The organism is Corynebacterium sp. (genome assembly GCF_022712275.1).
Classification (GTDB): domain Bacteria; phylum Actinomycetota; class Actinomycetes; order Mycobacteriales; family Mycobacteriaceae; genus Corynebacterium.
In genome coordinates this window covers 1-57671 of the sequence record NZ_JALAGU010000032.1, presented here as the reverse complement: position 1 = coordinate 57671, position 57671 = coordinate 1, and the positions used below count along the sequence as shown (strand labels likewise).

The window sequence follows — 57671 nt, the reverse complement described above, 5'->3', positions numbered from 1 at the left end:
GACGATGAGGACCTTGAACTTCGCACGGTTCAGCGGGGAGACCAGCTTGAAGTGCTCCTTGTCGAACTGCCACTGCTGCTGCTGTCCGACCTCGTGCGGAGCGTTGTCACCGATGACCTTGCCGACGGACACCCCGTCGACCTTGGACTCGGGGGCCTGAAATGCGGCCAGGGCCTCGTCGTAGTTGAAGTCCGCGGTCTGGTTGTGCGGGTGGGGCTTGCTTGTTCCCATTGTTGTCTCTTCTCCTTTTCCAGATCCGCTAGCTACCGAAACCGCACAGGACGGCCACCGGGATCGAGATGTTGCCGATCATGACGATCGCCGGGAGCAGGTACGCGATCCACAGCATGACCTGGCGGGTCCGGTGGCCGGTGATGCCGAGGTCGGAGGAAGCCGTCCAGATACCGTGCGAGGCGTGCAGGAAGAGCACGACCATGCAGAGGATGTAGAAGACGGCGACGACCGGGCGGTCGAAGGACGCGACCAGGTTGGCGTAGGCGGAACCACTCTCGAACTTGTCGCTGGCCACCGGCTCAGTGCCGATGGTCAGGTCGAGGATGTGGAAGATGATGAAGAGCAGCAGCACAGAACCGGTACCCAGCATGGAGCTGGCGGTGAAGGTGTTGAAGTTCTTCACCTTGCCGAAGCGCTTCTCGGAGCCACGGGACTGTTTGGACCGGGCCTTAAGGACGAAGGCGCAGTACACGTGCAGCACGAGGCAGATGATCAGGACGACACGCAGGATCCACAGCACCGTCTCATGGGGGAAGACCGGCTCACCCATGCGGCGCAGGAAGTGCGCGTACTCGTCGAAGTGTTCTTCACCGGTGTAAACCTTCAGGTTTCCCACCATGTGGAAGAGGACGAAGAGGACGAAAATGAGGCCAGTCACGGCCATCGTCAGCTTCATCGCCCAGGTCGGGAAATCAGGCTTTTCCCGGAGCGGTTTGATGTTCAGCTTCCCGTGCTCCAGTGCGACGGGATCGTCGTATTTAACAGTCATGGCACCTCCAGTGTCAGTGACACTGTACGACTGCCAGAGTGGCAAACACTAACTGGACCCCCGCTCCGTGAAAAAGATCACAGCCCTCCAGTACGCCCGTTATGTGAACGGGTCGTTATGCAGGTCAAACGCAGAATTTGAGCCTTTTATAAGTGAGGTTCGCCTGTCCTGACACGCCACGGCACGTCAGAACGGGCGGTTATTCCGGTCGATATCGTTATATCAGAATCATTTTTCAACGAATACGACATCGGCGGCCGGCACGGACTCCGACAGTCCGGCCTCCTCGGACACCAGAGTGGTGGTGCCCTCGACCCGCACCGGCTCCGAACCGATCACCACGTCCTGCCCCAGCACGGTCACCGGACCGACGAGCCCCTGGCCACCGTCGACGATCTGGAGTTCCACGGCGGCCTTCTCCACGGAAACCCGGATCTGGTAGCCCTGCAGTGTCACGTTGTACTCCAGCTGCTCCCAGTCCTCAGGCAGGCGGGGGTCGATGCTGAACCGGCCGTAGTCATCGCGGAAACCACCGAACCCGTAGACCAGGGCGCTCCACACACCACCGCAGGACGCGATGTGCGCGCCGTCGGCACTGTTGCCGTGGAGATTCTCCAGGTCGAGGAAGAGGCCGCGCAGGAAGAAGCTCATCGCCGTGCCCCGGAACCCCAGCTCCGCGGCCATGATGGACTGCACCACCGCCGAGAGCGAGGAGTCGCCCGTCGTCAGACGGTCGTAGTAGGCGTAGTCGCGCTTCTTCACCTCCGTCGGCATGTCGTGCCCCTGGAGGAACAGGGCGAGGACCACGTCAGCCTGCTTGAGCACCTGGTACCGGTAGATCGTCAACGGGTGGTAGTGCAGCAGCAGCGGGCGCTTCGCCCCCACCGCCGGGTCATCGAGGTTCCACAGCTGACGGTTCAGGAACTGGTCGTCCTGCGGGTGGATCTGCATCCGCTCGTCGAAGGGGATGTACATCGCCTCGGCCGCCCGGTCCCACAGGTCCAGCTCGTCCTCGGACAGCCCGGTGCGGTCGGCGAGGTTCTGGAAGGCCTCCGGGCGCTCACTGCGCATCTGCCGGGCGACGTCGGCGGCCACCCGGAGGTTGTACTGCGCCATGACGTTTGTGTACAGGTTGTTGTTCACCACTGTCGTGTACTCGTCGGGCCCGGTCACCGAGTGGATCTGGAACTTCTCCCCCGTCGGGTCGAAGAAGCCCAGCGACATGAAGAACCGGGCTGTGCCGACGAGGATGTAGACACCCTCGTCCAGCAGGAACTCGGCGTCTCCGGTGGCGTAGACGTACTTCATCAGGGCGTAGGTGACGTCCGCATCGATGTGGTACTGCGCCGTGCCGGCCGCGTAGTAGGCGCTGGACTCGTGCCCGTTGATCGTCCGCCACGGGAACAGGACACCGTCATGGGAGAGCTCGCGGGCACGTTCCCTCGCCTGCGGCAGCATGAGGTAGCGGAACCGCAGCGCGTTCCGGGAGAACTGCGGGTTCGTGTAGGTGAGGAACGGCAGGGCGTAGACCTCGGTGTCCCAGAAGTAGTGGCCGCCGTAGCCGGATCCGGTCAGCCCCTTGGCGGGCACACCCTGGGTCTCCGCCCGGGCGGACGCCTGGATCAGCTGGAAGAGGTTCCACCGCACCGCCTGCTGCAGCTCAGGGTGGCCCGGGATCCGGACGTCGGACCGGCGCCAGAACTTCCCCAGCCATTCGGCCTGGTTGGCCTGGAGGGTGCGGTAGCCGACCTGACGGGCACGGTTGATCGTGCGGGCACACCGGAAGGCCAGTTCCTCGGCGGACACGTGGCGCGAGGAATGGTACGAGACGAACTTCTCCAGGCGCAGACGCAGACCGCGGGTCCCGTCGACGTGGTAGATGACGCGTGCGACGTCGTCGCGCATCTCGGTGTGCATCTCCACACCACCGACCGCGTCGGAGGACGCCGGGGCACCCGATCCGCCGGTACCCCGCGCCTGCGTGACGTCGAGGACATGGTCCATGCTCACCGCGACGGTCATCCCGGAGTTCGTCACCCGGTACCCCAGCGTCACCCGCTGGTCCTCGGAGCTGGCACGGTAGGTCGGCTGGAACACCCGGCCGGCGATCTTCTCGGCCTTGCGGGGGTCCGCACCACCGTTGACGTCGGCCGCATGGGCGTCTGCCCGGTCCGCCGCCCCGGAGGACGCCGCGTAGGTGTCGAGGATCGAGGAGAACTCGTCCTCCCCGTCCTGCCGGTTGAGGATCTGCGAGGAGATGACGACCGCGGCGTCCGAGTCGAGAAGCTCGACTTCGAGGCTCATCAGCGCCAGGTGACGCTCCTGGAAGGAGACCATCCGCTCGCTGACGACGCGGACGCGCTTGCCGGACTGGGTGCGCCAGATGAAACTGCGGCGCTCGACACCCTCACGGAAGTCGAGGGTGCGGCCGTAGTCCTCGACCTCGGCGACACCGAGGCGCAGCGGCTCATCGTCGATGTACAGGCGGATCGGCTTGGCGTCCGGCACCTGGACGATGGTCTGGCCCTCGCGGGCGAAACCGTAGGCGTCCTCGGCATGCTCGATGTTCCACGTCTCGTGGACACCGTTGATGAAGGTGCCGTGTTCGTGGGAGTCGCGACCCTCCGGCGGGTTGCCGCGCAGTCCCATGTAGCCGTTGGAGAGGGCGAAGATGGTCTCCGACAGACCGAGTTCGGCGTCCGTACGGCCGGGACGACGCTCATGCCAGCCCCACTCATCGACCGGGTGATTGCTCCGGTCGACCAGTTCCAGCGGGTCCACGTCGTCGAGGTGCACGTCGGTGCGGTACCCCGGCGGGAAGTAGTCGGCGGGTTCCGCCGGCCCGCCGCCGTCACCGACAGGGCGGTTCACGACGGACGCCACCCGACGACGGTGCGCCAGGAACTCCTCGAGGTGGTCGGTCCGGTCGTTGGTGTCGGTCACGGAATGTCCCTTCGGTCGGATGCAGGATCGATCAGTGGTTCAGCGTACGGCAGAGGAGCCGTCGGAGGTGCCGAGCTGGTCGACGAGGACGGCAAGGTCGGCGACGACGACGTCCGCCCCGGCGTCCTTCAGCGCCTGTGCACCGGCCCCGCGATCGACGCCCAGGACGAGTCCGAAGTCACCGGCGGCACCCGCGGCGACACCGGAGGTGGCGTCCTCCACGACAACGGCTCCGGTCGACGGCACGCCGAGGAGTTCCGCGCCGTAGCTGTAGGTGTCCGGGGCGGGCTTGCCGGGCAGCCCTTCGGCGGCGGCGACATTGCCGTCGACGATGACCTCGAAACGGTCGATGAGTCCGGCGGCGGTGAGGACCGGGCGGGCGTTCTTCGACGAGCTCACCACGGCGACACGCGTGGTGGTCCCCGGGGCGGTGAGAGCGTCGAGCAGGGCGACGGATCCGGGGTAGGCCGAGATACCCCGGTCGAGCAGAGCGAGGAAGTCGTTGTTCTTCAGCAGGCCGAGACCGAGGACTGTCTCGTCGGTGGGGGCGTCCTCGCCCTTGTCCCCTTCCCACTCCGGATCGGAGCGGTCGGCGGGCAGCGTGATCCCGCGGGACGCCAGCACCGCGGCCACTCCCTCACTGCGCGGCCGGCCGTCGATGTGGTCGAAGTAGTCCCGCTCGGTGTACGGGGCGACACCGCGCTCGACGAAGTACCTGGTGAACACCACGGACCAGGCCTGGCGGTGGAGGTCGGCGGTCGGGGTGATGACACCGTCAAGGTCGAAGAGCACGGCGTCGAAGACGGCTAGGTCAGGCAGGTTGTCAGGCAGGTTGTCAGGCAGGTCTGCTGTCATTCCACCATCGTAGGTTGCCTGCGGACGCCGCGCGCGGCGTAGCGGCGTCATGGGAACCGCCCGGGCGGCACGGGAAGATCCCGCTTCAGGATGCTGAACTGCGGTGGGATTCTCTCATGACGGTGGTGCAGGACTCATGACGGTGGGCCCGGGACAAGGCCCCGGAACACCGGAAACGGCCTGCCCGGGGAGGGCAGGCCGTCACGGAGGCGCGTGGTGAAGGTGGTGCGTGGTGGTGCGTGGTGGTGCCTGACGGTGTCAGGGGATCGCTTTAGGCGATACCGTGCAGCTCCTTGAACTCCAGGCGGCGGGCGTGGAGGATCGGCTCGGTGTAGCCGGAGGGCTGGGTGGTGCCGAGCAGGACGAGGTCACGGGCGGCCTTCCAGGCGACCGAGTTCTCGAAGTCCGGGGCCATGTCGCGGTAGGCGGCGTCACCGGCGTTCTGACGGTCGACCACGGCGGCCATGCGCTGGAGGGCCTCGATGACCTGCTCCTCGGTGACCACACCGTGCTTGAGCCAGTTGGCGAGCAGCTGGGAATTGATGCGGCAGGTGGCGCGGTCCTCCATGAGGTCGATGTCGTGGATGTCCGGCACCTTGGAGCAACCGACACCCTGCTCGACCCAGCGGACCACGTAGCCCAGGATGGACTGGCAGTTGTCGTCCAGCTCCTCCTGGATCTCCTCGGCGGTCCAGGTGGCGTCGCCCTCGCCGACCTTCGCGGCGGCGACCGGGACGGTGAGGATGCCCGGGATGGAGTCGCGGCGACCGTCGGTGATCAGCTTCTCCTGGACGGCGTAGACGTCGACCACGTGGTAGTGGGTGGCGTGCAGGGTCGCGCCGGTCGGGGACGGGACCCATGCGGTGGACGCACCCTGGCGCGGCTGGCCGATCTTCTGCTCGACCATCTCGGCGAGCAGGTCGGTCTTGGCCCACATGCCCTTACCGATCTGGGCCTTGCCGGAGAGACCGTGGGCCAGGCCGGCGTCGACGTTGTTGTTCTCGTAGGACTCCATGAACAGGGAGGCCTTCAGCTTCGGCTTACGGAACATCGGGCCGGCCAGCAGCGAGGTGTGGATCTCGTCGCCGGTGCGGTCCATGAAGCCGGTGTTGATGAAGGCCACGCGGTCGGCGATGGCCTCGATGCAGGCGTCCAGGTTGACGGAGGTGCGACGCTCCTCGTCCATGAGGCCGACCTTGAGGGTGAAGCGCGGGAGGTTGAGGAGGTCCTCGACATCGGCGAGCAGGTCGTTGGTGAAGGCGGACTCCTCCGGACCGTGCTGCTTGGGCTTGACGATGTAGATCGAGCCCTCGCGGGAGTTGCGGCGGGGGTTGTCCAGGTCCGTGCCGGGGATGGCGCAGGCGGAGGTGATGACGGCGTCCATGATGCCCTCGAAGACCTCGTTGCCCTCGGCGTCGAGGATGGCGGGGTTGGTCATCAGGTGGCCGACGTTGCGGCACAGCATGGTGGATCGACCGTGCAGGCGGAGCTCGGAGCCGTCGCGCGCGGTGAAGTAGCGGTCGTCGTTCTGCTCACGGGTGAAGGTCTTGCCGCCCTTGGAGACCTCTTCGGCCAGCGTTCCCTGGTTCAGGCCGAGCCAGTTGTGGTAGCCGAGGACCTTGTCGGTGGCGTCCACCGCGGCGATGGAATCCTCGAAGTCCATGATGGCGGTGACGGCGGCCTCGAGGACGATGTCCTTGACGCCGGCCTTGTCGGTGCTGCCGATCGGGGAATCGGGGTCGATCTGGATGTCGATGTGCAGACCGTTGTGCTTCAGCACGATGTCGGTCGGGGCGTCCTTCTCACCGGCGTAGCCGACGAAGACCTCGGGCTGCTGAAGGTGGACCTCGTTTCCGTCGATGACGGCGGCGAGCTGACCGGAGGTGATGTCGTACCTGTCGACGTCGGCGTGGGAGCCGGACTCCAGCGGCACGGCCTCGTCGAGGAAGTCACGGCCCCAGGCGATGACCTTGTCACCGCGGACCTTGTTGTAGCCCTTGCCCTTCTCGGCGCCGTTCTCCTCGGGGATGACGTCGGTGCCGTAGAGGGCGTCGTAGAGGGAACCCCAGCGGGCGTTCGCGGCGTTGATCGCGAAGCGGGCGTTGAGGATCGGCACGACCAGCTGCGGGCCGGCGGTGGTGGCGAACTCGGCGTCCACGTTCTCGGTGCGGATCTCGAAGTCCTCGGGCTGGTCGACGAGGTAGCCGATCTCCTTGAGGAAGGAGGTGTACTTCTCGGCGTCCTGCGTGCCCGGGTTCTGCGTGTACCACTCGTCCAGCTTCGCCTGCAGATCATCCCGCTTGGCGAGCAGCTCACGGTTGCGCGGGGTGTGCTTGGCGACGATGGCGCCGAAGCCCTCCCAGAACTTCTCCTGGTCCACCCCGGTGCCCGGCAGAACCTCGCCGTTGACGAAATCGTAGAGGGTCTTGGCGACCTCGAGGCCACCGGCGGTGATGCGCTCCGTCTGCTGTGTCATGGAAACTCCTTCGTTCACATATCGACTTGTCCGCAATACGGTCACCAGACTAGGTGAGCCATGTCACCGAGGGGAGTCATCCGTGCTCCAGGGAACGGCCTACCACCCCCGGCCCTACCCCGTTCCGGACGGGCGAACCCAGGTTCACTCGCGTACTGCAGCGTGCCCTTACGTGACGCGGGTCGCACATTAACGCTGGACCAAGCGATTTTCGACCATTAGGTGGGATGAACAATGCCATCATGTGAGAACCGGCAAAACGGTACGATCGTACTACCCCCGCCGTGGGCTGGATCACGTATTTGCTTTGACGTGCCGTTTTCCCCCTGTATTCTCAAGCCCAGCAGATCCGGCCGGGGAGCAGCCGCCCCCGGGGTAGCCGGAATCAGCGTTGTAACCGCCATCTCCACCACTTAAGGGAGTGTGTTTAACACATGTCGAACGTCGGACAGCCGCGTACCGCCGCCGAAATCCAGAAGGACTGGGACGAGAACCCCCGTTGGGCCAACGTCACCCGCGACTACACCGCCGAGCAGGTTGCCGAGCTCCAGGGCACCGTCGTCGAGGAGCACACCCTCGCTACGCGTGGTGCTGAGATCCTCTGGAACGCCGTGAACGAGGAGGGCGACGGCTACATCAACGCCCTGGGTGCCCTGACCGGTAACCAGGCCGTCCAGCAGGTCCGCGCCGGTCTGAAGGCCGTCTACCTCTCCGGTTGGCAGGTCGCCGGCGACGCCAACCTCTCCGGCCACACCTACCCCGACCAGTCCCTGTACCCGGCGAACTCTGTTCCGTCCGTGGTCCAGCGCATCAACAACGCCCTCTCCCGCGCCGACGAGATCGCCCGCGTCGAGGGTGACACCTCCGTCGACAACTGGCTCGTCCCGATCGTCGCCGACGGTGAGGCCGGCTTCGGTGGCGCCCTGAACGTCTACGAGCTGCAGAAGGCCATGATCAAGGCCGGCGCCTCCGGCACCCACTGGGAGGACCAGCTGGCCTCCGAGAAGAAGTGCGGCCACCTGGGCGGCAAGGTCCTCATCCCGACCAAGCAGCACGTCCGTACCCTGAACTCCGCCCGTCTGGCCGCCGACGTCGCGAACACCCCGACCGTCGTCATCGCCCGCACCGACGCCGAGGCCGCCACCCTGCTGACCTCCGACGTCGACGAGCGCGACCACGAGTTCCTCACCGGTGAGCGTTCCGCCGAGGGCTACTACTACGTCAAGAACGGCATCGAGCCCTGCATCTCCCGTGCGAAGTCCTTCGCTCCGTACGCCGACATGATCTGGATGGAGACCGGTACCCCGGATCTCGAGCTCGCCAAGAAGTTCGCTGAGGGCGTCCGCTCCGAGTTCCCGGACCAGCTCCTGTCCTACAACTGCTCCCCGTCCTTCAAGTGGTCCGCCCACCTGGACGACGACGAGATCGCCAAGTTCCAGAACGAGCTGGGCGCCATGGGCTTCAAGTTCCAGTTCATCACCCTGGCCGGCTTCCACGCCCTCAACTACTCCATGTTCGATCTGGCCCACGGCTACGCCCGCAACCAGATGTCCGCCTTCGTGGACCTGCAGAACCGCGAGTTCGAGGCCGAGTCCCGTGGCTTCACCGCTGTCAAGCACCAGCGCGAGGTCGGCGCCGGTTACTTCGACCGCATCGCCACCACCGTGGACCCGAACTCCTCCACCACCGCCCTCAAGGGCTCCACCGAGGAGAGCCAGTTCTAGTCTCCGACCGGAACTGACCGTCACCCTCAGGTGACACCCCACCGCCCTGTGCGCCACACCCCCGGCGCACAGGGCGGTTCTGCGTCCGCTCCGTCGGCGACCTCGGGCACACGACACGTCACGGACGACCGGCCGCTCCCGTCTCCTGCTGGCACAGCGCCGCAGATCGCAGCACCGCCGGACGCGACACCGAGACACTCAGTACAACCCGCCCCCGCACAGCGCCGCCGCGACCACCCGCGCCGATCATGCGGTGATGAGCCAGCGGACCTTCCTCCGCCGATTCCGTGAGGAAACCGGCACCACGCCTGCGCGATGGATCACCGCCCAGCGGGTCCGCCACACCCAGGAACTGCTGGAGAACACGGACCTCACCGTGGACGCGATCGCCGACCTGGTCGGCTTCGGCACCGGCGCCACACTGCGGGCCCGGCTGAGGAGCACCACCGGGACCACACCGGTCTCCTACCGCCGCAGATTCACCGCCTGAAGCAGGTCGGGACGGGTGACCCGGCCACCTGCTCAGTACGGGTTACGCCGCTGAGGGCGCAGCCGTGACGGGGGTTTGTCCTCGTAGAGGCCGGTGATCTGCCGACGCAGGTGCTCACGCCGGTTGTAGGTGGCCTCGCGGATGGCGTCGTCATTGTCGAAGCTGGACCCGATCGCCCCGGCGAAGGTACCCAATGACGCCGTGAGCCACGCCAGTTTCGCGTAGCCCCAGGGGAAGGGCTCGTCGTTGACCTGGGAACGGAAGTAGTTCGTGTCCACGATGACCACGGACAACACCAGCAGGGCGAGGAAGACGGTCGTGTAGATCATCACCGCGGCGATGACCACGGTTCCGACCGTGGCCCGGTTGTCCATCCTGGCGCGCCACTGGGCCACACTGTCCGGTTCCCGGTCGGGCCACCTGTTCCACAGTCCGTTGTGGTAGACCAGCCAGAACGTGAGTCCGCCGATAGCGAAGACACTGATGATGAACATGCGCAGCACGGACACGGTGTGCGACATCTGCCACATCGAGCCGTAGAAGATGCCGTAGGCGCCGGTCGCCACCGCAATGGCCAGGCAGCCGGTGAGGACCTTGAACAGCTGCTCAGGCTGATTGCCGGCGATCATCCCGAGGAGCAGTCGGAGGCCGCGTCCCCGCCCCTCGATCACGCGGGTGACATCCGCCCCGGCGTCACCACCCTCGATGTCCTCACCTTCAGTGACCTTCTCGCGGATGCCGGCTCCGGCCGGTTTCCCACGCAACAGACGACTGAGTTCCTGACGCAGCGCCTCACGGCCACGCAGCAGTCCGAAGGCGGGCAGGCAGAGCATCGTGACCGTGCCGCGGTGCACCGTCTGGCTGATGACCGGGCGGCGCGTCGTCAACGGCAGATCGGTCACGTAGATCATCCGGTCCCAGCCGTATGATCTCATGATGTCCGGGGTGGTGTCCGCCAGCCGCACACTGCCGTCGAGGCGCATCGGCAGGGACGCGGTGCGCACCTGCACCCGCGGGTGACCGCTGAAGCGCAGGCTCTCGTCGGTGATGTCCGAGTCGTCGGGCCGGATGCCCAACTTCGCCAGCGCACTGATGACGCGCTTCTCGGGCAGTCCACGGTCGACCATCACGCCGATGACGGTGACATGCTCCTCGGCATACTCGTCGGCATGATCCTCAGCGGGGACCCCGTTCTCCGGCACCTCTGACATGGCCAGAATCGTACCCTCACCACGGGGAAGGACGCATCAGCGCCGCGCGCACGACAGCGTACGGCGGGTGCACACGGCTGTATCTACGCCCCCGCGCATGACAGCGCCCCGGCCACAGGGACAGTGACCGGGGCGGTGACGCAGGACGGACCTACAGGTTGATCATGTGACCCGTGATGCCCTCGGCGGCCTCCTTGATGGCCTCCGACAGGGTCGGGTGGGTGTGGACGTTGCGTCCGATCTCTTCGGCAGTGAGGTCGAAACGCTGCGCCAGGGTGAGCTCCGGCAGCAGCTCGGAGACGTCCGGGCCGACCATGTGGGCACCGATGAGCTCGCCGTACTCGGCATCCGCGATGATCTTCACGAAGCCGACGCCCTCGTTGAGGCCCTGGGCCTTACCGTTGGCGGAGTAGGGGAAGGTCGCGACCTTGATCTCACGGCCGGACTCCTCGGCACGCTTGCGGGCGGCATCCTCGGTGTAACCGAAGGAGGCGACCTGCGGGGTGCAGAAGGTGGCGCGCGGCATGTTCATGTAGTCGCCGAGCTCCTGGGTCTCGACGCCGGCGATGGTCTCCGCGGCGACGACACCCTGTGCCTCGGCGACGTGCGCGAGCTGGAGCTTCGCGGTGACGTCACCGATGGAGTAGATGTGCGGCACGTTGGTGCGCATGCGGTCGTCGATGTCGATGGCACCACGCTCGGTGAGCTTGACACCGGTGTTCTCCAGGCCGAAGCCCTCGACCCGCGGGGCGAAACCGATGGAGACCATGACGCGGTCGGCCTTGATGGTCTCGGCCTTGGAACCGTCGGCGGCCTCGATGTCGACCTCGACACCGGCGGCGCCGCCGAGGTCGCGGACGGCGGTGGTCTTGTGACCGGTCTTCAGGGTGACGCCGAGCTTCTTGTACTGCTTGGCGATCTCCTTGGAGACGTCCTTGTCCTCGTTCGGCAGGACGCGGTCCATGAACTCGACGATGGTGATGTCCACGCCGAAGTTCGCCAGCACGTAGGCGAACTCCATGCCGATGGCACCGGCACCGATGATGACCATGGACTTCGGGGCGTCCTCGTCGAGGATCTGCTCCTCGAAGGAGACGATGTTGCCGCCGATGTGCACCCCCGGCAGGGACTTCACGACGGAACCGGTCGCGACGATCGCGTTGTCGAAGGTGACGGTCTTGCCGGCGTCCTTCCCCTCCGAGATCTCGACGGTGTTCGCGTCAGTGAAGGTGCCGAGACCGTCGATCTCGGTGATGCCGTTCTTCTTCATCAGGTAGTGGACACCCTTGACGATGCCCGCAGAGACCTTACGGGACCGCTTGTGCGCGACCCCGTAGTCCATGCTGATGTTGTCACCGCTGATGCCGAAGGTCTTGGCATCGTGGGTGAGGATGTGCGCGATGTCCGCGTTACGGATCAGCGCCTTGGACGGGATGCAGCCCACGTTGAGGCAGACACCGCCCCAGTACTGCTTCTCGACAACGGCGGTCTTCAGACCCAGCTGGGCCGCCCGGATGGCGGCGACGTACCCGCCGGGGCCCGCGCCGATAACTACTACGTCATAATGTTCAGCCACGGAATCAATGGTACGCGCTCAGGGCTGATACGTCGCGTCGGGGGTCAGGAACCCCTGGGGGACGCTCCGCTCCCGTTCGACGACAGGACCCTCTAGACGAAGAACTTGGTGATGAACGCCAGTGCGTTGTTGATCGCACCGCCGATGATCTCGTTGGTGTTGACGAGGATCTGGTCGAAGAAGCTGAGGTTCACGGAATACTCCTGGAATTGGGGGGCGTTGTCGGGGACAATCGGCATAATCGTACAGGGCACTGGCATGTTACTGTGTACAACGTTGTATCTCGCCGCGTGACGGTGGTAACGCCTCCGTCTTCCCGGACGATCACCCCGGCGAGAACTCTCCACCACAAGTGACGTCGAAGAATCACGAGGCCTGAATGTCCACGCACGCCGCTCGCCGTGTCGCTCCCCGCTCTGTCCGAGTCGCCGCAGCCGCCCTGGTTGCCGCACTGCCGCTGACCGCTGTGGCGGTGAACTACGGCGATACGACGCCGTCCGCGTCCGCCCAGGACGCCTCACAGGAGCCCACACTCAAGCCCTTCGAGACCCAGGCGGCCGCCGAGGCCAACGGCTACGTCCCCGAGGACGAGGCCGGCTGGCGTCAGTGGGTGTACCGGCAGTCGGACGAGACGAACGAGGACGGGACCCCCAAGCCCGACGGTGGCAAGGCCGGCGACCGATACGGCCGAATGGAGGAGCTGGCCGTCAAGTCTCCGGCGATGGGCGGACGCGAGATCCCGGTCGTCACCATCCGCGCCAACGTCAACCCGGAAAGCGCCCCCACTGTCTACCTGCTCAACGGTGCCGACGGTGGCACCGGTCGGGCCAACTGGTTGCAGCAGACCAGTGCCATCGAGTTCTACGGCAATGAGATCGGCCGCCACACCGACGAGAACGGTGAAGTGCAGGACGGCTCCAACGTCAACGTAGTCATCCCGATGGCCGGCGCCTTCTCCTACTACACCGACTGGGAGCTCGAGCACCCCACGCTGGACGAGGACGGCAACGGCGTCGGCACCAAGCAGATGTGGGAGACCTTCCTCACCAAGGAACTGCCCGCAGCGATGGAGGGTACGGAGGGCGAGAGCGGCCATTTCCAGTCCACCAGCGACGAGCGCGCCATCATCGGCATGTCGATGTCCGCATCCTCCGTGCTGGTCTTCGGTGAGCAGAACCCTGGCTTCTACGACGCCATCGCGTCCTACTCCGGCTGTCCCGCCACCACCGGCACCGCCGAACTGGGGGTCGACCTCGTCCTCGACCGCGGCGACGCCACCTACGAGCAGATGTGGGGTCCCCGTGGCGGCGCCGTCGCACGTCGCAACGATGCCCAGCTCAATGTCGGGAAGCTGAAGGATCAGCACAACATCTACATCTCCGCCGGTACCGGCCTGATGGGTGAGCACGACGTCGCCTCCGGGGACCGCCTGCGCGGCAACCCGGTCGGCTCGATCACCCCGGCGACCGAGGGTGGCGTCATCGAAGGCGCGACCAACGTCTGCACCCATCTCTTCAAGGCCGCCGCCGACAAAGCCGGTGTGACCGAAGAGAACAACAACATCACCTACAACTTCCGGAACACCGGCACCCACCAGTGGGGTTACTGGCAGGACGACATGTTCGAGTCCTGGCCGACCATCGCCCGTGGCCTCGGCTTTGATGAGGCGGAGGCCATCGCCACCCGGGACAAGGCTGCCGCCGACTACCTGGACAGGAACCAGGGCATCGGCAATGCAGGCTCCCTGCCGCTGCTGACCGAGGCCTTCCAGCAGGCCCAGGCAGAGCAGGCCGCAGCGAACGGCGAGCAGTAACTCCTCTCCTCGCTACTCCCGGGACTGAGGTTCCGGACTGACTCCCGACAAGGCCCGCCGCACACCGACGACCGGTGTGCGGCGGGCCTTCTCGGTACGCGCGAGATGATGCACTCGCTCTGCGGGATGATGGGCCTGGCTGACAACAGGCCCGGACGCCAGACCGGAGTGTCGTCACCATGACACCGATAGCCCGGCAGTGAGCAGTCCTACCAGCGTAAAGTCACTACGGTTACGCCGTCCTACGACGACCATCATTCACGACAGGAACCCCATGACGTTTTCACTGGTCTGCCGCCGCACCATCGGCCTCCGTACCACCTCACTGCTCAGCTCACTGGGCATTCTGCTGGCTGGCGGAGTTCTCACCGGAGTCACCGCGGCCACCGCGGCAGCGGACCCCACCACCACGGGACCCACCGCCACCGGGGCCGCCACCGTCCACCGCGACTCCACCACCCCGGGGCTCACCGTCGAAGAGTCCGACTGGCGTGTCACCCTCAGTGAGCACCCGGAGGTCGAGGAGGTCTGGACCTACTCCCCGTCGATGAACCGGAACATCCCGCTGCTCGTACGCCCGTCCGCCGCCCCAGATGCGCCGACCCTCTACCTCCTCAACGGAGTCGACGGCGGCAAGGAGCGCAACCAGTGGTTCGGCAAGGGCGGGGCCGTGGAGTTCTTCGCCGACAAGGACGTCAACCTCGTCATGCCGGTGGACGGGAAGAACTCCTACTACTCCGACTGGTACTCCAGCTCCACGCTCGACCGGGCCGACCGTGGCGGCCGGATCCAGCAGTGGGCCACCTACCTCGCCGAGGAACTGCCCGGGCCGCTGGAGGACGCGCTGGACGCGAACGGAGTCCGGGCCGTCCTCGGTATGTCCATGTCAGCGACCTCCGCCCTGCAGCTCGTCGAGGACAATCCCGGGTTCTACTCCGCGGCCGCCGCGATCTCCGGCTGCTACGACACGACCTCGCGGCAGGGACGCCAGATGGTCGATGTCGTCGTCGGCCGTGACGGTTCCGGCGCCACCGCCGAGGAACTCTGGGGCCCGGTGGAGGGGGACGCCGCCCACGCCAACAATCCTGCTCTCCACCTCGACAAGCTCACCCCGGAGGTGCAGGGCTCCCGGGTTCCGCTGTATTTCTCGGCATCCACCGGTGTTCCCACCACGGAGGAGGCCGCCGGCATCTCACAGATCACCGACCCCGTCGATTTGGCGACCAGTGTGGTCTTCGGTCCCGGGCTGGAGATCGGAGCGAAGTCCTGCACCGTCGACCTGGAACACTCCCTCGCCGGCACTGACGTGGACGCCACCTTCAACTATCCCGCCCACGGTCTCCACAGCTGGGCACATTTCGCCTCCGAACTCCCCCGTGCCTGGCCCACCCTGTCCCGCGGCCTCGCGGTACAGGCCCCGGCGTATAGCCTGTAGCCCGTGCAACGAGCCGGACGTGCCCTGACCGCGGCGACACTTGTCGTCGCGGTGTCCGGCTACGCCGTCACGGTGCTTGCCGGACATGCCCTGGACCCGGCGGACTATGAACGTTTCACCGTCTACTGGGGCCTGTTCTTCGCCTGCACCGGCGTGCTCGACGGCCTTCTGCAGGAGACGACGCGGGCGGTGACAGCCCGACGCCGCCACAGGGGCACCGACATGGAGACCGGCACGCACGCACACCGCGCCCGCCCGCTGACCGTCGCCGCCGGGGTGGGCCTGGGCACCGGGGGGATGGTCTTCGCGTCCTCCCCGCTCTGGGCCGACCGGCTGCTGCCGGACACCGGTGGAGTCACGCTGCTGTCCGTCGGCCTGGCCTGCTACGCCGTGCAGGCCACCGTGTGCGGACTCCTGTCCGCCTCCGGGCGGTGGCGGACCTACGCCTGGCTGATCAGCGTGGACAGTGCGGTCCGCGTCCTACTTGCTGCGCTGGCCTGGGCGGCCGGCTGGCGCCTCACCGCGTTCCTGCTGGTCACCGTGATCGGCGCTGCAACATGGACCGGGCTGGCGGTGACGGCACTGCGTCCTGCCGCCGGACCGGTACGTGGCGTCCTGCGGGCCGTCGCCGATGTGCCGACCGGGGAGTTCCTGCGCCGCTGTGGTGCGGCCATGGTGGCCTCCGGGGCGAACGCCCTGCTCATCACCGGATTCCCGGTGCTCCTCACGGTCACCTCGACCGACGCCGCCCCCGGCGCACTGGCCGCGGTGATCACCGCCGTCACGTTGACACGTGCCCCGCTGCTCGTGCCGTTGCAGCGTTTCCTCCCCGCGCTCATTGTCCACCTCACCGGACACCGCGACGCCCCGCTCCCCTCTGTACTGCGACTGCTCAGCGGGTGCGTCGCGGCGTCCCTGGCCGGAGGTGTTCTCGCGTGGCTGTTCGCGGTCCCCGTGGCGTCCCTCTTCTTCCCCGCGGAGCTGGTGGCGGACGCCGCGACGTTCACTGTACTGACCACGGCTTCCGGCGCACTGGCGATACTCATGGTCACCGGGGCGGCGGTGCTGTCCGCCGAGCGCCACGGGGTCTACGTCACCGGCTGGATCGTGGCGACAGCCGTGGCGGTCGCACTGCTGTCCACCGGAGCCGACCCGGCCGTGCGCGCCGCCCTCGCCGTCGGTGTGGCCCCCCTGGTCGGTGCGGCGGTGCATCTCGTGGCGATCAGGCCTTCGAGAGCGTCACAGCCGGCTTCTCGACGGGCAGGTTCTTCTTCGAGAACGCCGTGACGACGGCCAGGCAGAGCGCCGCCATGACGATGCCGAAGCCCAGCATCCCGGTGTACTCGAAGGTGTCGGACAGTTCGGTGAGGATCATCGGGAAGAAGAAGCCGACATAGGTCAGGGCGTAGTACACCGCGGTGAGCCCGCCGAGGTCATCCGGGCCGGCGATACGCTGGACCTCCGTGAGACCGGAAACCATGCAGAGGCCGTAGCCGACACCGAGGACGATCGCGACGATGACCGTGTTCCAGATGGCGATGTCGCCGGCGGAGACGGTGGCGAGGATCATGCCGACAAGCACCAGACACAGGCCGAGGATCGGGCCGCGGGCGCTGTGCGCGGTGTTGATCCGTGAACCGAACTGCTGGATGGCGAAGCCACAGCCCAGGCAGACCACCGTGAGCAGTGCCGAGAAGGCGATCGGGGTGGAGACCTGGTCCTGGACCAGCCGCGGCATGATCGCGTAGGAGACACCGGCCGCACCGAAGACCCAGGGGGCCATCGGAGCGACGACAGTGAGGAAGCGACGGTCCTTCACCGAGGGGATCTTCAGGTCCGTCCACAGAGAGCCGTGGACCTTGAGATGGGCGGACTGACGGGTCTCGGGGATGGCGAGGATACCGGCCAGGGCGATGGCAGAGAGAACCGTATGGACGATGTAGGGCAGCTGGCCGGGGATCGGCCCCCATTCGGCCAGCACACCGGCGACACCGGCGCCGAGCCCGAAACCGGCGGTGTTCGACATCGCGGCGCGCTGGGCCCCGGTACCGGGCCGGGAGTTCGGGTCGAAGGGGGCTACGGAGAGTTCCTTGATCCAGGATCCACCGGCGGACATGACAATGCCGACGCCGACACCGGCGAGGACGCGACCGATGAAGATCGCCCACTCGGTGGTCTCGCCGGCGGCGATGAAGATGCTGCCGAGCAGCGCGATCAGCGGAGCCGGAAGCATGACAGGCTTGCGTCCGTAACGGTCGGACAGTGGGCCTGCGAGAAGCAGTGCGACGACGATACCGACGGCGTAGGAGACCAGGAGAGAGTCGATGAAGACGTCGCTGAAGACCGCCTCTCCACGGTAGAAGACGAGCATCGGGGTGGCTTCGTTGCCGCCCCAGGCGACAGTGAATACAGCGAAGGCGACGATGAGCCACGCCCGGCCGCCCCTGGCGCGTGCAGTTCCCCTGTGCGGTGCCGGATTGTCCGGCTGCTCCTGTTCAGTCATGAGATACATCGTAGACCCCCACTCCACCTGCGACGCAATGTGGTCCTACCTTTGGAGGGCAGTCACCTTACGTATCATCGGGAGGCATGACCAACACCGACACCACCGGACTCACCCGCCGTGACGGCGACACCCCGGAGAAGCTCCGCGCTCTCGCCGATGACGCCCAACGTGCCGCCGTCGCCGCCGAGCTCAAGGCGGCCCTCGACGGCCCCTACGCCGAGGCCCGCGACGCCGCCCGGGCCCTCATCGACGCCAAGGGACTGCGCGCCGACGACACCCTGCCACTCGACGAAGCCCGCGAGCGCACCATGTCCCAGCTCTTCGACGTCCTGTCGACCGGTTCACCCCGCGGCTCCTTCCGTAAGGACCACGGCGGCACCGAGGACATCGGCGCCACCCTGGCGTCTCTGGAGACCGTCGGTGGCGCCGACCTCTCCCTGATGGTCAAGGCCGGCGTCCAGTGGGGCCTGTGGGGAGGTGCCGTGGAGAACCTCGGCACCGACCGCCACATCCCGCTGATCAAGGACATCATGGAGCTGCGCATCCCCGGGTCCTTCGGCATGACCGAGCGCGGCCACGGCTCCGACGTCCAGTCCCTGGAGACCACCGCCGTCTACGACCGCGCCACCGGCGAATTCGTCATCCACACCCCGACCCCCATGGCCGAGAAGTGGTACATCGGCAACGCCGCGAAGGACGCCACCAAGGCCGCCGTCTTCTGCCAGCTCTACACTCCCGCCGGCGACTACGAGGAGCCGGCCGACGCGACCGTGCCCGAGTCCTGGGGCGAGTCCCACGGCGTCCACTGCCTCGTCGTCGATCTGCGGGACGCTGAGGGTAAGGTCCTGCCCGACGTCTACATCGGCGACCACATGTACAAGGGTGGACTGAAGGGTGTGGACAACGGCACCCTGCGCTTCGACCACGTCCGCGTCCCCCGGGAGAACCTGCTCAACCGCTTCGCCGACGTCTCCGAGGCCGGCGAATACTCCTCCCCCATCGAGTCCGACGGCGCCCGCTTCTTCACCATGCTCGGCGCTCTGATCCGAGGCCGCATCACCGTCGGCGCGTCCGCCGGTTCCGCCGCCCGGACCTCGCTGGCCATCGCCACGAAGTACGCGAACAAGCGTCGCCAGTTCGCCGCGGACGACTCGCTGCCGGAGTCCAAGCTCATCGAGCACCGCAAGCACCGGCTGCGTCTCATCCCGCTCATCGCGAAATCCTATGCGCTGCAGACCGCGTCCAACAAGCTGATCTCCCGGCTCAACGAGCTGGAGACCAGCATCCCGGACCGCACCGACATGACCAAGGAGCAGTCCGCCGACCAGCGTGAGCTCGAGGCGCACGCCGCCGCGCTCAAGGCGGCGAACACCACCCACGCCACCCGGACCATCCAGGAGTGCCGCGAAGCCTGCGGCGGCGCCGGCTACATGGCCGAGAACCTCCTCACCACCTTCAAGGACGACTCCGACGTCTTCACCACCTTCGAGGGCGACAACGTGGTGATGATCCAGCTCGCCGCCAAGGAGCTGCTCACCGGCTTCTCCCGCGAGATGGGCAACCTCGGCCCGCTGGAGATCGTCCGCTTCGGTCTGGACAACTTCGGCACGCTGCTCAAGCGCCGTACCGCCGCCGAGAAGATCATCCAGAACCTCGTCGACTCGGTCACCGACCGGGAGACCACCTCCCTGTTCGACCCGGCCTACCAGGTCGAACTGCTCACCGAGCGCGAAGACCGGCTGCTGATGAGCCTCATCCGCCGCATCCGCCCCGCCCAGAAGATGTCCACCGAGGACGCCGCCGCGCTCGTCGACGGCTGCCAGGACCACATGCTCTCCTGCGCGTGGGCGCACGTCGACCGCATCGTGCTGGAGAGCCTGCTGGAGACCGAGTCCGCCCTGGCGGACTCCCAGGCAAAGAAGATCATGGAACAGATCCGTGACGTCTACGTCCTGGACATCATCAACGGGAACGCCGGCTGGTACCAGGAGCAGAATCTGCTCAACGGTGCGCGCACCAAGGCCGCCCGGGCCGCGCTCAACGACCTCGTCGACTCCCTCGGCCCCTGGTCCGAGACCCTGGTGGACGCCTTCGCGGTGCCGGCCTCCGTCCTCGACGTCCCGCTACTGGAGGATGTCACCGACCCGACGGCACTGACCTTCCGCTCCTCGACGAACCCCGCCGCAGGAATGTGATGCGGGTACTCCTCAACATCATCTGGCTGGTGCTGTCCGGGTTCTGGCTGTTCTGCGGCTATGTGCTCGCCGGCATCATCGCGTGCATCTTCATCGTGACGATCCCGTTCGGGGTGGCGTCCTTCAGGGTCGCCGGCTACGTGCTCTGGCCGTTCGGCCGTGAGGTCGTGGACGCCCCGGGTTCCGGCGTGGCGTCCGGCATCGGCAACGTGATCTGGTTCCTGGTCGCTGGCCTGTGGCTGGCGCTGGGACACATCGCCACGGCCCTGGCGCTGGCGATCACGGTCATCGGACTGCCGCTGGCGTGGGCGAACCTCAAGCTCATCCCGGTGACCTGCTTCCCCTTCGGCAAGCGGGTCGTGAAGTCCCGTGACATGGCGCATGCGCCGGTGCACTACCCCGGGTACGCGCAGTAGACAGCCAGTCCGGCCCGTGGTGCCTCAGTCCAGACCGAAACGGGGGTCTCGGCCGACGTAGGCCATGAGCCGGACGGTGGAGGTGGCGTCCGCCGGGGCTTCGACCGGAGCACCGAAGGAGCCGCCGACCCGCAGCTTGTCGCCGAGGGCCATGAAGCCGGCGAGGTTCTTCTCGGCGAAATCGTCGTCCAGCTCCACGTCCCGGCCCTGCGACCGGGCAAGATCCCAGGTGTGCATGAAGATGTCCGGGATGAGGAAACCGGAGACATTGCGGTTAAGGGACTGACCCGGAATCGGACCGCGGGCGACCGGGGAGTCTGCGACGGAGGGGTTCTCAAGTGCGGCCTGAGCGACACCCACGAACTGCTTCCAGGCCCCGGCCGGGTCCGAGTGCTTGTCCTCGGTGAGATTGACCTCCACCCCGGCGTCCTCCAGTGCCGGTCCCGCCCAGCTGATGATATGTCCGACGAGGTCACGGGCCTTCCACTCCGTGCAGGGGGTCTGCGCGTCCCAGCCGTCGGCGGTGATGTCCGCGGTCTGCGCGGTGAAACCGGCGGCGACCTCGCGGAACCGGTCGGCGGTGGTGGTGGACAGTGCCATGGAAGCCTCCTGGGCAGGGGTATCTCTGATCCTCACCGAGGATACGCCTGCCCCATGGTCGTGTCCGGTGGCCGCAACGCCGTGTCCGGTGGCCCCTACTCTGCGACGGCAGGCTCCGGAGCCAGGTCGACGATGGTGAACTCGTCATCTTCACGCTGTGCGGACAGGTGCTCGATGGAGAGCTCGGCGGTGCGCTTCTGCTGGTGGGCGCCGTTGAACTTCCAGGCGTTGTTCGCGTCCTCGCGGTAGAGGACGGCGAAGTGGTCGTGGTGCTGTTCCTCGCCGGCGACGATGACCTTGTCCCCGGTCACGGGATCGGTGTAGCTGTACTGGTTTCCGTTGTCGGACATGCGGTGGCTCCTGTGCCTCTGTGGTGAATGACGGTCACTTACCGTCTGACACGAGACTACCGGGAAACGATCACGGAGACTGCCGATTCCGCGGGGAAGCGTCGGTCCCGCAGGTCCCGCAGGTTCCGCGGGTTCCGCGGGTTCCGCGGGTTCCGCGGGTTCCGCGGGAAAGCGTCTGGCAGCCCTCTCTGCACCGCGGCATCTGTTCCTGTCGCCTGAGCCAGCCGAGTCGACAGGAACAGATGCCGCTGTGCACTTGCGACTGCCAAACGCGAAGAGTAGCCGGATATACACGAAGCCCCAGGTGAACCGTGGTTCTACCTGGGGCTTCGGATGGAGCCGCTTGCGAGAATCGAACTCGCGACCTTTTCATTACGAGTGAAACGCTCTGCCGACTGAGCTAAAGCGGCACGGTCGGTCATTCTAACGGACGCCACACTACACCCACAAACCAGGCATCACACCAGCGCAACGACCTGCTCAGGGGCCGGTTCAGTGCCCTGCCCTGGACGGGTCCGCCACCCCGTCACACCTGCCCGCAGCACTCGCGCAGCCGCCCGACCATCCCGTTGAGAGCGACCTCCGGCTTCACGTTGCGGCGCAGCGTCTCCCGGCAGTCCGTCACTGCGTCGATGCAGCGCACGAGCAATTCCGGGGAGTTACGTCGGGCCAGTTCGCGGGACACCTTCTGCTGGTCGGGGTGGAGGAAACCACCGACCGGGTCTGCGCCTCCGGCGCCCCCGGCACCCCTGGAAGACCCGACGTCCACCGCACCGACCGCCACCATCATCGCGTCGCGGTACAGCCCCGCGATGTCGATGAGGGCCAGATCCAACGAGTCGCGCAGCATCCGGGTTCGCCGGTTCTTCTGCTGCTTCTCCAGCTCCTTGATCTGACCCGCGGCACCGGTCTGCGCCCGGGCGACACCGCGCCCCTTCGCGCCCATGCCCAGCGAGCTCTCCAGCTCCGCGAGTTCCCGGGCGTCCCGCTCCTCCAGTGCCGCCGCGGCCTCCGTCGTCGCCGTCTTCACCAGCTCCGCGGTGAACCGGTACGCCTCGCCCGAGCGGTAGATCAGCCCGGGCAGCTTCAGCGCGGTCGCCCGCTTGGTCCGCGCCGCCTCATCCGAGGCCAGGTGACGCGCCCGGCCGATGTGCCCACCGGAGACCTCCGCCGCCCAGTGCGCCTGCTCGTCACCGAGCCCCAGTGTCGCATCCGCCCGGAGTACCGCCTCGACCTCCTCCTTCGACGGGGTGGGCACGTAGACGTGCCGGCACCGCGAGCGCAGGGTGATGGAGATGTCCTCCGGGTCGGTCGACGGGGCGCAGAGCAGGAACACGGTGTGTGCCGGCGGCTCCTCGACACTCTTGAGCAGGGCGTTGGCGCCCGGGTCACCGAGCCGGTCGGCGTCCTCCACGATCACCACACGCCAGCGGGCCACCGACGGCAGCACCGCGGAGGTGCGGATGATGTCGCGTACTGCCTCAACCGGAATGGTGACGCCGTCGGTGCGGATCCAGGAGATGTCCGGGTGCGAGCCCGCGGCCGCCGAGCGGCACTGGTCGCACTCCCCGCACCCCACCACGGACGGGTTGTCACACACCAGGGCGGTGGCGAAGGCCTTCGCCGCAACGGAGCGCCCTGACCCGGGCGGGCCGGTGAAGAGCCAGGAGTGGGTCATCGCCGCGTCATTCACGGCGTCCTCCACGACCCCGAACCGGTCCCCGTCAGCGACGCGCTGGCGGGCGGAGAGCACGGCGTCCCGCAGCGGGCGGATCACGTGCGGGCTCAGCGCGGCGCGGGAGAAGACGTCGGACACGTCAGGCTCAACGGGTACAGCGGGGGTGGTCATGGTGGCGAGTGTAGTTCGGCGGCGATGGGTACACCCGCGCCCCTGCTCCGATAGGCTGGACAACCATGCAACGACTGGCACGGTACATCCGGTGGGCGTGGGGCACCAGCTGGCCCCTCTACGCCCTCTCTGTACTGGTCGTGAACGTTTTCGGCGCGCTTGCCGTCGCGTCGTTCCTGCGCTTCCTGGTGCCGCTGCCCGGCGCCCGCGAGTTCCTCTCGGTCTCCACCCTCACCCTGTCGTTGTACGTGGGGTACTTCATCGTCGCCCTCGTCATCGGCGTGGGAACGACGCTGCACTTCTTCACGCCTGTGCTGGGATGGGAGCGCGCGCCCGCCGGCTACGACCCACGGATGATCCGTCGCCTCGTGCTGCGTATCCCCGCCTTCCAGGCGTTTCTCGGCGGGGCCCTGTGGGCGGTCGGTGTGGTGATGTTCACCGTCGTCGCGGCGGTGGAGGTCTCGCGCAGCTGGGCGATGACCGTGGCCGTGACCGCGACGCTCGGCGGGGCGATGGTCGTGCTGATGACCTACATGGTCGCCGAGCGCATGGTCCGCCCCGTCGCCGTCCGCGCGCTGAAACCGGAGTACGGATCGCCGGAGAAGATCACCCCCCTGTCGCGGCAGATCACCTTCGTGTGGATCCTCACCTCCGCGGTGCCGGTGATCGGCGTGGTCCTCATGGTCGTCGCGCAGGCCAGCGGGTTCTTCGGCGGGGACGCCACGGAGATCCTCCCCGGCGTGCTCGCTCTGAGCATCACGGAGCTGTTCACCGGCTGGTCCGGGACCCGGCTGATGACCATGACCGTGGTCGACCCGATCCGGGAACTGCGGGTGGCGATGAACCGGGTGCGCCGTGGCGACACGCACGCCCAGGTGCGCGTCTACGACAGCTCGGAGATCGGCGTCCTGCAGGCCGGGTTCAACGAGATGATGTCCGGGTTGCAGGAGCGTGAGCAGGTCCGCAAGCTCTTCGGACGCTATGTCGGTAACGAGGTCGCCCGACGCGCCATGGAGGAGAAGCCACGGCTGGGCGGTGAGAACCGTCAGGTCGGTGTGGTGTTCGTCGACGTCGTCGGCTCCACCGGGTTCGCGGTCTCCCGTGAGCCGCAGGAGGTCGTCCAGGCACTGAACCGCTTCTTCGACATCGTCGTGGAGGTCGTGCACCGCAACAAGGGCATCATCAACAAGTTCGAGGGGGACGCCGCCCTGGCGGTCTTCGGTGCTCCCCTGCCCCTCGATGACATCGCCGGGCACACACTCGCCGCGGCCCGTGAACTCAAGACCGAGCTGGCCGCCCAGGAACTGCCCGCCGGCATCGGTGCAGCGGTCGGACCGGTCGTCGCCGGGCACATCGGCGCGAAGAACCGCTTCGAGTACACGGTCATCGGCGACGCGGTGAACGCGGCCGCCCGCCTCACCGACGTGGCCAAGGAGACCCCGGGCCGGGTGCTGACCACGGCTACGACGGTGCGTCAGGCCAACGAGGCCGAGCAGGCGCGCTGGACGATGATGAAGTCCGTGGAGCTGCGGGGTCGGCGTGAGATGACGCAACTGGCCCGGCCGATCCGCCCGACCCGCGCCGAACGTGCCGCCGAGCGCGAGGGTGAGCGGGCGACGGAGAAGACGGCGGGGCCGAAGCCGGAGCAGTGAGTGCCGGCTGGTGAGACTCTCCCCTACCCGCCTAGGCCTCACCGATGACGGTGAGCCAGATGAGCACCACGTTCAGCGCGATGATGACCACGGCGAAGAACCAGCCGACCCAGGACAGGCCACGGGCGTTCACCCACTTCCCCATCAGTGCCTTCTTCGCGGTCAGCGCCACCAGCGGGACCAGGGCGAAGGGGATGCCCACCGACAGCACGACCTGGCTGACGACCAGGGCCCAGGTCGGGTCGATACCGAGGCCGAGCACCACGAGACCGGGGATCATCGTGATCAGCCGGCGCAGCAGGATCGGGATGCGGATCTTCAGCAGGTCGCGCATGACCATGTCCCCGGCGTAGCAGCCCACCGAGGTGGACGCCAGGCCCGAGGCCAGCAGGCCGACAGCGAACAGTGCGCCGATGACCGGGCCGAGGGCGTCCGTCACCGCGGCGTGGGCACCCTCGATCGAGTCGGTCCCCTCGACCCCGCGCAGTGCCTCGGCGGCGAGGCAGAGCATCGCGATGTTCACGGTGCCGGCGAGGCAGAGTGCACCGAAGACGTCGATCCGGGTGGCGTGCAGGTGCCGGTTCATCGACGCGTCCGAGCCGGGGTTGAAGCTGCGGTCGCGGACCAGGCCGGAGTGCAGGTAGACGGCGTGCGGCATCACGGTCGCACCGAGCATGGACGCCGCGAGGATCACCGAATGGGTGCCCTGGAACCGAGGCACGATGCCCTCGACCATCTCGCCGACGGACAGCCCGGTGACGAAAAGCCCGGAGAGGAACCCGACGGTGATGGTCACCAGGAATCCGACGATGATGCCCTCGAAGGTGCGCTGGCGCCGCTCACTCTGGAAGGCCAGCAGACCGAGGGAGACCATGCCGACGATGACACCACCGAGCACCGGCGGGATGCCGAAGAGCAGGTGCAGGGCGATGGCACCGCCGATGACCTCGGCGATGTCAGTGGCGGCGGCGATGATCTCGGCCTGCCCCCAGTAGAGCAGCCGTCCGGTGCGGGCGCGGCGGGTGTTGCGCCGGTCGTCGAACCAGTCGGAGATGTTGGCGGTGAGGCTCTTGCCGGTGACCAGACCGATCTTCGCCGAGAGGTACTGCACGACCATGGCCATGAGGTTGGCGACGACGAGGACCCACAACAGCTTGTAGCCGAACTCGGAGCCGGCAGAGAGGTTCGCGGCGACGTTGCCGGGGTCGACGTAGGCGATGGCGGCGACGAAGGCAGGGCCGAGCATGCCGATCAGCCGGGGTTTCTTCGTCCCTTCCCCGGTATTCTCCCGGCCCACCGCCTGCTTCTCCTGCAGCATGTTTCGTCACCTGTCGTCATGGAGTTCAATGAGTTGAACATCATGTTAGGACCGCGGGAACTGAGGGGTCAAACGAGGCAGCGGCCTCACCGGGGTCCCGGTCCACGACCCCGGATGCACATACTGACACGTGCCCCCGAAAAGGGGGCCTACCCAGGGGAACCGCGGACGCATATTCTTCACAGTGAAGTGACATCCCTGTCGCCGTCCCCCACATCGGCGACTCCGCAGTCACCTCCGAAGATTCAGACAACACACACGACATCTGTCTCTCCACTGACCGAGCAGGACGCCCATGACCGCGACCCCCTGTCTTTGCCCGGCAACCCGACTCACCCAGCCCACAACACCGGACAAGGACCCACGCCATGTCTCAGCCCACCCACCCCACACGTCCGTTGCCGACTCTGAGCCAGAGCTTCGCAGTCCCGACTTCCCTCGGACTGTCCTCCCCGGGGCGTCCCCAGTCATTCACCAACGACGACGCCATCGAGGCCGCCTACCGGGCCGGACTCGCCGGCTTCAGCGTCAAGGGCGTCGCCAAACAGATCGGTGTCTCGCCCGCCGCGCTCTACCAGCGCTTCGGCAACCGCCAGGGACTGCTCAACGCCTGCATGTCCAAGGCCTTCGAGGCCGTCGAGCCCATCGTCGGCACACCCGACCGCTTCGAGACCCTCCGCCAGTTCACTGACCAGTGGTGGGCCCTGTGCCTGCGCTGCCCCGACATCGAGGTCGTGATCCGCAACTACCCGGACCCCGAGATCCTCCTGATGACGCAGAAGTTCGAGTGCTACCGCAACCGGCTCAGCGAACTGGGACTGTCCACCGGGCAGGCCACCTTCGCCGGCTCGATGATCGCCGTGAACATGCTGCAGCTGCGCCACCGCCTCCCCCGCGTCACGGTCAAGCCCGAGGATGTCCCCGCCGAGGTGGAGTCCCAGCGCGAGCAGTCCGTCAGCTTCATCCTGCAGACCCTGCAGAACAACTGGCCCGAATGGTCCGTCAAGGAGGAGCAGGCATGACCACCCCGCCGACCCGGCGTCGCGGACGTCCGGCGACATTCTCCGCCGAGGACGTCATACGCACCGCACTGTCCGCCGGCATCGGTTCCTTCACCCAGAGTGACGTCGCCCTCGCGCTCGGCGTGACCGTGCAGTCGGTCTACCGACGCTTCCCCACCCGCAGGCTGCTGTTGGAGGCCTGCATCGACAGGACACTGGAGAGCGTCCCGCCAGCTGAATCGCTCGACCCGGTCCCCGAGACCTGGGAGGAGATCATCGAGGCCTGTGCCGGGCAGTGGTGGGCACTGTGCTTACGCTACCCCGGGTTCGCCACCGTGGTGACCAGCTACGACGGGACGTTGGAACGCTTCCTCGACCCCGCCTTCAACTCCTACACCGACAAGCTCATCGGCCTCGGCTGGTCGCAGCCACAGGTGCGGTTCGCCATGTCGCAGATCGAGTCCGCCGCCGCCGGGGTCGCCCACTACCTGTCCCAGGCGATACCGCAGGACGAGCCCGCACTGGAGGAGGCGTCCCGACAGATGCGTCAGGCCACCGACTTCATCGTCAGAGGTCTCAGCCTCAGCCGACCGGAGTGGCTGCTGTAGATATGCACCCGGGTGGGCGCCACAGCCCTCACAGCCGCTCCCCGGACGCCGCGAGCCGCACAGACGGGCGTCGCGCGCGGTGTCCCGCAGCTCCGGGGCGTTGAGCAGCGGTGAGCGGGTCATGTCACGCAACCCCAGCTCGGCGTGGCGACCCGAGTTCCGGGCGAGCTCACTGAGCGCCGGGACCATCGGGGACGCCATGACAGTGGGCACAGGGGTGGCGTCCCCGCCGACGGCCAGATGGACGGTGCAGTCGGGTGTGGCGGTGGCGACCGCCAGGGTGGCGGCTTCGACGAAGGCCTGGGGCGTGACCTCGGGGCCCCTCGAACAGTGAGGTCAGGCTGAGGTCCGGGAGCACCTCGGGCTTCTCGCCGCGGGCGACGGCGGAGAGGTCGGAGAGGACATTGTCGTGGACGAGGGCGTGAAGACGCCGGTGAGGGTGTTGATCACGGCGGTGGTGATGACGTACCAGTTGCCGGTGACCCTGTTGTCTTCAGCGGTGCCGGCGGTGACACCGGGCGCGAGGGTGAACAGCAGCCAGAGCGGCCAGGTGCACATGATCGCCAGGGTGGCGATGCGCAGCATGGATGCCTCCCCGACATGTGCCCGGTGGTGCGCATCGCCCGGGTGGTGCGGGTTCTGGGGGGGTGGGTGATGTGGTGGCTTTCCCGGCGTCCCTCTCCCCCTCCGCCAGCACATCCCAACCGGCCAGACCTCATCCACCCCTCCGCACCCGTCCACCACCAGTTCATCCGTACATCACTTTCAGGACACACAGCCCCAGTAGCGTCCTGTCCGTGAACCTCCGATCCCGACTTCTCCCCGCAACGCCGTCGACTGCACCGAAAGCGTTGACGGCGACCACCCTCATCATCGCCGCGGCGCTGACGACCACGACCATCCCGCAGGCGGCAGCAGCGCCGACAGTACCCACCCTCCCACAGCAGGTCACAGACCTCCAGGGGCAGTACCTCCCGGCCACACTCCCCGCGGTCCAGCACCCCGGTGCACCTGTCCCCCGACCCTTCGCACCGGACGCCTACGTCGGCTACATCTCCGACGTCAGCTCCTACCCTGGCGGCATCTACCACCAGGTCGTGGCAGGTTTCGATGACCTGCGCGACAACCACCCGGACACCATCGCCGCCAACCTCGACACCGTCGTGGCGATCAACAACACCGCCTCGCCCGAACGCATCGCCACCGCCCAGGCCGATGCCCGCGTCGACGACGGTGACATGCTCGACAACTTCGCCGACGCCTTCGGCAGCGTCCTCGCCCCGCACCTGAGGCAGGCCATCGCCGAGAACCGGTTGCCGAAGACCCGCGCCCTGCTCGATTCCGGGTACCTGTCGCGGGCCCAGGGGCTCGCCGCGTCCACGCTGGTGGAGAAGGAGATCTTCGACAACCCGCGTCCCTTCGAGGTCGCCCCGGACCGCATCATCCACCACAACGATGCCGGGGACGAGGACTACTACGAACTCGGTGGCTCGGCGTCCTTCCCCTCCGGGCACACGAACCAGGCCGTGCTGGTCACCACGCTGCTCGCCACGGTCGTGCCCGAACTCGCCCCGCAGCTGCTGGCCCGCGGGTCCGAGGCCGGGGAAAGCCGGGTCGTCATGGGTGTGCACTATCCGCTGGACGTCATCGGCGGACGCATGACCGGTACCGCCGCCGCGGCCGACCGGTGGAATGACCCGAAGATGCGCGACGCCCTCACCCAGGCCGGCAACGAACTCCGCGCCGAACTCGAGTGGCGCACCGGCGAGCCGCTGGCGGACACCGTCGCCGCCCAGACGAACTACCGCAGCGACGCCGAGGCGTCACAGTCCTACGCCGACCAGGGCACCTACGGTCTCGCCCCGGTCTACGGGGACGCTCCGATGGTCGTGCCGCAGGCCGCCCCCGACCTGCTCATCAACCGCTTCCCGGACCTGACCTACGCCCAGCGCGCCGCGGTCCTCCGGGCGACCGCCCTGCCGGCAGGTTCCCCGCTGGACGACCAGGGTCCCGACGGGTCCTGGCAGCGTCTCAACCTCGCCGCCGCGTCCGCCGCGCAGGTCAGCACCGACGGCGGCGTCCTCACCGTCAACGGGGTGGCGGCATGACACCGGTGAGCCGACGTGGTTTCCTCGCCGGGGCCGCGGCACTGGGCGCGGTGGCACTGGCTCCGCGGGCGGCGGCGTCCGCCCCGGCATCCGGGGAGCAGGCAGCCGGAGAACACGGGGTCTTCGCCCACTCCGTCGCCTCCGGCGATCCCCTGCCGGACGCGGTGGTCCTGTGGACGCGCGTCACCCCGGTACCGGACGCCACACCCGGCTCCGGACACGGCGAACCGACTACCGTGCGCTGGGAGATCGCCCGGTCGGACGACTTCTCCGGGGCGATATCCGGGGAGGTGCGCACCGACGCATCCGCCGACCACACCGTGAAGGTCGATGCCGCAGGTCTGGAGCCTGCCACAGACTACGTCTACCGCTTCACCGTGCTCGACGGCCCCGCCGCCGGTGCGGTCTCACGTACCGGTCATGCCCGCACTGCCCCGGCCCCGGAAACGGATCCGGGGAACCTGCGGTTCGGCGTGTGCTCCTGCTCGAACTACGAGGCGGGGTACTTCCGCGCCTACCGGGACATGGCCGACCGCTCGGACCTGGAGTTCACGCTGCACCTGGGTGATTTCACCTACGAGTACGCCACGGGTGAGTACGGCGGGGCGTACGAGACCACGGTGCGTCGGGTGCAGCCACAGAACCGGACCGTCACGCTGGCGGACTACCGGATCCGGCAGGGCTTCTACCATCAGGACGCCGACCTCGCCGATCTCCTGGCGGCCCGACCGCTCATCGCGATCTGGGACGACCACGAGTTCGCCGACAACAACTGGCGCGACGGGGTGACGGGCAATTCCTTCGAACCCGGCGACGACTTCACCGCCATGAAGGCGGCGGCGACACAGGCCTACCTCGAATGGATGCCGGTGCGCGGACTGCCGCTGCAACGCCATCTGCGCTTCGGGACACTTGCCGAGTTCATCATCCCTGACCTGAGGTCCTTCCGCGATGAGCAGCAGGAGATCCCGGCGGCATGGCGGGGCGGCACCGGGGCCGGAGACACCGGCCGGACGATGATGGGACGCAGCCAGGCTGACTGGTTCACCGATGTGCTGACCAGTTCAGACACCCGATGGCAGCTGGTCGGCAACGAGGTGATGTTCGCTCCGATGACGTTGCCGAACACCCTCGATCCGCGGATCCACGACTGGCTGGTCGACCAGGTGGGTCTGCCGTCGGACGGACTGGCGCTCAACGCCGACCAGTGGGACGGGTACATGGCGGAGCGGCAGCGGATCATCGATGTGATCGGCGGAGGTTCGGACGGTGCTGGCGAAGCGAAGCCGGGCGTTGTCTTCCTCACCGGCGACATCCACTCATCCTGGGCCGCGGACATTCCGGCGCATGCGGGTGACTGGCGACTGGGCCGGAACTCCCGGGCGGTGGCCACGGAGTTCGTGGTGCCGTCGGTGACCGCGGCGAGCGCCTACGACGGCATGGCGTCCTCCCCTGCGATGAAGGAGATGATTCTTGCCGCGCTCGGTGCCGGCGAAGAGATCATCACGCAGGTCGACGACTGGTTCCGGTACGTGGATCTCACACAGCACGGCTACATGGCCGTGGACGTGAATGCCGAGCGGGTCCAGGCGGACTGGCACCACGGGGAAGTCCTCAGGCAGGACGCTCCGCTGACCTGGTCGACCAGTTTCATGGCCGTCCACGGGTCGCCCGGTGCGGTGCCGGCGTCGGGGCGGTTGGGATAGCGGCTGCGTCCTGGATGACGTCCTGGATGACGGTGTTACCGGTGCCGGTGCCGGACACCGGAGCTCCACTGTCAGGACCACCCACCACGGTGTTGTTGTCGCCGGTGATGGAGAGACTGTCGAGGTCGGAGTTGGTGACCTTGGACTCGTTTCCATTCACGACGATGTCTTCCCCACCGATGCAGGTCCCGACGCTTCCCACGTCACGGGCGTCCCCTGAGCCGGAACCCGACTCTCCCCCTCGTCGTCGGCCGCTTCCTCCACCACAGCGCCGGTGGACGCATCGACGCTGCTGTTGCCGGCCGATGCCTCCCGGGAGGCCGCACTACCGCTGGTGAGTGAGAGGGCGGGCGCAGCGTCCGTGCTGTCGTCCTCACTGCCGCAGGCGACAAATGCGGTCATGACGGGTGCTGCACCTCCGACGGCTGCGAAGTGGGTGCGGCGTGCACGGCCCCGGGTCTTGGCGGGCTTGTAGTCGTCCTCTCTCCGACCCGACGGTATTCGCCGGGTTTGTCGAGGTCAGGCTGGCACGCAGACAACCGTGTGCCCGGCTGTTGACGGGGAGAATTCCCCTCAGAACCCACCGTGCGGTGCCATCAGAAAAGGGCACCGACCATGTCAGCTCTTCTTCGCAGCAGCCTTCCTGGTCGTCTTCTCGGCGGTGGTCTTCTTCGCCGTGGTCTTCTTCGTGGTCTTCTTCGTGGCCTTCTTGGCGGTCGACTTCGTGGCCTTCTTGGCGGTCGACTTCTTGGCAGCAGACTTCTTCACAGTAGACTTCCGCGCTGACCGGGCCGACTTCTTGGAGACTCCACCGTCCGCGGTCTCCTTGGCACGCCGCTCACTGAGCAGCTCGTTGCCACGGGCGTCGGTCATGGTCTCCGGGGTGTCACCACGGCGCAGCGACGCATTCGTCTCACCGTCGGTCACGTACGGCCCGAAACGACCCTCCTTGACCGTCATCGGTTTACCGGAGACGTCATTGTCACCCAGCTGCTTCAGCGGGGGCTTCGCCGCCGCCCGGCCACGACGCTTCGGCTCAGCGTAGATCCGCCGTGCCTCATCCAGCGTCACCGTGAAGATCTGCTCCTCACTGGCCAGCGACCGCGAGTCGTTCCCCTTCTTCAGGTACGGCCCGAACCGCCCGTTCTGCGCGGTGATCATCTCACCGTCCGACGGATCCACACCGACCTCACGCGGCAGGGACATGACCTTCAGCGCGTCCTCCAGCGTCACCGTCGCCGGATCCATGGTCTTCAGCAGGGACGCCGTCTTCGGCTTCAAGGTCTCCTCGAGGATCTCTCTGATCCGCTTCGCCTTCTTGTTCTCCGCGGTCTTGGTCTCCCGGCTCAGCGGCTTCTTGCCCTCCTCAGCCCGGGCGGCGTCCTCCGCGTCACGCTCGGCGTCGATGACCTTTTCCGCCTCAGCCGTGACGCGTGCCTCCTCGTCATCCTTCACACGCTCGGTGACATATGGCCCGTAGCGTCCTTCCCGGGCCACGATGACGCGACCGTTCGCCGGGTTCACACCCAGCTCACGGCCACCCTGCGGCGTCGCGAAGAGCTTCTCGGCGATCTCGAGGGTCAGCTCGTCCGGCAGCAGCGCCTCAGGCAGGTTCGCCCGCTGCACCGTCGGCTCGGCCGGCTCACCGGACCCGGTCTCCGCACCCGGCTCGGCCGGGATGATCCGCTCCAGGTAGGCACCGTAGCGTCCCACCCGCACAACCACGGGGACGCCGTTGGCGTCGTCGAAGAGATGCAGGGAGTTCACCTTGCGGGCGTCGATCTGCTCCAGATTGTCGTTGACCAGGTGCTTCAGACCACCGAGCCGGGCCACGGACTCCGCCGTCGCATCCGACGCTTCGGCATCCCCGAAGTAGAAGCCCTTGAGCCAGTGGGAACGGTTCTCCTCGCCACGGGCGATCTCGTCGAGCTCGTCCTCCATCGAAGACGTGAACTCGTAGTCCACCAGCGAGCCGAAGTTGTCCTCCAGCAGCCCGACCACGGCGAAGGCGGTCCAGCTCGGCACCAGCGCCGAACCACGCGAGACCACGTACCCGCGGTCCTTGATGGTGTTGATGATCGAGGCGTAGGTCGACGGACGGCCGATACCCAGCTCCTCCATCGTCTTGACCAGCGACGCCTCGGTGTAGCGCGCCGGCGGCTGGGTCTCGTGGCCCTTCGCCGCGATCTCTGTGGTGTCCAGCGCATCGCCGACGACCAGCACCGGCAACGCCTTCTCCGCATTGTCGGCGACATCACGGCCGTCGGCGGTACGGGTGGTCTCCACGTAGGCCTTGAGGAATCCGGGGAAGGTGATCGTGCGGCCGGTGGCCTGGAAGTCCACGGCCTCGCCACCCGTCGCCTCACCGGAGACCGTCACCTTCATCGAGGTGCCCTTGGCGTCCGCCATCTGGGACGCCACAGTGCGCTGCCAGATCAGCTCGTAGAGCTTGAACTCCTCGGCGTCCAGCTGGGACGCCAGCGCGCCCGGGGTCCTGAAGGTCTCACCGGCCGGGCGGATCGCCTCGTGCGCCTCCTGCGAGTTCTTCACCTTGCGGGTGTACTGCCGCGGTGCGTCCGCGACGAACGACGGGCCGTACAGCTCCTTGGCCTGCTGGCGCGCCGCAGCGATACCGGACGCCGAGAGCGTCGTCGAGTCGGTACGCATATAGGTGATGTGGCCGTTCTCGTAGAGACGCTGCGCGATACGCATCGTCCGTTCCGAGGTGAAGTGCAGCTTGCGGCCGGACTCCTGCTGCAGCGTCGAAGTCATGAACGGTGCGTAGGGACGCCGCGTGTACGGCTTCTCCTCCACATTGGTGACCGCCATCGTCGCCCCGGTCAACGCGGCCGACAGGGCCTCGGCACGGGCCTTGTCCAGCACCGTGACATTGGCCTGGGCCTTGCCGGTCTTGAGCTTTCCGTCGTCGTTGAAGTCACGGCCCTGGGCCACACGGGCACCGTCGACCGCGACGAGGTTCGCGTCGAACTGTCGCGGGTTGGTGGTGGCGTCCTGACCCCTGTCACCCGTGTCCAGCGTCGCGGTGAGGTCCCAGTACCCGGCCTTCACGAACGCCATGCGCTCGCGCTCACGACGCACGATGACGCGGGTGGCGACGGACTGCACGCGGCCGGCGGACAGCCGTGGCATGACCTTCTTCCACAGCACCGGGGAGATCTCGTAGCCGTAGAGACGGTCAAGGACGCGGCGGGTCTCCTGGGCGTCCACCAGGTCGAAGTCGAGTTCGCGGGTGTTCTCCGCGGCCTCACGGATCGCCTCCGGGGTGATCTCGTGGAAGACCATGCGGCGCACCGGCACCTTGGGCTTGAGAACCTCGAGCAGGTGCCAGGCGATGGCCTCGCCCTCACGGTCGGGGTCTGTGGCGAGCAGGAGTTCGTCGGCCTGCTTCAGCTTCGCCTTGAGGTCGGAGACCTTCTTCTTCTTGTCGGGGCTGACGATGTACAGCGGCTGGAAGTCATCGTCGACGTTTACGCCGAGGCGCGCCCACGATTCCTTCTTGTACTTGGGCGGCACGTCGGCGGCGCCGCGGGGCAGGTCGCGGATATGACCGACAGAGGCCTCGACGATGAAACCGTCGCCGAGGAACTTCTGGATCTTCTTCGCTTTCGTGGCCGACTCCACGATCACGAACCTCTTTCCGCCACTCACGCTGCCCTGCGCTCCCATCCGGTCCGCCCTACCTTCATACTTCGAAACCTCTCTCGACCAGCGACCATACACGGCGCTTCGGACAGGGGTGTGATTCCCTCGGCGGACAGGGGTGTCGCAGGCGGCGCCTCAGAGCCTTGCGCGGACCCGTCCTCAGGCGTTCGCCACGGTGAAACGGACACGGCGGTGGGCCGGGGCCTCGAGCTCGTCGACGGCGGCCTTCGCGAAGGTGCCGGCACTCACGAAGTCGCCGGCCGGCTGGTCGTCACCGAGGGTGTAGGACGCGGACGCCTCACCCGGGGCGATCTCCGGCGCCGGGGCGAGCATGGTCCAGTCCAGGCTCTCCGGGGCGGTGCGCCAGAGGCCGAGGATCTCGGCGAAACTGTCGGCCTCGGCCTTGTAGGCGGCCGGGAAGTCCGGGGTGTCCTTGAGCAGCGTGCCGTCGGGGGTTTCGGTGGCGCCGGCACCGCCGACGATGAAGATACGGGCGGTGACCTTCGCCTCGGCCAGCGCCGGGATCAGGGCGGCGTGGGCGTCGATGATCGGCTGCACGGAGCTGCCGTCACGGGCGCCGGGGACGGAGATCACGAGGTTGTCGGTGGCGGTGGCCTTGGCGACGACGTCTGCGGCGTCCGTGACCTCGCCGGTGGCGTAGGTGACGCCCGCGACGGCGTCCTTCACGTCCGTCGGGCTCTTCCGGGTGACGCCGGTGACGGTGAATCCGCGGGACGCCGCCTCTGCAGTGATGGCCGAACCGACCATGCCGGTGGATCCGTAGACGGTGATGGTGCTCATGGGTGTTACCTCCGATGATGATGAGTGCGTGTTGATCGCGTATTTCTGTCGTTCCGGAACTGACCGTACGCCTGACACTTACCAATGTAAAGTGTCTTACCAAAATTCGTCTCTTCTGCAGTTCAGGTGTAGAGTTCCCCTCATGACCGCATGGAATCCTGCCGCCCGCGACTGCCCCAGCCGCACCCTTTTCGCCACCGTCGGCGACCGGTGGAACATGCTCATCCTGCTCGCCCTCGAGGATGACGACCAACGCTTCGGTGAGCTGAAGACAAGCGTCGACGGTATCTCCGACAAGGTCCTCACCCAGCGGCTCGGCGTCCTCACCGCCGACGGCCTGGTCGAGCGCACCGCCTACGCAGAAATCCCGCCGCGTGTCGTCTACCGCCTCACCCCGCTGGGACGCTCCGCCCTGCCGCCGGTGCACGCACTGTTCGACTGGACGGTGGGACACATGACCGACGTCGTCGCCTCCCAGTCGGGGACCGCAGCCGGCGCCTGATCTGCCTCTGACCTGCACAGTACCGGGAATCTCAGTTATCCTCCGACAGAAGACAAGTGCCGCCGCCGGACGGTGACCCGGGCATGACCACCCGACATTTCCGCAGTTCACCGACCTCCCTGACCTTGGCCGTCGCCGTGGCGTTCGCCCTGTTCACCGCCCCTGCCGCCCACGCTGCCCCCGGCAGTACCGTCACCTTCGGCGACCCCTTCGTCGCCGCGCCCTCCCCGCTGACATCCACCACCACGCCTTCGCGCCGCTCCCCGCCGGCATCCCGTCGTGCAGCGTGGCATCTCCTACTGTCGCCTGAGCAGGAGGAAGCGACATAAGGAGCTGCCGCTGTGCACGTAGCACTGCCACTGCGTCATCGATCGTCCTGTTTCAGTGACAGAACCACCGGAATCCTGTTGAATGTCACCATGAACTCAGGGGGAGAGTCCGGGGCGGGGTCCCGCGACACCACACAGCAACCACGACAGCAACCACGACAGCAACGACAGCCCAGCCCGTTGATACCGGTATCCGAATGCCGCATCACAGACTGGTACCACCGTCAGATCCCGTGGAAGCATGCGAACCGTCCGAGCGTGATCACCGGTCGACGCCCCATGACCAGGCAGGAACTGACGAAGCAAGGAGTCACCCGCGCGACGCTGCGCGACAACTTCACCCCTGCCGAACGTGGCGTCTACGTCGGTAATGAGGCACTCCTCCCGGAGACCACGGACTCCGGCTTCCGCCGCGACCGACGCATCACCGCACTTCAGCTCACCATCGCTCACCTGCTCCGGCATCCGAAGCGCATGGCGACAGGTTTCGGCGCGGCATCCCTCTACAGGATGACCTCCTTCGTCAACGAGGAGATCCTGGAGTTTCTCGCACCCCACGGCACCGACCCCTCCAGCGCTCCGGCGCACATCCTGGTGCACCCGACCCGGCATCTTCCTACGCATCTCAGGGGCGTCCGCCACGTGACCGGGGATCTCAGTCACCTCCGGATCGCGGATCCCGGAACCACGCTGTCCCATATGCTGCACCTGGTCAGCACGCCCGACGACGCCCGGTCTGCCCGATGGAGGATCCCCGATCTCACCTCGGTGCGCCCTCACCTCACTCCGGAGTTCATCCGGTGCGTGCAGTCCAGCGATGCCTTCCATCATGCACGGGGACGCCAGGAACTCGACCCACTCTCCGGCCTGATGGTCCCCGGTGGTGTGGACGCCGACCTCGCCGCCCGTGTACTCGGAGCCACTGATCTGGGGGCGGAATCGCCCATGGAGACCCGGCTGCGGCTGGTGGTCGCGGACCTCGCCCCCGGGCTACGCAGCCAGATCCCGGTATTCAAGGACAACGGCAACCTCCTCACCATCTCCGACCTGGGATGGGAGGACCATGGCCTGCACCTGTTCTACGACGGCGAACATCACCTCAAGCGCAGCCAACGTGACAAGGACTCGAAGGTGCTCGCCGCGCTGCAGCGCGACGGTGGGCGCGTCATCAGGGTCGTCTCGGAGGATCTGAAGGACGCCGACGCCGTCGCAGCGCTGCGGGACCGCATCATCGAGGTGCTGGAGTAACTGCATCGGAAAACGGAGAAGGTGCCACGCACTGTGACGCGCCTGGGACAATGAACCGGAATGCCGGACTGTGGCATCCCGTCATGCAGCGTGGCATCTCCTCCTGTCGTCTCAGCGAACCGAAGCGACAGGAGTGGATGCCGCTGTGCACGGAGCACTGCCGAAGGACCCGCACATGCAGAACACCGCCCCTACCGGAGTGATCCGGTGGAGGCGGTGCTCTGAGTGGTTCTGTCGAGAGACAGGACCGCGTCTCATATGTCCCGCAGGCGAACCCGCAGCACGGTCCCGGAGGACTTAGAGAGCGGTGACCTGCTGCGCCTGGGGGCCCTTGGCACCCTCGCCGATCTCGAACTCGACCTGCTGGTTCTCCTCGAGGGTACGGAAGCCGTTGCCCTGGATCTCGGAGTAGTGGACGAAGACGTCAGCGCCGCCATCGTTCGGGGCGATGAAGCCGTAGCCCTTTTCAGCGTTGAACCACTTGACGGTTCCCTGTGCCATGTTCTTACCTTCTTCAGATTCGGTGATCGACATCCCCACGTTCTTGTACGGAGATGCCGGGCCGATGCATAGACCACCGGAGTGGAGGTCCGTTCGCATTCAAAACAACTCCCGCGAACGTTTCACCTACTGACACGGCGAAACACCGGTGGAACAGCGAGCAAAGCGACGCACAGAAACTGTGACCACCCACCAGTGTTCCACGTTTGCGCACCAACCACCACACCACCCCCGAAATTGACAGGCTCTACACTGGTCAGCCATGGCAGACAGTGGTGCAGCGTCCGGCGTCCCCGGGTCCTACGGGGCGGAGCTTCTCGCCGCCCTCGCCCCGCTGACCAGGAATAACACGGGCAACAGCGAAGAGAACGGCGAAACAGACACCGTCCTCACGCACGTGCGCACCGAACCCGCCCGCCTGTCGGACCCCGTGGACTGGCCGGACTGGGTCGACCCGGATCTTCGCGCCCACCTCGTCGACGAGGGCATCGAGCGCCCGTGGTCGCACCAGATCACGACCGCGGACCACGCCCGCAACGGCACCGATGTCGTCGTCGCGACGGGCACGGCGTCCGGCAAGTCGCTCGGCTACCAGCTGGCCGTCACCGATGCGCTGATCCACGACCGCCTGGCGTCCTGCCTCTACCTGTCGCCGACGAAGGCCCTGGCCCAGGACCAGCGCGCGGCCCTCGCCCGGCTCATCGCGTCCTCCCCCGCGATGAAGGACGCCGTGGTCGCCACCTATGACGGAGACACTCCCGCCGAGGCCCGCCGCCTGATCCGGGAAGAGGCGCGCGTCATCATCTCGAACCCGGACATGGTCCACGCCTCGATCCTCGGAAACCACGAACGGTGGACGCGTCTGCTGCGCAACCTGCGCTTCCTCATCGTCGACGAATGTCACGTCTACCGGGGCGTCTTCGGTGCGCATGTCTCCCTGGTGCTGCGTCGGCTGCTGCGACTGGCACACCGGGCCGGCGCCCGTCCGACCATCGTCCTGGCCAGTGCGACGACCGCGGACCCGGCCGGGCAGGCACAGCGGCTGACGGGGCGTCCGACCGTGGCGGTGACCGAGGACGGCTCCCCGCGCGGTGAACGCACCGTGGCCCTGTGGGAGCCGGGGTTCCTGGAGAACACCGTCGGCGAGCACGGTGCGCCGGTGCGCCGGGCGGCGACGACCGAGGCGGCGGCGATCATGGCGCGCACCATCGCCGAGGGCGCGCGGACACTGACCTTCGTGCGCTCCCGGCGCGGCGCGGAGATCACCGCCCTGGCCTGCGCGGACGACCTCGCCGGACTGGGACGGGTCGATGACGCCCGGCGCATCGCGTCCTACCGTGCCGGCTACACGCCGGAGGCCCGCCGGGTGCTGGAGAAGCGGCTCGACGACGGCGACCTGCTCGGCATGGCCGCGACCAGTGCGCTGGAGCTCGGCATCGACGTCGGCGGCCTCGATGTGGTCGTGAGCTGTGGTTTCCCCGGCACGGTCGCAAGTTTCCGTCAGCAGGCCGGTCGTGCCGGACGCCGCGGACAGGGCTGCCTGGTGGTCATGGTGGCCTCCGACAATCCGATGGACACCTACCTCGTCCACCACCCCGGCGACCTGTTGGATCATCCGGTCGAGGCGAGCGTCTTCGACCCGACGAACCCCTATGTCCTGGCCGACCATGTGCTCTGCGCCGCGGCGGAGGCCCCGCTGGCCGACGGGGAGGTGACCGCCTTCGGCGGGGACGTGGACGCCACGGGCGTGGTCCGTCAACTGACCGCCCAGGGGCTGCTGCGGCGCAGACCGCGGGGCATTTTCGCCGACGTAGACGCCGCGACAGGTGTCCATGCCCGTGTGAACATCCGCGGTGGCTCCGGTGACCAGGTGCTCATCGTCGACACGACCTCCGGCCAGATCCTCGGCACCGTCGATGCTGCCCGGGCGGTCTCCGAGGTCCATGACGGGGCGGTGTACGTCCACCAGGGCGAGTCCTTCGTGGTCGACGAGCTCTCGCTCGAGGGGTCGATGGCCGCGGTGCACCCGGAGACGCCGGCATGGCACACCCGCGCGATGGAGACCACGGAGATCCGGATGGGCCGGGTCTACTCGACCAGGGAGATCGGTGGCACGGACTCCGCCCCCTCGGGCATCTGGCTGGCCGATGTGCAGGTGCAGGTCACCCACCAGGTCACCGGCTACCAGCGTCGGACCTCCGACGGGGAGGTGCTGCAGACCGTGCCGCTGGAGGTGCCACCGCAGCGCCTGGTCACCCGGGCGGCGGCATACACGGTGGATCCGGGCGTGCTCTTCGACCTGGGCATCGAGGAACCGCTCTGGCCGGGGACGCTGCACGCCGCCGAGCATGCGGCGATCGGGATGCTGCCACTGCTGGCCACCTGCGACCGGTGGGACATCGGCGGCGTCTCGACCGTGCTGCACTCCGACACCGGCTTTCCCACCGTCTTCGTCTACGACGGCTACGCCGGTGGCGCGGGCTTCGCCGAGGCCGGAGTCAACCGCTTCGCCGAATGGATGAGGATGACGGCGGAGGCGGTCGAGTCATGTGCGTGCGAGTCCGGCTGCCCGTCGTGTGTACAGTCGCCGAAGTGCGGCAACGGCAATGACCCGCTGTACAAGCAGGGCGCGGCGGTGCTGCTGCGCACGTTGGCGGAGAAGGCCTCGGTCGCGGGCTGAATCGACCCCTTACCGGGAACCGTCGGCTAAGGTGAGCCTCATTCTGACGCTTCTGACGCTTCTGACGCTCTTCCGACAGGAGACCCATGCCCCGCCGACCCGCCGTCACCTTCGCAGCACTCAGCGCACTCACTGTGCTGGCCACAACCGTCGCCACCACTCCCTTCGTTACCGCCGCACCCCTGATCCCCGGCTCCCCGATGCCGGAGCCGATGGCCCCGATCGTCACCCCGGACTGGTCCGGCCTCGACGTCCGGTCCCCGGCGAGTCTGCCTGATCTACCGGCCGGGTACGGCGTCCCCCTGCAGGAGGTCCCGCTGGCCGACGAACAGCGCCTGCCCTCCGGCGGCGACACCCAGCAGCGCTTCGTATATTCGACCGTGGACCAGCACGGTGAGATCGCGGCGTCCACCGCGGTGGTGTTCCTGCCGACCGGTGAGGCTCCGGAGGGCGGTTGGCCGGTGGTCGCGTGGGCGCACGGCACGACCGGTATGGGCGACAACTGCACACCCTCGGCCGGCAGCCGCAATGACAGAGACCTCGTCGACCACTGGGTGGACGCCGGGTACGCCGTCGTCGCATCCGACTACACGGGCATGGGGACGCCGGGTCTGATGAGCTACTTCAACGGCGAGGCGACCGCAGTCAGCGTGGTCGACTCGGTCATCGCCGCCCAGCAGCTCGACTCGGTCGGTGCGCAGTTGTCGACGAAGTGGGCCGTGGCAGGGCAGTCCCAGGGCGGCGGGGCGGCACTGCATGTGGCACACGGGGCGTCCTCCCGCAGTGCCGAAGCCGGCCTGGACTACCGCGGGGCCGTCGCCACCGGTGCGCCCGGCTACATCGAGGAGGTCATGCTGGCGCTCGGGCCGGACACACCACCGTTCCCGATCACCGGCACCCTGACCGCGTACCTGCTGTACACGCTGGCCGGGTTCAGCGAGGCACACCCCGAACTGGATGTGGACGCGGTACTCACCGAGGAAGGACGCCGCATGGTGTCCGCCGCGAAGACGACCTGTCTGCGCGAGTTCCGCCGTGCACTCGACACGGTGAATGTGGCGAACGCCTTCTCGGCGCCGCTGCGGTCGGTGCCCGGACTGGAGCCGGCACTGCGGGCGTACATGTCCACCCCGACCGACGGCTACGACCAGCCGGTGTTCCTGGGCCACGGGCTGTTCGACCTGGATGTGCCCTCGCCCATCGGTGTCGCCCTGAACTCCGAGATGTGGGTCAACCAGTTCGCGGGCTCAAATGAGCAGGTCGAGGTGCACTGGTACCCGACCGACCACGGTGGCGCGATGTCGCAGTCCTTCGGGGACGCCACGGCGTTCATGTCGCGCATCATGGGCTGAAGCGGACGTCACCGGTCCTCCAAGACCTCCGATGCCCGCATCACGCAGTCTGAGGCTGGTTTCGACCCCTCCCCACCCACCTGACACTGCGTGCTGCCGACATCACGCAACTAGTATCTTCACTGAACGTTCATTCACGTCATTGATACCTGAGGAGATACCGTGCGCCCTACCCGCTCCATCACCGGGAACACCCCGCTTCGCCGATTCACCGCAGCGACTCTCGGCCTGCTGACCAGCGTCGCCATCGCCACCGCCCCGTCCGCCGGAGCCGTCCCCGGACCTCAACCGGCACCGAACTGGTCCGGCCTCGATGTCACCGGTGGGGTCGCCCTGCCCGGCACACCGGGTGTCCCGGTCGGGGAGGTTCCGTTGTCGCCGGAGCTCGGGTTGTCCGGGGCCGGGGCACAGCAACGCTTCGTCTATTCCACCGTCGACCAGCACGGTGAGGAGGCGGCGTCCACCGCGGCGGTGTTCCTGCCCGCCGGTGAGGCTCCCGAGGACGGCTGGCCGGTGCTCGCCTGGGCGCACGGCACCACCGGGCTGGGCGACAACTGCACCCCGTCGGCGCAGGTCCGCAGCGACCGGGACGCCGCATTCCTCAACCACTGGCTGGAGCAGGGCTACGCGGTCGTGGCCTCGGACTATGCGGGGATGGGGACGCCGGGGCTCATGAGCTACCTCAACGGGAAGATCACCTCAGCCAATGTGGTGGACTCCGTCGCCGCGGCCCGGGGTCTCGACTCCGTCGGCGCGAAGTTGTCGGGCACCTGGGCGGTGATCGGCCAGTCGCAGGGTGGTGGCGTAGCGCTGCATGTCGCCCACAAGGCCAGTGCCCGCAGCGCGGAGGTCGGACTGGACTACCGGGGTGCGGTGGCCACCGGCGCGCCGGCCTACGTCGAGGAACTGGTGCTCGCGGGGTCGCCGTCGTTCCCGCCGGTCGCACTGCCGGACACACTCAGCGCGTACGTCGCGTACATCCTCGCCGGGTTCCGGGAGGCGCACCCGGAGGTCGACCTGTCGTCGGCGTTGACCGAGGAAGGACGCCGCGTCGCCGATCTCGCAGAAACCGCTTGTCTGGGAGAGATGTCGGAGGAACTCAGCGGGGAGGTCCTGTCCGGGCTGTTCAACCGGCCGCTGCGCGAGATCCCCGGGTTGGCTGCGGCGCTGCGTGACTACATGGCCACCCCGACCGACGGTTACGACAAGCCGGTGTTCCTCGGGCACGGGTTGACGGACATCGACGTGCCCTCCCCGATCGGTATCGCCCTGAACTCGGAGATGTGGGTCAACCAGTTCGCCGGATCGAATGAGCAGGTGGAGGTGCACTGGTACCCCACCGACCACAGTGGGGCGATGGTGGCCTCTGTGCCGGACTCCACGCCGTTCCTGCAGCGCATCATGGGGTAAGTGCCTTCCCTGCTGTCCCGCGCACATGTCCGCATCACGCATGTCCGCATCACGCAGCCTGAGGCTGGTCTCGACCCCTCCTCACCGACCTGACACTGCGTTATGCCGACATCCCGGTCACGACACCCCGTCTCACCCTGCCTTCACCAGCCACCAGCGGTCAACACCGGAATCGGGCGTGCAGCACAACTGCCACCAGTACCGGGAGACGGAGATCAGGTACCTGACACCCGCGCCTCGGTACTGGTAGCGACCATGCTGCACGCTCCGTACCGGTAGCGACAGCGTTCCTCACTCACTCGGTAACCTGACCGCTTTCACGGCCCGGCGACGGAGACAGCAGAGCGGGAGCCGACGGTCACTTCGACGAGGACCCCCACTTCACCCAGCGTTCCAGCCGGCGCGTCCGGCCCGCCACCGGTGACCTCGTGACACTGCGTGAGCGAGGCCCCGTTGGATTCGGCGATCTCGGCCGCCCTCCCGCAGGCCTCCGACACTCCAGAGCTGACCTGCACGGTAGCCGCAGACAGGGAGGTGAGGTCGGCGGCGGCGTCTGCCCGGTGTTGCTGGACCAGCCCGGTGACCTGCAGTCCGAGGAAGGTCGCGATGGCGATGATCCCGAGGATGACGCCGACCCCGGCGACAGTGGCGGAGCCGTCCTCATCCCTCCCGCCCCCTCCGTCCCCGAAGACAGCATCATCGCGGGGGCTCACTGCGACTCCGCCGCCGGCTCGGCGACGATCACGGCAGTCGCAGAGAGGTCGAACAGACGCCCGGGCCGGGTGACCTGCACGGTAATGAGGTCTGTGCCCGTCCCGTCCCCGCCGCTGCTCACCGAGACCCGCGCGTCGGCGTCCACCCCAGAGACCACAGAGGACGCCGCCCCGGACGCATTACCCGGATCCAGCGCTGCGGCGCGGGCGGCGTCGCGTGCCAGGTCCACGGCCCCGAGGTAGGACGCCACGGTCACGATCCCCGCGACCACCAGGCCGACCACGACAGTCAGCGCGGTGAACATGATTGCGGCCTCGACCGTGACGTAGCCGGCGTCGGACCTGTCACTGCGTGTTGAGGGCACGTTCGAAGATCCCGCTGAGGGCGGACTCGACGGTGTCGGAGGTGACGACAAGGTAGAGCAGGGCACCGAGAGCCGCTGCTGCGACACACCCCAGGGCGTACTCGATGGTCGACATGCCGAGGTCATCTCCCAGGAAGCCGCCGCTGTCGTCCTCGTCTTCAACGTCTTCAACGTCTTCAACGTCTTCAATGTCGATGTCATCGGTGATCTGGGCGGCGGGCAGCTCTTCGTCCCAGCCGTCGGGTTCGGGGTCGGTGTCCCAGTCGCCGAAGGGGTCCGGTGGGGTGACGTCGGTGGTGTTGTCGGTGGCCTTGTCGGTGGCCTTGTCGGTGGCCTTGTCGAGGTCAGGTTCGTCAGTGGTCAGGGTGGTCATCTTGGTCTGTGCGGTCAGTGCGGACATGGTCATGTCCCCTTTCAGTTCAGTGTTCGGTTCAGGTGTCAATGGTTGTGCTGATCAGATTCCGGCAAAGCCCACCACCAGCGGGATGAGCCCCACGAGGACGAATGCGGGCAGGAAACACAGGGTCAGCGGTGCCGCCACGACGACGAGCACCCGTTCCGCCCCGGCCAACGACGCATCCGCCGCCTCCGCCCGCAGCCGTGTGGCCTGCGCCCGGACGCCGTCGGCCAGCCGGGCCCCGTTGCGGGAACCGGATTCCGCCAGCCGGGCGACCGGCCCGAGGTGCGGGTCGTCCCGCAACGGCTCCCAGGCCTCCGCCCCGGCTCCGAGGGCGAGCAGTGCCGCGACAGTCCGGACGCAGTCCTCCTCACCGCGGTCACCGCCGACACCTCCATCGCCTCCGTCGGCATCCTGTGCCCCGGCGTCAGCGTCCCCGCAGGTCACGGCGACATGCCAGGCCACGGACACCGGCAGCCCCGAGGACAGTGATTCGGCGAAGAGGTCGAGCAGGCGGGCGGCGTCCAGTGGGGAGGGACCGGCGCGTCGACCCACCCCGCCCAGCACCGTCACAGTCAATGACTCGGTCCACAGTGCCCCGGCGCATCCCAGCAGTACCCCGACGACCAGCAGCAGGACGCCGAGCACATTGCCCACCAGGAACACTCCCGGATTCAGTCCCATCGACTGACCGAGGGCCAGGGCGCCGAACGGCAGGAGCAGCAGGATCGTCTCGGTCAGCCTCGCCCCGGCAAGGGCACTGGAGGTGTGGCTGAGGTGGGTGAGCCGGGCATCCAGGTCAGCACGCAGCCGGTCCATGAGTCGGCCGAGGGCGCTGCCGTGGCGGTTCGCAGACGCCCAGACGTTCAGCAACCGCTCCACATCCGGATCCACGGATGACTCTCCGTCGGCAGAAGTCCCCTCCCCCGGTTGCGCCCCGAGGCGTACCCGCCGCACTTCCACCGCCAACTGCTCGACGAGCTCACGGCCTACTCCCCGGGTGTCATCCACTGCAGCGAGGGCGTGACCCGCGGCGTCCACCGGGAAAGCCCCGACCCCGAGTTCACGGGAGAAGGCGTCGACGATCGAGCGCAGCGTCCTCGTGCGGGCACGCTCGGCGGCGAAGCTGCGGACGCGGCCGAGGATGCGGTGGGCGGTGAAGCCGACGGGCCCGAGCACCCCGGCGACGGCGACGACGGTCAGCATGCGTCCCACATCCGCTCCACGGCCAGACCGTCAGCGCCACCACCACTGCCACCACCACTGCCACTGCCGCTGCCACTGCCGCTGCCACTGCCGCTGCCGACCACGAAGCGTCCGATACTGGTGACGCGCCGTCCGGCCGGGGTGCGTTCGACATGCACGACCACCCCGATCCCGTCAGCGACCTGACGGTCGACCGCGGCGTCCGGCAGCCCGGCAAGTGCGCCGAGGGCACGCAGGCGACCGGGGACGGCATCCACCCCGTTGGCGTGGACGGTGCCCGCGCTGCCCGCGTGGCCGGTGTTGAAGGCGAGCAGTAGTTCGGCGATCTCGGCACCGCGGATCTCCCCGACGACAATGCGGTCGGGGCGCATCCGCAGGCTCTGACGCACCAGGGTCCGGACGTCGATCTCACCGGCACCGTCGACTCCGGCATCGCGGGTGTGCAATCCGAGGACGTGCGGGTGGTCGGGGAAGAGTTCGGGGGTGTCCTCGACGAGCAGGATCCGTTCGCGTTGCGGCACCTCGGCCAGCAGCGCGGCGAGCAGTGTGGTCTTACCTGCACCGGTGCCGCCGCTGATGAGGATGCTCTCACGGTCCCGGACCAGGTCGCGCAATAGGTCACCGATCTCCGGCGGGAACAGGCACGCCTCCTGCAGGGAAGCCAACGACCGGTGGGACGCCGACAGTGCCCGCAGGCTCACGCATGCCCCCTGCCCGGCCGGCGGGGCGAGGACCGCGTGGACGCGCACGGCCTGCGCCGCCACGCCCGCCGGCAGATCGGTGAGGACGCCGTCGGCGAAAGGCCTCACATCGTCCAGCCGCACCCCGCAGGCCGTGGCCAGGCGGACGGCGATCTCCCGGCACCGGGCGGTGTCCCCGATGACCAGGTCGGTGGGTTCCATGCCGGAGCCACGGTCGACCCACACCGGGCCGGGTCCGTTGAGCAGGACATCGGTGACCTCGGGATCAGCCAGCGGCACCGCCAGCTCTCCCAGGCCGGAGAACTCACGGGCCAGGGAGCGGACGCCATCGACGATGCGCAGGTCGGTGTCGCCGTGCTGGACCCGTTGGACGGAGACCGCGATCTCGGCGGGGGTCGGGGTATCCACCCCGCGGCGGGCGAGGTCGTCGCGGACCCCGGCGAGCAGTGCGTTCACGGCTGATCCCGGTTCATATTGTCGGCCAGCGCGGTGACCAGGCGGGCGGCGGCGGTTCCGGCGGCGCCCGTGGACTGACCCGGCCCGAAGTCCCCGCGGTCGGTCTCGGCGGTGAGGAAGGGGTCGTCTTCCCAGGTGACCTCGGGTGCACGCCCGAGGAGGGTGAGGGCGTCGTTCCACTCGAGGTCGGTCCGGGGCATCTCGCGCAGGACGATCGCTGCCCCGGGGATCTGCGCCAGGGCACGACGTCCGGCCATTGTCCCGGGCACGGTCGCCGGAACGACGAGGACAGGTCGTCCAGTCACTGCTCCAGCCACCTCTTCCCCGCTCCACCGTCCGCAGTCGCGGACCACGGGCATGGCGGTGTCCAGGTAGTCAGGCACCGGACCCGTGCCCGACAGGACAGCCACATCCCCGCTCCACGGCAGGTCACGTAGCATCGCGGCAGTGAGCGTCGAAGTCCCGGCGAGTTCCGGCAGGCGGCGCCCGGTCGTGTTCTCCAGGCCGAGGAGGTGGTCGAGGGAGCTGTGTCCGGAGGCTTCGATGAGCAGGGCCTGGCCGTCGCCGCCGAGTGCCGGGTCAGCGAGTGCTCCGGCCAACGCTGCGGCGAAGGTGCTGGCCCCTGCCCCACCGGCCGCTCCGTAGACGGCGAGATCCGGATAGTCCGTGGCCCCCAGATGGGCGGCGAGGTCGGTAGCCTGCCCGGGCAGGTGGAACACCCGTCCACCACCGAGGTCACCGGCATCCCCGGTGCCGTCGGTGACCGTCACGGTCCGCACGGCGATGCCCTGGGCGATGAGATCGGCGGCGGCATCAGAAGACGCAGACGCGGCGTCCTGCAGCAGGATGACGGACCCCGTGCCCTCAGGGAGCGTCGCGTCCGGATCCCAGGTGACCAGAGAGCGGCCGGTGACGGCGACGATGAGTGTGGTCTCCTCGACGAGTGCCGGTGTGGCCACGGTGGTGACTACTGGTGCCGGTGGTCGTGGCGGGCGGTCGGAATGGTTTCGGTGTCTTAAGGTCCCCAACATAGGGGTGGAGCGTGCCAGGCTCCCCCGGATCCGGCAAGAACAGGCGCTTTCCCTGTGGACAACTCTCTTCCGATTCGTACGGTTGCCTGTGGACAACTCATCGAGGTGTAACACCTGTGACTGGTGGGACGTATTGTAGGGGCGTGACGTCAGTCCCCGAAGAGAGCACCGATCTCATCGACATCCCCGACGCCGCGCAGGTCGCCACCGACCCCGGCGTCGATCCGTCGCGCGTCCTCGCTGTCTTCGACCTGGACAAGACCGTCATCGACACCTCCGCATCGATGGCGTACCGCAAACCGCTGGCGGACCGGGGCCTGATCACCACCGGCGAGATGCTGCGGCTGCTGCTCATGCTCGGCAACTACAAACTCGCCGGCCACGACGACGAGTCGATGGACGCGACGAAGGACGCCCTGGTCGAGATGGTGAAGGGACGCCGCGCCGCCGACCTCGCCGAGGTCGCCCACGACGCCCTGCACGAGGTCATCGTGCCGTTCATCTACGCCGAGGCCCGGACCCTCATCAAGGCCCACCAGGCGGCCGGCCACCGGGTGGCGATGATCACCGCGTCCGCCCGGTTGCTGGTCACGCCGATCGCCGAGGAACTCGGGGTGGACCACCTCATCGCCACGGAGTTGACCGTCGCCGAGGACGGCACGTTCACCGGCGAGGTGCCGTTCTTCTGCAAGGGAGCGGCGAAGGTGAAGGGCCTGCATGACCTGGCAGGACGCCACGGGTACGAGCTCGAATCAAGCTACGCCTACACCGATTCGGCAACCGATCTGCCGCTGCTGGAGGCGGTGGGGCATCCCGTACCGGTGAACCCGGACAAGGCTCTGAAGAAGGAGGCCGCTGCCCGCGAGTGGCCCACGGTGACCTTCAACCGACCTGAGCCGCTGTTCCACCTACCGGAGAAGAGCGGCGTGATCGCCGGGGCGTCCGCGGGGCTGGCGCTGATCGCCGCGCTCGCGACCGGACTGGTGGTGCGCCGCCGCGGGCGGTGAGGTGGGCCCCTGTACCGGTCAGAGCCTTCCGGTAGATCCAGAGGCGTAAAACATGCTGGCAGGACCAGTCGCTACCAGGCGGAAGCCCCGGGAAACCGGGGCTTCCCGCATACGGGGAGGAAACATGCAGGGATTCGTGGGGATGGCGGCTGCTGCCCGACTGGAACCGTACCGGGAGTTCTGACGCGCCGCAGGCAACGTCGAGCCGGGTCACGCCGCCATCAGCGCGCTCTACTCGTGGCAGGTCACCATGGCATCGGCATGGTATGGAGTGCTGCCGCACGGGGAAAAGCGGATCCCACATTCGGCGATCATCCCCGGCACGGAATTCCTGTCAGTCATGACGATCTGGTTTCACTGCTTACCTGGGGAAATCTGGTGCACCTGCTCCCCCCCATGAGCCCCCGACACCGGATTCGAGGACGCATCGACTGTCTTCCTGCCTCCCCCGCAACGAGCATCTCTGGATGAATGCTCTGACGAGAGCCTTCCCCCACGCTGAGCACGTGGCGGGAACACGACTGTGGAGAGCATCAGCGGTAGCACGGCCCCACCCCGTACCAGACGAGGTCGCTCCCGGATACGCCGTTGCCGAAGCCCTCGAACGACTTCGCCGCCTGAGAAACCGGGTGAGCCATCACGAACATCTGCTCCGGATCAGCCACATAGATCAGGTACAGGGACGCCCTCAACCTGGTGCGGTCGCTATCCGCGGAGGCATCCCATGAGCTGGAGGCACGATCCAGGGTTCAGGGAATCTCGCAGCTGCAACCGGTTCCGTGATAACCACGGAGAGTACCGGGGACACCTGACGGTCTTCCCCCGACTGAACCCCACTTCGCCCGGGGTTCTCCCACCGGAGCCGCCCAGGCATGGCAGAATGGCCCACAGTCAACACGTACGGACAGGGAGAACACGCAGTGAGCAAGGACACCCAGAAGGACAACGGCTTCTTCAGCGACGCCGAGAGCTTCACCCCGCAGGTCAGTAACATCCCGCTGGAGGACGCCGCCGCCGGCCGCACCCCCGGCATCGGTGAGCTCGTGCGGGACGCCTCCACCCAGGTCTCGTCCCTGATCCGCTCGGAGACCGAGCTGGCCAAGACCGAGATCGCAGGTTCGGCGAAGAAGGCAGGCATCGCTGCAGGTCTGCTGGGTGGCGCGGGCGTCATCCTCGCCTACAGCTCCTTTTTCTTCTTCTTCTTCCTCGCTGAGCTCCTCGACAACTGGATGCCGCGCTGGGTCGCCTTCCTCGTGGTCTTCCTCATCATGTTCGTCCTCGTCGTCGTTCTGGCGCTCGTGGCGGTGAAGTTCATCAAGGGTGTGAAGAAGCCCGAAGCGACGATCGACTCGGTCGGCAAGCTCAAGACCGTGATTCCGAGCTCCGGCTCCTCGGCCTCCTCCTCGGACGACGCCGGCATGTTCACCTAGACGCCGGACCCCTTCCGTGAACTCCTCCTCCGCCCCGGAGCACATCTATGTGCACACCCGGGGCATTCGTCTGCATGTCGCCGTCACCGGCCCGCGTACCGCGCCACTGGTCCTGCTGATCCACGGCTTCGGTGGCGGCTGGTTCGACTGGACCGAGCTGATGCCCGAGCTGGACGCCGCCCCGGTGCGCCTCGCCGCCGTGGACCTGCGCGGCTACGGGAAGTCGGACAAGACTCCCCGCGGCTACGACCTGACCACTGCCGCCTCCGACATGTGCGGGGTCATCCGCGGCCTCGGCCACATGGACGCCCTCGTCGTCGGCCACGGTGAAGGCGGTCTGATCGGCTGGACCATGGCCGCCCACGAACCGGAGCGGGTCCGGGGTCTGGTGACCCTGGCGTCCGCCCACCCGCGGGTGGTGGCCCGGTCAGTGCTGCTGCATCCGGTCTCCCAGTGGCCGCGACTGCGGTCCTCGATGTTCGCCCAACTGCCGCGCTGGCCGGAGCACCGTCTGCTGCGCAACAACGCGGAGAAGGCCGTCAAGACCTTCCGCTACAGCGCCGCCCCGGGCTTCCGCGACACGGAGACCTGCGCCCGCCACGCCGAGCTGCGCCGTGAGGCGATGCAGGTCGACAAGGTCGCCCACCTGTCGTGCGAGTACCGGCGGTGGACGGTGCGCAGCCGGTTCCGCCCCGAGGGCGGGCACTTCGACCGCTCCCTGCCGAACCACACCGCCGCACCTGTGGTGTGTGTCGACGGTTCGATGGACCGCTCCTACAATGCGAAGATCGCGAAGCGGTCCGCCGCCCGTGGCGGCAAGGGCTCCCGCACCGAGGTGCTCTACGGTGTGGGACACTTCCCCCACATCGAGGATCCGGCGGCCGTCGCGCGGATCATCCTCGGCGTTGAGTGAGCCTGCCGGCCCCGGACAGTCCCTTGTCCACCTGTGTGTCCGACCAGCGACAGACGTCTTCCTTCTGTAGCTGATCAGAGACACGACGCCGGTGACTCGCACGCCTGACCCAGCAGGCGCTGGCAGACAAGGCCCATGTGTCGCGCAGCACCGTCGCGCAGTGCTGGGGCCGGATGGTCAGGACGGTGGACGACAACTGTCTCCGTGCGGCGCGGATCCAACTCTTGTCGTCAAGCGACGACGATGGAGAAGTCGTCGGACGGCGACATCGTGAACGGGACGCACTCCCGGCGTCCCCCGACGTGCATTGATAGGCGAGGCGACCAACGCTTCCCGAGGTCGGCATCCCATCCTGCGCAGCGGCATCCGCTCCTGTCGCCCAGGCCATCCGAGGCGACAGGAGCGGATGCCGCTGTGCACTGAGCACTGCCACCCGCCCCCATCATCCTGTTCCGCCACGTAGTGCTCCCCTGCCGCGCCAGGTAGAGCCCCTACCCCGCCACGCAGGAACGCGTGTCCACCGTGTCCACATAGTCCGCGTCATACCCGCCGGGCTGCCCGACATGTTCCAGCACCTCGGCCTTCGACAGGGCGTAGCCGGTCTCCGAGTCCCCCACCGCGGCACCGAAGACCAGGCCGATGACCTCACCGGCGGCATTGATCACAGGGCCACCGGAGTTGCCCTGCACCACCGTGCCACGCAGCGTGTACGCCTCCCGGTCAACCCGCGAATCGGCGTAGATGTCAGGACCGGACACGGTGAACAGGTCCCGCACCCGCGCCGGCGTCGCCTCGAACGGCCCGCCCAGCGGGTAGCCCATCACCACAGCGTCATCATTGGGGGCGGCGACCCTGTCAGCCCAGTTCAGCGGCGTCAGACCCGTATTCCCGGGGACCCGCAGCAGCGCCACGTCCTCCTGCGGGTTGTAGTAGACCACCTGCGCGTCGAACTCGCCGTTGACGGTCTCGATGCCGACCACGTCGGTACCGGCGACCACGTGCGCATTCGTCATCACGGTCTCGTCGTCGACCAGGAACCCGGAACCCTGCAGAATCTTCCCGCACTGCTCCGCCTGACCCACGACCCGCACGACCGACGGCTTCGTCGCCGCCACCTCAGGGGACGCCGCCAGCCCCACGTCCGGCTCCCCCACCTCGACGACGGGAACGTCGTCGAAGGGGTCCGTGACCGCGGGGAACCCGGAGTCGGTGAACAGTGTCGAGGTCCGGTTCGGCAGTGCCTGCAGCCACTCCGGGGCGATGTCACTGACCCCGCGAAGAATCTTCGACCCGCGTACCGAAGCGCCCAGGTCACCGGAGTTGTTGCCGGTCACCGGCACAACCACCATCCAGATCACCAGCAGAGTCGTGACGACCTGCACCACCGAGCCCACCGCTGAGTCCGCACGCAGCAGCGACCGCGTCCTGATTCCGTCACGCAGCTTCAGCCCCACCCAGGAGCCCAGCGAGTAGCCCAGCACCACGCCACCGGCCACCACGATGATCGCGACGAAGAAGCGGGCCGAATCGTCATTGACCAGGTCCAGGGCATGCGGCAGCAGTTCCAGGGCCGCCCAGCCGCCACCGAGCACACCGACGAGCGACAGCACAGCGGAGAAGCCGCCCTGCCGCCACCCGGTGAACAGCGCGCCGACTGCGGCCAGGGCGATGATGCAGTCGACGATCGCGGAGCCCGTCACCGGAGATCCTCCGGGGTCAGATTCTCACCGTTCCGGGAATTCGCGATCGCGTCGAACAGGTCCAGCACCGGAGCGGTCTCCGTCCACGGCTGCTCCCAGCCGCCGAGCTTCAGCAGCCCGTCGACCACCGCACCGGTGAAGCCCCACAGCAGGTAACCGTCGACGTCGAACGCCGGGGACTTCCACACGTCCGCCCCGGGCAGGCCCAGATGCATCCGCCGCTCCGGGTCGACCAGCTCCGCGACGGGCACATTGCGCACCCAGTCGCTCTCCGCGGTCATCGGCGCGACAGGCACCGGCCTACGCCAGTAGCCCAGCACCGGGATCACGGCGTGGTTCGTCCGGTCGATGTACAGCGGGTCCATCACCGCCAGCGGGTCCACCCCAGCAGCGTCCAGACCGGTCTCCTCGGTCGCCTCACGCAGCGCGGTGGCGACGGGGTCGGCGTCGGTGGGCTCGCGGTGACCGCCGGGGAAGGCGATCTGCCCGGAATGGCTGCGCAGCGTCGGTGTGCGGTGGGTCAGCATCAGCGTCGGATCCTGACCCTGCTCCTCACCGAGCAGCACCAGCACCGCGGACGGACGTGGCGGCGTCCCGTCCGGGCCGAGCTCCGGCACCGTGCGGTTCATCCCGTGGATACGGACGTCCGTCTCCGGACGCCGCACCCGGTCAACCAGGGGTTCGAGCCAGTCCGGCATGGATGTGGGCAGCTCCGGCTGACGTCGCCCCTCAGCGAGCCAGTCGCCGAGGGACACGCCGGAGTTGTGGTGGAGCGCGTCTCGTGTGGAAGTCATGGAGCCGCCAGTCTAGCGGGTCAGACCGCGGCACCCATAAGTTCCTCGAGCTGCTCCACCGAGGTGATCTCCCCGGGGTGGAAGGACGCCCGGCTCCCGTCCGCCCGGTAGATCACCGAGACCGGGATGACCGAGGGCAGTTCGGCGGCTACCGCGAAGGCCCCGTCGCTGTCCTGGAACGCCGGCAGTCGGGCGTCCAGATCCGCCAGCAGGTCCGCGCCGGCCTGCCCCTGACCGTTGGCGTGGACGCCGACGATATTCCACTCCGGGTGCTTCTCCGCGGCCTCGGTGAGCACGGGCAGTTCCGCCCGGCAGGGCTGGCACCACCATGCCCACACATTGACCAGCGTGGGCTTGCCGGCCAGGGCCTGTGCCATCGAGGTCTCCGCGGTGCTGCCACCGTCGGTGAGGCACGGCAGGACGACATCCGAGAGTTCGGAATCCTGGGGGTCAGTCCCGTCACCGGTCGGGCAGTCGATGCGCTGGGCGTCCGCGACGGTGTAGCGGGTACCGGTGGCGTCCGCCGGACCGTCGGGGGCATCGGTCTCCTCGACTCCGGAGGTCACTGCAGAAGTCTCGGGAGTGGACGTCCCGGCGTCCTCCCCGGTCAGCGAGATCACCACCGGCACAGCGGCGACGCCCAGGCCCACGACCACGGCGCCGGCGAGCAGCGCGATGCGCGCTTTGTCACTCACGCCGTCACCAGCTTCCCGGCGTCCGCCACGTCCATCGGGCCCTCGGTCCCCGCCGACGGGCAGCGACGGGCGAGGACGCAGACCCCGCAGGCTGCCCTGCGGGAGTGGCACACCTGACGACCGTGGAAGATGAGCCGGTGGGAGAACATTGTCCACTCCTTCTTCTCCACCATCGCGGTGATCTCCCGCTCGACGATGACCGGGTCGGTCTCCGTGGTCAGTCCGAGACGGCGGACGAGGCGTCCTACATGCGTGTCCACCGGGAAACCGGGCACACCGAAGGCGTTGCCGAGCACCACGTTCGCGGTCTTGCGTCCCACCCCGGGCAGCTTCACGAGCTCCGTCAGCGTCCCCGGAACCTCGCCGTCATGCTCCTCGGCGATCGCGGCACCCATCCGGATAAGGTTGGACGCCTTGTTGCGGAAGAACCCGGTGGGCCGGATCAGTTCCTCGAGGGTCTCCCGGTCTGCGGCGGCGTAGGACGCGGCGTCCGGGAACGCGGCGAACAGGGCCGGGGTCACCTGGTTGACGCGCTTGTCCGTACACTGGGCCGACAGCACCGTGGCCACCAGCAGTTCCAACGGGGTCGTGTAGTCCAGTTCGCAGTGTGCGTCCGGGTACTCCTCGGCCAGTGTACGGTTGATCCACCGGGTACGTCGCGTGCGTGCCAGGGGGGATTCGGGGGTCGGGACGGACATGACGCCCCAGTCTAGTCGTCCGAGTTTCACCCCTGGTCTCCCCGTGACCGTTCACACACTGTATTCTGTGCGGTAAACCATGCTGCCGGCTGGTTGTGACCAACCTGTCACCTCCTCCGACAACGGCAATGCAGCTTCTACAGGAGTCTAACGAGTAATGGGCGAAGTACACGAGATCCTATCCCGTGCAGGCATCTTCCAGGGTGTTGAGTCGGCGGCCGTCAACACGCTGATCGAGCAGCTGGAATCGACGACCTTCCCCCGCGGCACCACCATCTTCGACGAGGGGGAGCCCGGTGACCGGCTGTTCATCATCATCTCCGGCAAGGTGAAGCTGGCCCGTCACGCCCCGGACGGTCGTGAGAACCTCCTGACGATCATGGGACCCTCCGACATGTTCGGTGAGCTGTCCATCTTCGACCCGGGCCCCCGCACCTCTGCGGCGGTCTGTGTCACCGAGGTCACCGCCGCGACCATGGACTCCCAGATGCTGCACGACTGGATCCAGGCCCACCCGGAGATCTCCGAGCAGCTGCTGCGCGTGCTGGCCCGCCGTCTGCGCCGCACCAACAACGCCCTGGCCGACCTCATCTTCACCGACGTCCCCGGCCGTGTCGCCAAGGCCCTGCTGCAGCTGGCGAACCGTTTCGGCGTCCAGGAGGGTGGTGCGCTGCGCGTGCACCACGACCTGACGCAGGAGGAGATCGCCCAGCTCGTCGGCGCCTCCCGCGAGACCGTGAACAAGGCACTGGCCGAGTTCGCCCACCGTGGCTGGATCCGCCTGGAGGGCAAGTCCGTGCTGATCTCGGACACCGAACGCCTGGCAAAGCGCGCCCGGTAGCTCCTGGCGTTCCCCTTGTGAGGGCCGACCCGTTTCCCGGGTCGGCCCCCTTTGTCATGCAGGCGTAATGCTGGAGCCCGTACACAATCGTCACGTTTTCGCACTCGGCGTTGTATCGGATTCCCGGATCCGTGACGATTGTGTACGCACTCCCCGGCCACCGCCGCCCACTTGCCTCCGACGACTTAAGTAGGCAGATTCGGCTATCGAGCACGCGAAGGTGGCACGCAAGAGTCTCTACAACAACTTCGCCTCGAAGGACGAGCTCATCGCCGCCTGGCTGGAGCAGCGTCATGCCCACTGGCTCGCTTTCTACGCCGCCCGCCGCGACACCGTCACCGCCACAACCACCGGGGCCACAACCGCTGATACCGATGGCAGCACCGCCCCCCCCCCCCCCCCC

General features: G+C 67.6%; 50 protein-coding genes, 1 tRNA gene and 1 pseudogene (1 of these 52 running past the window's edge). 24 read left to right on the top strand and 28 right to left on the bottom strand.

All coding sequences use genetic code 11. The annotated features are described in order from the left end of the window. The 5 genes from Q0A27_RS07170 to Q0A27_RS07150 form a co-directional block, all read right to left on the bottom strand. Positions 1-231 carry the beginning of a fumarate reductase/succinate dehydrogenase flavoprotein subunit gene (locus Q0A27_RS07170; RefSeq protein WP_291474376.1) on the bottom strand. Its footprint begins 1803 nt before the window's first position, so only the first 231 of its 2034 coding nucleotides appear in the window; its start codon is at positions 229-231; the stop codon falls past the left edge of the window. A gap of 28 nt (positions 232-259) precedes the next feature. Beyond that, positions 260-1003, bottom strand: a complete 744-nt coding sequence (locus tag Q0A27_RS07165; RefSeq protein ID WP_291474375.1) for a succinate dehydrogenase cytochrome b subunit — start codon at positions 1001-1003, stop codon at positions 260-262. A 228-nt stretch (positions 1004-1231) separates the two neighbouring features. Then, positions 1232-3946: a glycoside hydrolase family 65 protein gene (locus Q0A27_RS07160; protein ID WP_291474374.1), complete on the bottom strand. Its 2715-nt coding sequence runs from the start codon at positions 3944-3946 to the stop codon at positions 1232-1234. Positions 3947-3985: 39 nt separating this feature from the next. Then, positions 3986-4801 (bottom strand): HAD family phosphatase, encoded by an 816-nt coding sequence (locus Q0A27_RS07155; RefSeq protein WP_291474373.1) that lies wholly within the window; start codon positions 4799-4801, stop codon positions 3986-3988. A 271-nt stretch (positions 4802-5072) separates the two neighbouring features. Further along, on the bottom strand, positions 5073-7277 hold the full coding sequence (locus Q0A27_RS07150; RefSeq protein ID WP_291474372.1) for a malate synthase G: 2205 nt from the start codon (positions 7275-7277) through the stop codon (positions 5073-5075). A 434-nt stretch (positions 7278-7711) separates the two neighbouring features. On the opposite strand from Q0A27_RS07150, the gene aceA reads away from it, so the two are divergent. Further along, positions 7712-9001: an isocitrate lyase gene (gene aceA, locus Q0A27_RS07145; protein ID WP_291474371.1), complete on the top strand. Its 1290-nt coding sequence runs from the start codon at positions 7712-7714 to the stop codon at positions 8999-9001. Positions 9002-9254: 253 nt separating this feature from the next. Beyond that, positions 9255-9491 carry a helix-turn-helix domain-containing protein gene (locus Q0A27_RS07140; RefSeq protein ID WP_291474370.1) on the top strand — a complete coding sequence of 79 codons (237 nt, stop codon included), beginning with the start codon at positions 9255-9257 and terminating at the stop codon, positions 9489-9491. Positions 9492-9523: 32 nt separating this feature from the next. Here the strand turns inward: Q0A27_RS07140 and Q0A27_RS07135 are convergent, their stop codons facing one another. Further along, the gene (locus Q0A27_RS07135) at positions 9524-10702 is read right to left on the bottom strand and encodes a hypothetical protein (protein ID WP_291474369.1); all 1179 of its coding nucleotides are present in this window, start codon (positions 10700-10702) and stop codon (positions 9524-9526) included. Between the two features lie 151 nt (positions 10703-10853). Beyond that, on the bottom strand, positions 10854-12278 hold the full coding sequence (gene lpdA, locus Q0A27_RS07130; protein WP_291474368.1) for a dihydrolipoyl dehydrogenase: 1425 nt from the start codon (positions 12276-12278) through the stop codon (positions 10854-10856). Between the two features lie 379 nt (positions 12279-12657). Between lpdA and Q0A27_RS07125 the strand changes: the two genes are divergently transcribed. The 3 genes from Q0A27_RS07125 (at position 12658) to Q0A27_RS07115 (ending at position 16813) form a co-directional block, all read left to right on the top strand. After that, positions 12658-14091 carry an alpha/beta hydrolase family protein gene (locus tag Q0A27_RS07125; RefSeq protein WP_291474367.1) on the top strand — a complete coding sequence of 478 codons (1434 nt, stop codon included), beginning with the start codon at positions 12658-12660 and terminating at the stop codon, positions 14089-14091. Between the two features lie 274 nt (positions 14092-14365). Beyond that, positions 14366-15526, top strand: coding sequence for an alpha/beta hydrolase family protein (locus tag Q0A27_RS07120; RefSeq protein ID WP_291474366.1), 1161 nt, complete (start codon positions 14366-14368; stop codon positions 15524-15526). A 3-nt stretch (positions 15527-15529) separates the two neighbouring features. After that, the gene (locus Q0A27_RS07115) at positions 15530-16813 is read left to right on the top strand and encodes a hypothetical protein (protein ID WP_291474365.1); all 1284 of its coding nucleotides are present in this window, start codon (positions 15530-15532) and stop codon (positions 16811-16813) included. Here Q0A27_RS07115 and Q0A27_RS07110 read toward each other — a convergent pair. Further along, positions 16749-18029 carry an MFS transporter gene (locus Q0A27_RS07110; protein WP_291474364.1) on the bottom strand — a complete coding sequence of 427 codons (1281 nt, stop codon included), beginning with the start codon at positions 18027-18029 and terminating at the stop codon, positions 16749-16751. The two genes, Q0A27_RS07115 and Q0A27_RS07110, sit on opposite strands and share 65 nt — an antisense overlap. A gap of 86 nt (positions 18030-18115) precedes the next feature. Here Q0A27_RS07110 and Q0A27_RS07105 point away from each other — a divergent pair, with 86 nt between their 5' ends. Together Q0A27_RS07105 and Q0A27_RS07100 are read left to right on the top strand one after the other, a co-directional pair. Next, on the top strand, positions 18116-20227 hold the full coding sequence (locus Q0A27_RS07105) for an acyl-CoA dehydrogenase family protein (RefSeq protein WP_291474363.1): 2112 nt from the start codon (positions 18116-18118) through the stop codon (positions 20225-20227). Next, on the top strand, positions 20227-20643 hold the full coding sequence (locus Q0A27_RS07100) for a YccF domain-containing protein (protein WP_291474362.1): 417 nt from the start codon (positions 20227-20229) through the stop codon (positions 20641-20643). Before Q0A27_RS07105 ends, Q0A27_RS07100 begins: the two co-directional genes overlap by 1 nt. Positions 20644-20667: 24 nt before the next feature. Here the strand turns inward: Q0A27_RS07100 and Q0A27_RS07095 are convergent, their stop codons facing one another. The 4 genes from Q0A27_RS07095 to Q0A27_RS07080 form a co-directional block, all read right to left on the bottom strand. Next, positions 20668-21243 (bottom strand): TIGR03086 family metal-binding protein, encoded by a 576-nt coding sequence (locus Q0A27_RS07095; RefSeq protein ID WP_291474361.1) that lies wholly within the window; start codon positions 21241-21243, stop codon positions 20668-20670. 95 nt (positions 21244-21338) lie between these two features. Then, complete coding sequence (locus Q0A27_RS07090) at positions 21339-21593, bottom strand: hypothetical protein (RefSeq protein WP_291474360.1); 255 nt, start codon at positions 21591-21593, stop codon at positions 21339-21341. Positions 21594-21927: 334 nt separating this feature from the next. Further along, positions 21928-22003: transfer RNA gene (locus tag Q0A27_RS07085), tRNA-Thr, on the bottom strand. 116 nt (positions 22004-22119) lie between these two features. After that, positions 22120-23442, bottom strand: coding sequence for a DNA polymerase III subunit delta' (locus tag Q0A27_RS07080; RefSeq protein WP_291474359.1), 1323 nt, complete (start codon positions 23440-23442; stop codon positions 22120-22122). Between the two features lie 65 nt (positions 23443-23507). On the opposite strand from Q0A27_RS07080, the gene Q0A27_RS07075 reads away from it, so the two are divergent. After that, a complete protein-coding gene (locus tag Q0A27_RS07075; RefSeq protein ID WP_291474358.1) occupies positions 23508-25094 on the top strand; it encodes an adenylate/guanylate cyclase domain-containing protein in 1587 nt (528 codons plus the stop codon). 31 nt (positions 25095-25125) lie between these two features. Here the strand turns inward: Q0A27_RS07075 and Q0A27_RS07070 are convergent, their stop codons facing one another. Then, positions 25126-26412 (bottom strand): Nramp family divalent metal transporter, encoded by a 1287-nt coding sequence (locus tag Q0A27_RS07070; RefSeq protein ID WP_291474357.1) that lies wholly within the window; start codon positions 26410-26412, stop codon positions 25126-25128. 368 nt (positions 26413-26780) lie between these two features. Between Q0A27_RS07070 and Q0A27_RS07065 the strand changes: the two genes are divergently transcribed. The 3 genes from Q0A27_RS07065 (at position 26781) to Q0A27_RS07055 (ending at position 28355) form a co-directional block, all read left to right on the top strand. Continuing rightward, positions 26781-27434, top strand: a complete 654-nt coding sequence (locus tag Q0A27_RS07065) for a TetR/AcrR family transcriptional regulator (RefSeq protein WP_291474356.1) — start codon at positions 26781-26783, stop codon at positions 27432-27434. Further along, positions 27431-28021 (top strand): TetR/AcrR family transcriptional regulator, encoded by a 591-nt coding sequence (locus Q0A27_RS07060; protein ID WP_291474355.1) that lies wholly within the window; start codon positions 27431-27433, stop codon positions 28019-28021. The genes Q0A27_RS07065 and Q0A27_RS07060 overlap by 4 nt, the downstream gene beginning before the upstream one ends. A gap of 121 nt (positions 28022-28142) precedes the next feature. After that, on the top strand, positions 28143-28355 hold the full coding sequence (locus Q0A27_RS07055; RefSeq protein ID WP_291474354.1) for a hypothetical protein: 213 nt from the start codon (positions 28143-28145) through the stop codon (positions 28353-28355). A gap of 2 nt (positions 28356-28357) precedes the next feature. Here Q0A27_RS07055 and Q0A27_RS07050 read toward each other — a convergent pair whose 3' ends face one another. Next, positions 28358-28606 carry a hypothetical protein gene (locus tag Q0A27_RS07050; protein ID WP_291474353.1) on the bottom strand — a complete coding sequence of 83 codons (249 nt, stop codon included), beginning with the start codon at positions 28604-28606 and terminating at the stop codon, positions 28358-28360. A 212-nt stretch (positions 28607-28818) separates the two neighbouring features. Between Q0A27_RS07050 and Q0A27_RS07045 the strand changes: the two genes are divergently transcribed. Then, on the top strand, positions 28819-30129 hold the full coding sequence (locus Q0A27_RS07045) for a phosphatase PAP2 family protein (RefSeq protein ID WP_367273311.1): 1311 nt from the start codon (positions 28819-28821) through the stop codon (positions 30127-30129). Further along, a complete protein-coding gene (locus tag Q0A27_RS07040; protein ID WP_291474352.1) occupies positions 30126-31835 on the top strand; it encodes an alkaline phosphatase D family protein in 1710 nt (569 codons plus the stop codon). Before Q0A27_RS07045 ends, Q0A27_RS07040 begins: the two co-directional genes overlap by 4 nt. Here Q0A27_RS07040 and Q0A27_RS07035 read toward each other — a convergent pair. The 3 genes from Q0A27_RS07035 to Q0A27_RS07025 form a co-directional block, all read right to left on the bottom strand. Further along, on the bottom strand, positions 31780-32037 hold the full coding sequence (locus tag Q0A27_RS07035; RefSeq protein ID WP_291474351.1) for a hypothetical protein: 258 nt from the start codon (positions 32035-32037) through the stop codon (positions 31780-31782). The two genes, Q0A27_RS07040 and Q0A27_RS07035, sit on opposite strands and share 56 nt — an antisense overlap. Positions 32038-32453: 416 nt before the next feature. Then, positions 32454-35522, bottom strand: coding sequence for a type I DNA topoisomerase (gene topA / locus Q0A27_RS07030; RefSeq protein WP_291474350.1), 3069 nt, complete (start codon positions 35520-35522; stop codon positions 32454-32456). Positions 35523-35657: 135 nt separating this feature from the next. Then, the gene (locus Q0A27_RS07025) at positions 35658-36299 is read right to left on the bottom strand and encodes an NAD(P)-dependent oxidoreductase (protein ID WP_291474349.1); all 642 of its coding nucleotides are present in this window, start codon (positions 36297-36299) and stop codon (positions 35658-35660) included. 142 nt (positions 36300-36441) lie between these two features. Here Q0A27_RS07025 and Q0A27_RS07020 point away from each other — a divergent pair, with 142 nt between their 5' ends. The 3 genes from Q0A27_RS07020 to Q0A27_RS07010 all read left to right on the top strand — a co-directional run bounded on the left by Q0A27_RS07020 (position 36442) and on the right by Q0A27_RS07010 (position 38378). After that, positions 36442-36801 carry a helix-turn-helix domain-containing protein gene (locus Q0A27_RS07020; protein ID WP_291474348.1) on the top strand — a complete coding sequence of 120 codons (360 nt, stop codon included), beginning with the start codon at positions 36442-36444 and terminating at the stop codon, positions 36799-36801. Between the two features lie 83 nt (positions 36802-36884). After that, on the top strand, positions 36885-37130 hold the full coding sequence (locus Q0A27_RS07015) for a hypothetical protein (RefSeq protein ID WP_291474347.1): 246 nt from the start codon (positions 36885-36887) through the stop codon (positions 37128-37130). Between the two features lie 279 nt (positions 37131-37409). Next, positions 37410-38378, top strand: a complete 969-nt coding sequence (locus tag Q0A27_RS07010; RefSeq protein ID WP_291474346.1) for a hypothetical protein — start codon at positions 37410-37412, stop codon at positions 38376-38378. A 297-nt stretch (positions 38379-38675) separates the two neighbouring features. Here the strand turns inward: Q0A27_RS07010 and Q0A27_RS07005 are convergent, their stop codons facing one another. After that, positions 38676-38879 (bottom strand): cold-shock protein, encoded by a 204-nt coding sequence (locus tag Q0A27_RS07005; RefSeq protein ID WP_010120999.1) that lies wholly within the window; start codon positions 38877-38879, stop codon positions 38676-38678. Positions 38880-39141: 262 nt separating this feature from the next. Here Q0A27_RS07005 and Q0A27_RS07000 point away from each other — a divergent pair, with 262 nt between their 5' ends. The 3 genes from Q0A27_RS07000 (at position 39142) to Q0A27_RS06990 (ending at position 44321) form a co-directional block, all read left to right on the top strand. Continuing rightward, positions 39142-41559, top strand: a complete 2418-nt coding sequence (locus Q0A27_RS07000; protein ID WP_291474345.1) for a DEAD/DEAH box helicase — start codon at positions 39142-39144, stop codon at positions 41557-41559. A gap of 86 nt (positions 41560-41645) precedes the next feature. Beyond that, positions 41646-42911: a lipase family protein gene (locus tag Q0A27_RS06995; protein ID WP_291474344.1), complete on the top strand. Its 1266-nt coding sequence runs from the start codon at positions 41646-41648 to the stop codon at positions 42909-42911. A 162-nt stretch (positions 42912-43073) separates the two neighbouring features. Continuing rightward, a complete protein-coding gene (locus Q0A27_RS06990) occupies positions 43074-44321 on the top strand; it encodes a lipase family protein (protein ID WP_291474343.1) in 1248 nt (415 codons plus the stop codon). Positions 44322-44638: 317 nt separating this feature from the next. Here the strand turns inward: Q0A27_RS06990 and Q0A27_RS06985 are convergent, their stop codons facing one another. From Q0A27_RS06985 to Q0A27_RS06960, 6 genes are read right to left on the bottom strand one after another with little or no spacing between them, the layout of a single operon-like run. Then, positions 44639-45034: an Rv3654c family TadE-like protein gene (locus Q0A27_RS06985; RefSeq protein ID WP_291474342.1), complete on the bottom strand. Its 396-nt coding sequence runs from the start codon at positions 45032-45034 to the stop codon at positions 44639-44641. Beyond that, positions 45031-45399, bottom strand: coding sequence for a TadE family type IV pilus minor pilin (locus Q0A27_RS06980; protein WP_291474341.1), 369 nt, complete (start codon positions 45397-45399; stop codon positions 45031-45033). Before Q0A27_RS06980 ends, Q0A27_RS06985 begins: the two co-directional genes overlap by 4 nt. Then, the gene (locus tag Q0A27_RS06975) at positions 45380-45799 is read right to left on the bottom strand and encodes a DUF4244 domain-containing protein (RefSeq protein WP_291474340.1); all 420 of its coding nucleotides are present in this window, start codon (positions 45797-45799) and stop codon (positions 45380-45382) included. The genes Q0A27_RS06980 and Q0A27_RS06975 overlap by 20 nt, the downstream gene beginning before the upstream one ends. A gap of 54 nt (positions 45800-45853) precedes the next feature. After that, positions 45854-47002 (bottom strand): hypothetical protein, encoded by a 1149-nt coding sequence (locus Q0A27_RS06970; protein WP_291474339.1) that lies wholly within the window; start codon positions 47000-47002, stop codon positions 45854-45856. Then, on the bottom strand, positions 46996-48159 hold the full coding sequence (locus Q0A27_RS06965) for a TadA family conjugal transfer-associated ATPase (RefSeq protein ID WP_291474338.1): 1164 nt from the start codon (positions 48157-48159) through the stop codon (positions 46996-46998). The genes Q0A27_RS06970 and Q0A27_RS06965 overlap by 7 nt, the downstream gene beginning before the upstream one ends. Next, complete coding sequence (locus tag Q0A27_RS06960) at positions 48156-49118, bottom strand: hypothetical protein (RefSeq protein WP_291474337.1); 963 nt, start codon at positions 49116-49118, stop codon at positions 48156-48158. The genes Q0A27_RS06965 and Q0A27_RS06960 overlap by 4 nt, the downstream gene beginning before the upstream one ends. A 215-nt stretch (positions 49119-49333) precedes the next feature. Here Q0A27_RS06960 and Q0A27_RS06955 point away from each other — a divergent pair, with 215 nt between their 5' ends. The 3 genes from Q0A27_RS06955 (at position 49334) to Q0A27_RS06945 (ending at position 52540) form a co-directional block, all read left to right on the top strand. Further along, complete coding sequence (locus tag Q0A27_RS06955; RefSeq protein ID WP_291474336.1) at positions 49334-50197, top strand: HAD family phosphatase; 864 nt, start codon at positions 49334-49336, stop codon at positions 50195-50197. 920 nt (positions 50198-51117) lie between these two features. Continuing rightward, on the top strand, positions 51118-51627 hold the full coding sequence (locus tag Q0A27_RS06950; protein ID WP_291474335.1) for a phage holin family protein: 510 nt from the start codon (positions 51118-51120) through the stop codon (positions 51625-51627). Between the two features lie 16 nt (positions 51628-51643). Then, positions 51644-52540 carry an alpha/beta hydrolase gene (locus Q0A27_RS06945; RefSeq protein WP_291474334.1) on the top strand — a complete coding sequence of 299 codons (897 nt, stop codon included), beginning with the start codon at positions 51644-51646 and terminating at the stop codon, positions 52538-52540. Between the two features lie 491 nt (positions 52541-53031). Here Q0A27_RS06945 and Q0A27_RS06940 read toward each other — a convergent pair whose 3' ends face one another. The 4 genes from Q0A27_RS06940 to nth are packed head-to-tail and all read right to left on the bottom strand — an operon-like array spanning position 53032 to position 56427. Further along, positions 53032-54240 (bottom strand): MarP family serine protease, encoded by a 1209-nt coding sequence (locus Q0A27_RS06940; protein ID WP_291474333.1) that lies wholly within the window; start codon positions 54238-54240, stop codon positions 53032-53034. Further along, complete coding sequence (locus tag Q0A27_RS06935; RefSeq protein ID WP_291474332.1) at positions 54237-55034, bottom strand: CoA pyrophosphatase; 798 nt, start codon at positions 55032-55034, stop codon at positions 54237-54239. The genes Q0A27_RS06940 and Q0A27_RS06935 overlap by 4 nt, the downstream gene beginning before the upstream one ends. Before the next feature lie 20 nt (positions 55035-55054). After that, the gene (locus Q0A27_RS06930; RefSeq protein ID WP_291474331.1) at positions 55055-55729 is read right to left on the bottom strand and encodes a TlpA disulfide reductase family protein; all 675 of its coding nucleotides are present in this window, start codon (positions 55727-55729) and stop codon (positions 55055-55057) included. Beyond that, on the bottom strand, positions 55726-56427 hold the full coding sequence (nth, locus tag Q0A27_RS06925; RefSeq protein WP_291474330.1) for an endonuclease III: 702 nt from the start codon (positions 56425-56427) through the stop codon (positions 55726-55728). Before nth ends, Q0A27_RS06930 begins: the two co-directional genes overlap by 4 nt. Before the next feature lie 157 nt (positions 56428-56584). Between nth and glxR the strand changes: the two genes are divergently transcribed. Both glxR and Q0A27_RS06915 read left to right on the top strand, forming a co-directional pair. Next, positions 56585-57268: a CRP-like cAMP-activated global transcriptional regulator GlxR gene (gene glxR, locus Q0A27_RS06920; RefSeq protein ID WP_291474329.1), complete on the top strand. Its 684-nt coding sequence runs from the start codon at positions 56585-56587 to the stop codon at positions 57266-57268. 220 nt (positions 57269-57488) lie between these two features. After that, positions 57489-57671 (top strand): annotated as a pseudogene (locus tag Q0A27_RS06915) (hypothetical protein); the annotation flags it as partial.

Bases quoted from the DNA above. Each gene is read 5' to 3' on its own strand.
- Q0A27_RS07060 (WP_291474355.1), top strand. From the start codon at position 27,431: ATGACCACCCCGCCGACCCGGCGTCGCGGACGTCCGGCGACATTCTCC.
- Q0A27_RS07065 (WP_291474356.1), top strand. From the start codon at position 26,781: ATGTCTCAGCCCACCCACCCCACACGTCCGTTGCCGACTCTGAGCCAG.
- Q0A27_RS07105 (WP_291474363.1), top strand. From the start codon at position 18,116: ATGACCAACACCGACACCACCGGACTCACCCGCCGTGACGGCGACACC.
- Q0A27_RS07015 (WP_291474347.1), top strand. From the start codon at position 36,885: ATGACCACCCGACATTTCCGCAGTTCACCGACCTCCCTGACCTTGGCC.
- Q0A27_RS07075 (WP_291474358.1), top strand. From the start codon at position 23,508: ATGCAACGACTGGCACGGTACATCCGGTGGGCGTGGGGCACCAGCTGG.
- Q0A27_RS07155 (WP_291474373.1), bottom strand. From the start codon at position 4,801: ATGACAGCAGACCTGCCTGACAACCTGCCTGACAACCTGCCTGACCTA.
- Q0A27_RS07010 (WP_291474346.1), top strand. From the start codon at position 37,410: ATGACCAGGCAGGAACTGACGAAGCAAGGAGTCACCCGCGCGACGCTG.
- Q0A27_RS07125 (WP_291474367.1), top strand. From the start codon at position 12,658: ATGTCCACGCACGCCGCTCGCCGTGTCGCTCCCCGCTCTGTCCGAGTC.
- Q0A27_RS07050 (WP_291474353.1), bottom strand. From the start codon at position 28,606: ATGCTGCGCATCGCCACCCTGGCGATCATGTGCACCTGGCCGCTCTGG.
- topA (WP_291474350.1), bottom strand. From the start codon at position 35,522: ATGGGAGCGCAGGGCAGCGTGAGTGGCGGAAAGAGGTTCGTGATCGTG.
- Q0A27_RS07080 (WP_291474359.1), bottom strand. From the start codon at position 23,442: ATGACCACCCCCGCTGTACCCGTTGAGCCTGACGTGTCCGACGTCTTC.
- Q0A27_RS07110 (WP_291474364.1), bottom strand. From the start codon at position 18,029: ATGACTGAACAGGAGCAGCCGGACAATCCGGCACCGCACAGGGGAACT.
- Q0A27_RS07100 (WP_291474362.1), top strand. From the start codon at position 20,227: ATGCGGGTACTCCTCAACATCATCTGGCTGGTGCTGTCCGGGTTCTGG.
- Q0A27_RS06970 (WP_291474339.1), bottom strand. From the start codon at position 47,002: ATGCTGACCGTCGTCGCCGTCGCCGGGGTGCTCGGGCCCGTCGGCTTC.
- Q0A27_RS07000 (WP_291474345.1), top strand. From the start codon at position 39,142: ATGGCAGACAGTGGTGCAGCGTCCGGCGTCCCCGGGTCCTACGGGGCG.
- nth (WP_291474330.1), bottom strand. From the start codon at position 56,427: ATGTCCGTCCCGACCCCCGAATCCCCCCTGGCACGCACGCGACGTACC.
- Q0A27_RS06975 (WP_291474340.1), bottom strand. From the start codon at position 45,799: ATGTCCGCACTGACCGCACAGACCAAGATGACCACCCTGACCACTGAC.
- Q0A27_RS07090 (WP_291474360.1), bottom strand. From the start codon at position 21,593: ATGTCCGACAACGGAAACCAGTACAGCTACACCGATCCCGTGACCGGG.
- Q0A27_RS07055 (WP_291474354.1), top strand. From the start codon at position 28,143: ATGTCACGCAACCCCAGCTCGGCGTGGCGACCCGAGTTCCGGGCGAGC.
- glxR (WP_291474329.1), top strand. From the start codon at position 56,585: ATGGGCGAAGTACACGAGATCCTATCCCGTGCAGGCATCTTCCAGGGT.
- Q0A27_RS07135 (WP_291474369.1), bottom strand. From the start codon at position 10,702: ATGTCAGAGGTGCCGGAGAACGGGGTCCCCGCTGAGGATCATGCCGAC.
- Q0A27_RS06935 (WP_291474332.1), bottom strand. From the start codon at position 55,034: ATGACTTCCACACGAGACGCGCTCCACCACAACTCCGGCGTGTCCCTC.
- Q0A27_RS07120 (WP_291474366.1), top strand. From the start codon at position 14,366: ATGACGTTTTCACTGGTCTGCCGCCGCACCATCGGCCTCCGTACCACC.
- Q0A27_RS07005 (WP_010120999.1), bottom strand. From the start codon at position 38,879: ATGGCACAGGGAACCGTCAAGTGGTTCAACGCTGAAAAGGGCTACGGC.
- aceA (WP_291474371.1), top strand. From the start codon at position 7,712: ATGTCGAACGTCGGACAGCCGCGTACCGCCGCCGAAATCCAGAAGGAC.
- Q0A27_RS07095 (WP_291474361.1), bottom strand. From the start codon at position 21,243: ATGGCACTGTCCACCACCACCGCCGACCGGTTCCGCGAGGTCGCCGCC.
- Q0A27_RS07150 (WP_291474372.1), bottom strand. From the start codon at position 7,277: ATGACACAGCAGACGGAGCGCATCACCGCCGGTGGCCTCGAGGTCGCC.
- Q0A27_RS07040 (WP_291474352.1), top strand. From the start codon at position 30,126: ATGACACCGGTGAGCCGACGTGGTTTCCTCGCCGGGGCCGCGGCACTG.
- Q0A27_RS07025 (WP_291474349.1), bottom strand. From the start codon at position 36,299: ATGAGCACCATCACCGTCTACGGATCCACCGGCATGGTCGGTTCGGCC.
- Q0A27_RS07070 (WP_291474357.1), bottom strand. From the start codon at position 26,412: ATGCTGCAGGAGAAGCAGGCGGTGGGCCGGGAGAATACCGGGGAAGGG.
- Q0A27_RS06995 (WP_291474344.1), top strand. From the start codon at position 41,646: ATGCCCCGCCGACCCGCCGTCACCTTCGCAGCACTCAGCGCACTCACT.
- Q0A27_RS07020 (WP_291474348.1), top strand. From the start codon at position 36,442: ATGACCGCATGGAATCCTGCCGCCCGCGACTGCCCCAGCCGCACCCTT.
- Q0A27_RS07165 (WP_291474375.1), bottom strand. From the start codon at position 1,003: ATGACTGTTAAATACGACGATCCCGTCGCACTGGAGCACGGGAAGCTG.